At 66.6% G+C, this 57,051-nt stretch carries 49 protein-coding genes and 2 tRNA genes; 6 read left to right on the top strand and 45 right to left on the bottom strand.

Annotation, left to right across the window (positions count from 1 at the left end):
- Positions 1 to 34: 34 nt before the first annotated feature.
- The 5 genes from F3I62_RS17075 to F3I62_RS17055 all read right to left on the bottom strand — a co-directional run bounded on the left by F3I62_RS17075 (position 35) and on the right by F3I62_RS17055 (position 6,248).
- Positions 35 to 1,144 carry a cyclic nucleotide-binding domain-containing protein gene (locus tag F3I62_RS17075; RefSeq protein WP_160490845.1) on the bottom strand — a complete coding sequence of 370 codons (1,110 nt, stop codon included), beginning with the start codon at positions 1,142 to 1,144 and terminating at the stop codon, positions 35 to 37.
- 6 nt (positions 1,145 to 1,150) lie between these two features.
- A complete protein-coding gene (locus tag F3I62_RS17070; protein ID WP_160490844.1) occupies positions 1,151 to 2,128 on the bottom strand; it encodes a 1-aminocyclopropane-1-carboxylate deaminase in 978 nt (325 codons plus the stop codon).
- Entirely contained in the window at positions 2,128 to 3,510 is a 1,383-nt protein-coding gene (locus F3I62_RS17065; protein WP_160490843.1) for a chromosome partitioning protein ParA, read from the bottom strand. Before F3I62_RS17065 ends, F3I62_RS17070 begins: the two co-directional genes overlap by 1 nt.
- A gap of 208 nt (positions 3,511 to 3,718) precedes the next feature.
- Entirely contained in the window at positions 3,719 to 4,150 is a 432-nt protein-coding gene (locus F3I62_RS17060) for a nuclear transport factor 2 family protein (protein WP_160490842.1), read from the bottom strand.
- A gap of 64 nt (positions 4,151 to 4,214) precedes the next feature.
- Positions 4,215 to 6,248 (bottom strand): NADPH-dependent 2,4-dienoyl-CoA reductase, encoded by a 2,034-nt coding sequence (locus F3I62_RS17055; protein ID WP_160490841.1) that lies wholly within the window; start codon positions 6,246 to 6,248, stop codon positions 4,215 to 4,217.
- Positions 6,249 to 6,396: 148 nt separating this feature from the next.
- On the opposite strand from F3I62_RS17055, the gene F3I62_RS17050 reads away from it, so the two are divergent.
- Together F3I62_RS17050 and F3I62_RS17045 are read left to right on the top strand one after the other, a co-directional pair.
- On the top strand, positions 6,397 to 7,374 hold the full coding sequence (locus tag F3I62_RS17050) for a hydrolase (protein ID WP_160490840.1): 978 nt from the start codon (positions 6,397 to 6,399) through the stop codon (positions 7,372 to 7,374).
- Positions 7,371 to 8,408: an AraC family transcriptional regulator gene (locus F3I62_RS17045; protein WP_160490839.1), complete on the top strand. Its 1,038-nt coding sequence runs from the start codon at positions 7,371 to 7,373 to the stop codon at positions 8,406 to 8,408. Before F3I62_RS17050 ends, F3I62_RS17045 begins: the two co-directional genes overlap by 4 nt.
- Positions 8,409 to 8,648: 240 nt before the next feature.
- On the opposite strand, the gene F3I62_RS17040 is transcribed toward F3I62_RS17045, so the two are convergent.
- From F3I62_RS17040 to F3I62_RS16960, 17 genes are all read right to left on the bottom strand, one after another.
- Positions 8,649 to 8,725, bottom strand: a tRNA-Asp gene (locus F3I62_RS17040).
- A 37-nt stretch (positions 8,726 to 8,762) separates the two neighbouring features.
- Positions 8,763 to 8,838: transfer RNA gene (locus F3I62_RS17035), tRNA-Val, on the bottom strand.
- A gap of 187 nt (positions 8,839 to 9,025) precedes the next feature.
- Positions 9,026 to 9,550, bottom strand: a complete 525-nt coding sequence (locus F3I62_RS17030; RefSeq protein ID WP_256667804.1) for a type II secretion system protein M — start codon at positions 9,548 to 9,550, stop codon at positions 9,026 to 9,028.
- Positions 9,547 to 10,692 (bottom strand): type II secretion system protein GspL, encoded by a 1,146-nt coding sequence (gene gspL / locus F3I62_RS17025; protein ID WP_160490838.1) that lies wholly within the window; start codon positions 10,690 to 10,692, stop codon positions 9,547 to 9,549. Before gspL ends, F3I62_RS17030 begins: the two co-directional genes overlap by 4 nt.
- A complete protein-coding gene (gene gspK, locus F3I62_RS17020; protein WP_160490837.1) occupies positions 10,689 to 11,654 on the bottom strand; it encodes a type II secretion system minor pseudopilin GspK in 966 nt (321 codons plus the stop codon). Before gspK ends, gspL begins: the two co-directional genes overlap by 4 nt.
- Positions 11,651 to 12,352, bottom strand: coding sequence for a type II secretion system minor pseudopilin GspJ (gene gspJ, locus F3I62_RS17015; RefSeq protein WP_160490836.1), 702 nt, complete (start codon positions 12,350 to 12,352; stop codon positions 11,651 to 11,653). Before gspJ ends, gspK begins: the two co-directional genes overlap by 4 nt.
- On the bottom strand, positions 12,349 to 12,738 hold the full coding sequence (gene gspI, locus F3I62_RS17010; protein ID WP_160490835.1) for a type II secretion system minor pseudopilin GspI: 390 nt from the start codon (positions 12,736 to 12,738) through the stop codon (positions 12,349 to 12,351). Before gspI ends, gspJ begins: the two co-directional genes overlap by 4 nt.
- Positions 12,735 to 13,271: a type II secretion system minor pseudopilin GspH gene (gspH, locus tag F3I62_RS17005; protein ID WP_160490834.1), complete on the bottom strand. Its 537-nt coding sequence runs from the start codon at positions 13,269 to 13,271 to the stop codon at positions 12,735 to 12,737. Before gspH ends, gspI begins: the two co-directional genes overlap by 4 nt.
- A gap of 6 nt (positions 13,272 to 13,277) precedes the next feature.
- Positions 13,278 to 13,700 (bottom strand): type II secretion system major pseudopilin GspG, encoded by a 423-nt coding sequence (gene gspG, locus F3I62_RS17000; protein WP_160490833.1) that lies wholly within the window; start codon positions 13,698 to 13,700, stop codon positions 13,278 to 13,280.
- A 5-nt stretch (positions 13,701 to 13,705) separates the two neighbouring features.
- A complete protein-coding gene (gene xcpS, locus F3I62_RS16995; protein ID WP_160490832.1) occupies positions 13,706 to 14,920 on the bottom strand; it encodes a GspF family T2SS innner membrane protein variant XcpS in 1,215 nt (404 codons plus the stop codon).
- Positions 14,920 to 16,431 carry a type II secretion system ATPase GspE gene (gene gspE / locus F3I62_RS16990; RefSeq protein ID WP_160490831.1) on the bottom strand — a complete coding sequence of 504 codons (1,512 nt, stop codon included), beginning with the start codon at positions 16,429 to 16,431 and terminating at the stop codon, positions 14,920 to 14,922. The genes xcpS and gspE overlap by 1 nt, the downstream gene beginning before the upstream one ends.
- A 529-nt stretch (positions 16,432 to 16,960) precedes the next feature.
- Entirely contained in the window at positions 16,961 to 17,380 is a 420-nt protein-coding gene (locus F3I62_RS16985; protein WP_160490830.1) for a hypothetical protein, read from the bottom strand.
- Positions 17,381 to 17,419: 39 nt separating this feature from the next.
- Positions 17,420 to 18,205: a hypothetical protein gene (locus F3I62_RS16980; RefSeq protein ID WP_160490829.1), complete on the bottom strand. Its 786-nt coding sequence runs from the start codon at positions 18,203 to 18,205 to the stop codon at positions 17,420 to 17,422.
- Positions 18,198 to 18,491, bottom strand: a complete 294-nt coding sequence (locus F3I62_RS16975; protein WP_160490828.1) for a hypothetical protein — start codon at positions 18,489 to 18,491, stop codon at positions 18,198 to 18,200. Before F3I62_RS16975 ends, F3I62_RS16980 begins: the two co-directional genes overlap by 8 nt.
- On the bottom strand, positions 18,478 to 19,161 hold the full coding sequence (locus F3I62_RS16970) for a transposase (RefSeq protein ID WP_160490827.1): 684 nt from the start codon (positions 19,159 to 19,161) through the stop codon (positions 18,478 to 18,480). Before F3I62_RS16970 ends, F3I62_RS16975 begins: the two co-directional genes overlap by 14 nt.
- A 285-nt stretch (positions 19,162 to 19,446) precedes the next feature.
- Positions 19,447 to 22,188 (bottom strand): peroxidase family protein, encoded by a 2,742-nt coding sequence (locus F3I62_RS16965; protein ID WP_160490826.1) that lies wholly within the window; start codon positions 22,186 to 22,188, stop codon positions 19,447 to 19,449.
- Positions 22,189 to 22,331: 143 nt separating this feature from the next.
- The gene (locus F3I62_RS16960) at positions 22,332 to 24,959 is read right to left on the bottom strand and encodes a LuxR C-terminal-related transcriptional regulator (protein ID WP_160490825.1); all 2,628 of its coding nucleotides are present in this window, start codon (positions 24,957 to 24,959) and stop codon (positions 22,332 to 22,334) included.
- 406 nt (positions 24,960 to 25,365) lie between these two features.
- Here F3I62_RS16960 and F3I62_RS16955 point away from each other — a divergent pair, with 406 nt between their 5' ends.
- Together F3I62_RS16955 and gspD are read left to right on the top strand one after the other, a co-directional pair.
- Positions 25,366 to 25,974 (top strand): type II secretion system protein N, encoded by a 609-nt coding sequence (locus F3I62_RS16955; RefSeq protein WP_372240151.1) that lies wholly within the window; start codon positions 25,366 to 25,368, stop codon positions 25,972 to 25,974.
- Positions 25,971 to 27,920, top strand: coding sequence for a type II secretion system secretin GspD (gspD, locus tag F3I62_RS16950; protein WP_160490823.1), 1,950 nt, complete (start codon positions 25,971 to 25,973; stop codon positions 27,918 to 27,920). The genes F3I62_RS16955 and gspD overlap by 4 nt, the downstream gene beginning before the upstream one ends.
- A gap of 63 nt (positions 27,921 to 27,983) precedes the next feature.
- Here gspD and F3I62_RS16945 read toward each other — a convergent pair whose 3' ends face one another.
- From F3I62_RS16945 to leuC, 15 genes are all read right to left on the bottom strand, one after another.
- Positions 27,984 to 28,229, bottom strand: coding sequence for a GlsB/YeaQ/YmgE family stress response membrane protein (locus F3I62_RS16945; RefSeq protein ID WP_160490822.1), 246 nt, complete (start codon positions 28,227 to 28,229; stop codon positions 27,984 to 27,986).
- Positions 28,230 to 28,322: 93 nt separating this feature from the next.
- Positions 28,323 to 29,534, bottom strand: coding sequence for an O-succinylhomoserine sulfhydrylase (locus F3I62_RS16940; protein WP_160490821.1), 1,212 nt, complete (start codon positions 29,532 to 29,534; stop codon positions 28,323 to 28,325).
- A 10-nt stretch (positions 29,535 to 29,544) separates the two neighbouring features.
- A complete protein-coding gene (gene purF, locus F3I62_RS16935; protein ID WP_160490820.1) occupies positions 29,545 to 31,050 on the bottom strand; it encodes an amidophosphoribosyltransferase in 1,506 nt (501 codons plus the stop codon).
- Between the two features lie 35 nt (positions 31,051 to 31,085).
- Positions 31,086 to 31,649, bottom strand: a complete 564-nt coding sequence (locus F3I62_RS16930; RefSeq protein WP_160490819.1) for a CvpA family protein — start codon at positions 31,647 to 31,649, stop codon at positions 31,086 to 31,088.
- Between the two features lie 107 nt (positions 31,650 to 31,756).
- Positions 31,757 to 32,338 (bottom strand): SPOR domain-containing protein, encoded by a 582-nt coding sequence (locus F3I62_RS16925; protein ID WP_160490818.1) that lies wholly within the window; start codon positions 32,336 to 32,338, stop codon positions 31,757 to 31,759.
- A complete protein-coding gene (gene folC, locus F3I62_RS16920; RefSeq protein WP_160490817.1) occupies positions 32,322 to 33,623 on the bottom strand; it encodes a bifunctional tetrahydrofolate synthase/dihydrofolate synthase in 1,302 nt (433 codons plus the stop codon). Before folC ends, F3I62_RS16925 begins: the two co-directional genes overlap by 17 nt.
- The gene (accD, locus tag F3I62_RS16915) at positions 33,620 to 34,510 is read right to left on the bottom strand and encodes an acetyl-CoA carboxylase, carboxyltransferase subunit beta (protein ID WP_160490816.1); all 891 of its coding nucleotides are present in this window, start codon (positions 34,508 to 34,510) and stop codon (positions 33,620 to 33,622) included. Before accD ends, folC begins: the two co-directional genes overlap by 4 nt.
- Positions 34,511 to 34,651: 141 nt before the next feature.
- On the bottom strand, positions 34,652 to 35,272 hold the full coding sequence (locus F3I62_RS16910) for a phosphoribosylanthranilate isomerase (RefSeq protein WP_160490815.1): 621 nt from the start codon (positions 35,270 to 35,272) through the stop codon (positions 34,652 to 34,654).
- An 82-nt stretch (positions 35,273 to 35,354) separates the two neighbouring features.
- The gene (gene truA, locus F3I62_RS16905) at positions 35,355 to 36,221 is read right to left on the bottom strand and encodes a tRNA pseudouridine(38-40) synthase TruA (protein WP_160490814.1); all 867 of its coding nucleotides are present in this window, start codon (positions 36,219 to 36,221) and stop codon (positions 35,355 to 35,357) included.
- Positions 36,222 to 36,224: 3 nt separating this feature from the next.
- Positions 36,225 to 39,020 (bottom strand): FimV family protein, encoded by a 2,796-nt coding sequence (locus tag F3I62_RS16900; protein WP_160490813.1) that lies wholly within the window; start codon positions 39,018 to 39,020, stop codon positions 36,225 to 36,227.
- Between the two features lie 153 nt (positions 39,021 to 39,173).
- A complete protein-coding gene (locus F3I62_RS16895; protein ID WP_160490812.1) occupies positions 39,174 to 40,184 on the bottom strand; it encodes an aspartate-semialdehyde dehydrogenase in 1,011 nt (336 codons plus the stop codon).
- A gap of 111 nt (positions 40,185 to 40,295) precedes the next feature.
- A complete protein-coding gene (gene asd, locus F3I62_RS16890; protein ID WP_160490811.1) occupies positions 40,296 to 41,408 on the bottom strand; it encodes an aspartate-semialdehyde dehydrogenase in 1,113 nt (370 codons plus the stop codon).
- Between the two features lie 54 nt (positions 41,409 to 41,462).
- Entirely contained in the window at positions 41,463 to 42,545 is a 1,083-nt protein-coding gene (leuB, locus tag F3I62_RS16885; RefSeq protein ID WP_160490810.1) for a 3-isopropylmalate dehydrogenase, read from the bottom strand.
- Positions 42,546 to 42,585: 40 nt separating this feature from the next.
- Positions 42,586 to 43,233, bottom strand: a complete 648-nt coding sequence (leuD, locus tag F3I62_RS16880) for a 3-isopropylmalate dehydratase small subunit (protein WP_160490809.1) — start codon at positions 43,231 to 43,233, stop codon at positions 42,586 to 42,588.
- Between the two features lie 11 nt (positions 43,234 to 43,244).
- Positions 43,245 to 44,672, bottom strand: coding sequence for a 3-isopropylmalate dehydratase large subunit (gene leuC / locus F3I62_RS16875; protein ID WP_160490808.1), 1,428 nt, complete (start codon positions 44,670 to 44,672; stop codon positions 43,245 to 43,247).
- 211 nt (positions 44,673 to 44,883) lie between these two features.
- Between leuC and F3I62_RS16870 the strand changes: the two genes are divergently transcribed.
- Both F3I62_RS16870 and F3I62_RS16865 read left to right on the top strand, forming a co-directional pair.
- Positions 44,884 to 45,783 carry a LysR family transcriptional regulator gene (locus F3I62_RS16870; protein ID WP_160490807.1) on the top strand — a complete coding sequence of 300 codons (900 nt, stop codon included), beginning with the start codon at positions 44,884 to 44,886 and terminating at the stop codon, positions 45,781 to 45,783.
- Positions 45,784 to 45,955: 172 nt separating this feature from the next.
- On the top strand, positions 45,956 to 49,636 hold the full coding sequence (locus tag F3I62_RS16865) for a PAS domain S-box protein (RefSeq protein WP_160490806.1): 3,681 nt from the start codon (positions 45,956 to 45,958) through the stop codon (positions 49,634 to 49,636).
- Between the two features lie 120 nt (positions 49,637 to 49,756).
- On the opposite strand, the gene F3I62_RS16860 is transcribed toward F3I62_RS16865, so the two are convergent.
- From F3I62_RS16860 to F3I62_RS16825, 8 genes are all read right to left on the bottom strand, one after another.
- Complete coding sequence (locus F3I62_RS16860; protein ID WP_160490805.1) at positions 49,757 to 50,206, bottom strand: Hsp20 family protein; 450 nt, start codon at positions 50,204 to 50,206, stop codon at positions 49,757 to 49,759.
- Positions 50,207 to 50,370: 164 nt separating this feature from the next.
- Positions 50,371 to 51,360, bottom strand: a complete 990-nt coding sequence (locus tag F3I62_RS16855; RefSeq protein ID WP_160490804.1) for a tRNA-dihydrouridine synthase — start codon at positions 51,358 to 51,360, stop codon at positions 50,371 to 50,373.
- A gap of 103 nt (positions 51,361 to 51,463) precedes the next feature.
- Complete coding sequence (locus F3I62_RS16850) at positions 51,464 to 51,907, bottom strand: thioesterase family protein (RefSeq protein WP_160490803.1); 444 nt, start codon at positions 51,905 to 51,907, stop codon at positions 51,464 to 51,466.
- Positions 51,904 to 52,554, bottom strand: coding sequence for a bifunctional 4-hydroxy-2-oxoglutarate aldolase/2-dehydro-3-deoxy-phosphogluconate aldolase (locus F3I62_RS16845; protein WP_160490802.1), 651 nt, complete (start codon positions 52,552 to 52,554; stop codon positions 51,904 to 51,906). The genes F3I62_RS16850 and F3I62_RS16845 overlap by 4 nt, the downstream gene beginning before the upstream one ends.
- 1 nt (position 52,555) lies before the next feature.
- Complete coding sequence (gene edd / locus F3I62_RS16840; protein WP_160490801.1) at positions 52,556 to 54,370, bottom strand: phosphogluconate dehydratase; 1,815 nt, start codon at positions 54,368 to 54,370, stop codon at positions 52,556 to 52,558.
- Between the two features lie 199 nt (positions 54,371 to 54,569).
- Positions 54,570 to 55,253: a 6-phosphogluconolactonase gene (locus tag F3I62_RS16835; protein WP_160490800.1), complete on the bottom strand. Its 684-nt coding sequence runs from the start codon at positions 55,251 to 55,253 to the stop codon at positions 54,570 to 54,572.
- Positions 55,254 to 55,359: 106 nt separating this feature from the next.
- Positions 55,360 to 56,235, bottom strand: a complete 876-nt coding sequence (locus F3I62_RS16830; RefSeq protein WP_160490799.1) for an alpha/beta fold hydrolase — start codon at positions 56,233 to 56,235, stop codon at positions 55,360 to 55,362.
- Positions 56,236 to 56,279: 44 nt separating this feature from the next.
- Entirely contained in the window at positions 56,280 to 56,819 is a 540-nt protein-coding gene (locus tag F3I62_RS16825) for a TetR/AcrR family transcriptional regulator (protein ID WP_160490798.1), read from the bottom strand.
- Positions 56,820 to 57,051: the final 232 nt, after the last annotated feature.

Genomic DNA, 57,051 nt, shown 5'->3' with positions numbered 1-57,051 from the left:
AAAACTGCGCAGCAGCCCCCATCAGCTCCGTCGCTCAGTGACTGCGTTCGGTGCGCCCGCCGGAGCGTGCCAGGTAACCGGGGCCGCTCTCGCACAACAGGGCATCGCGCTGGATCGGCGGCAAGGCATCCAGGCCATCACGCAGGGCGTAGGCGCTGAAGCCCAGCTGCGAGAGCAGAAATACCGCGCTGGCGCTGCGCTTGCCGCTGTCGCAGTAGCACAGGTAGGTCCTGGCCTTGTCCAGCAGGCGCGCCTTCAGGCGCAGCAGGTGCAGGGGCATGTTCAGGCTGTGCTGGGCATGGGAGCGTTCGTACTCGTCCTGCAGACGCACGTCCAGCCACTGCGCGCCGCTGCCGAGCAAACGCGCGGCCTCGCCGAAGGACACCTCGTCGACCACCGGCGCCTTGAGCAAGGCGAAGAAGTCCTGGCGATCCAGGCGCAGCACCACGCCGGGCTCCAGCAGGGTCACGCTGGCATTGCGCGGCAGGTCAGAAAGCAGCGCCTCCTCGCCGAAGCAGGAGCCGATCTCCAGTTCAGCCAGCACCTGGCGGGCACTGCCGGCACCGCGAATCACCTCGGCGCGCCCGCTCTTGAGGAAGTAGCAGCAGTCGCCCGTCTCGCCCTCGACCAGCACCCGGCTGCCGGCTGGCAGGTCGATCGGGTGCAGGCGCTCGAGCATCTCGCGCACGTTGGCCGGCGGCACCTTGGCGAATAGCGGGTTTTCCAGCAGGCGCTCCAGCCATTCGCTGTCTTCGCCATTGCCAGACAGTTCCAGCAGCAGGTCCTGGTAGGCCAGGCGCCAGGTCAGCAGCCGCCCCAGGGTGGCGCTGTCCAGCGCCAGCACGCTGGCATCGCTCAGCGCCCGAGCCTCGTGCAGGCGCGGCAGGCTCGGCGACAGCGGGTGGCAACTGGCGGCCGTGCCGGCCTGCAGACGCTCTTGCTGGCCATCCGCCGCGCGCAGCAGCAGTTCGCCGGAGAGCAGGTAATAGGTGGTGCGCGCCTGGTCGCCCTGGCGGAACAGCAGCTGCCCGGCCAGCACGTGCTGCGGCACCAGCTGGCTGCGCAACTCCCGCCACTGCTGCTCGGACAACACGTTGAGCGGGGTGAAGCTGCGCAACTGCTCGGGGTTCAGGGGCTCGCTCATCAGAACCTATCCTTTGATTGTGCTTGCTGGCGCCACGCCTCGGCGGCCGGCCAGATCCTGCAGGCGCTGCGCCACGGGCCGGCGCCCTTGCAGCCCACCCGTGTGCAGGAACAACAGGCGGGTACCTGGGGCAAAGTAACCGGCCTCAACCTCGCTGCGCAATGCCAGCAGCGCTTTCGCCGTGTAGACCGGCTCCAGCGGCACGCCAGCCTCGGCCTCCGTGGCCAGCAGGAAAGCCAGCAGCTCATCGTCGATCCGGGCGAAACCACCGCGACTGGCATCCAGCAGACGATAACCGGCATCGCCCTGGCCGGCCGCCCCCAGCAACCCGGCCACGGTGCTTTCCACACCATGCCCGGCGGGTACGGCCATGGCGCCATGCACCGGGCGGCCACCGCCCTCGGCCAGTACCAGCCCGGCCAGGGTGGTACCCGTGCCGGCCGCCAGCCACCAGCCCTGGTAGTCGGCCCAGCCCAGCTGCGCCAACTGCTGGCGGGCCAGCTCGACGATGGCGGCACAGGCCTGCGCCGCCGGCAGCCCGGCACCGCCTTCGGGTACCGGCTGCAGCTGCGGGTAACGCGCAAGCCAGGGTGCCCAGAAGTCCGGGCGATGACGCGCGCGATAGCCGCCGTAGCCCAGCCAGTGCAACTGCATGCCCAGGGCCTGCAGATCGCGGCTGGTCGGGGTGTCCTGCGGCTCACCGCGCAGCAGCCCCACCGTGGTGAAGCCGAAGCGCCGACCGGCGGCTGCCAGGGCATGCAGATGATTGGAGTGGGCCCCGCCCAGGCTGATCAGGCCTTCAGCCCCGGCAGCTGCGGCGGCGTGCAGGTGCGGCTGCAGCTTGAACCACTTGTTGCCGGAAACCAGCGGATCGAGCAGATCGAGACGCAGCACCGCGACCTCGACGGCGGCGGCACTCAGCCAGTGCAGGGATAACGGCTGCAGGGGCGCGCCGGGCGCCCAGTGCGGGACACGCAGCGGCACTAGCCGACGGTGCGCAGTCGGCTGCCAGCCTTGTGCCGGGCACAGCAGTTGGAGTCGCCGATGATGAAGCGGCTGGGGGTTTCCACCCGGTCGATCGGCATGGCGCAACGGGAGCCGGAAGGCAGGCTGGCCTCGCAGGTCGGCTGCTGGTAGTGGCTCAGCCACTGGCGGTACTGCGCCTCGGAAACGAAGCACTTGGCCGCGGCGTAGCTCATCGGATTGTCCTGGTAACGGGCAATGTCCTGCAGCGGAATGGTCAGGTGGCCGGCGCCCGGGTGATAGACCACGAACACCACGCCGAGCTTGGCCAGACGCTCGAGAATCTGCTCGCCGCCCTGGCTGGCGAACTCGTCGCGCTCACGCTTGAGGCGCTCCAGCTCCTGCTGCAATTGCGCATCCTGCTCGCTGCGGTAGGCCAGTTCGACATCGCGCACGGCCACCTGTTCCTTGTATTCGGCCACCGCCGCGGCAACCTTGGCCTGCAGCTCGCTCTCGAACTGCGAGCGCAGGATGTCCACCTCGGTACGCCCGTGGCGCTCCAGGGCGCGCAGCTGCTGGGTCATTTCCTCGCGATTCTTCTGCAGGATATCGCCCTGGCCGTTCAGCTGTTCCTTCAGGCTGGCATTCAGCTCCTCCTGCTGGCGCAGCGCCTGGTGCAGGTTGTGGACTTCGGTCTGCAAGGCGCGCTGCTGTTCCTCGCCGGCCAGCTTGAGGCGCGCCAGCTCCTCTTCATACTGCTTGCCCAGGGTGCTGATGCGCAGGCGCTGCTGCTTGATCAGCTGGGCGGTCTTCAGGCGATGCTCCTGGTCCTTGCGCTCGGCCTGCTGCTGGGCCTGCTGCTGGGCCGCATCGCGCTCGGGATCGGGCGCCTGCCACTTGTCCTCGGCGACCATGTGCAGGCGCTCGGGCAGCACCACGGCGGTCGAATCGTCATCTACCAGAATGCCCAGGGCATTGCGCTTGACCGCATCGCGCAACAGCACCAGGTCGTTCTTGCCGGGGGCCAGGCTCGGGTCCCACAGGTGCATCTGGTGCCAGGACACCGGGCACTGGCTGCGGCAGGCCAGACGGATCGGCCCGGCACCCAGGTCCGGGCCGCGCCCGGCATTGTCGGCGAGATGGCGCAACGGCAGGTTCCAGCCCTTATCGGCGGCGCCCTTGTTGTCGAAATCCAGATAGAAGAACACCACGGCGCGAATCATCAGGCGCGGGTTGATCAGCAGGTAGGCCATGCGCACCTGCTCGTCGGCGAACTCGGGCATGTTCACCACGCCATCGAGCAGAGCCTCGAATTCAGGGAAAAACATCTCCTTGCAGACACCGCGCTGTTCAGTGAAGAACATCACGGCTTCGACCATCTGCGGCTTGTTCTGCATGCTCATGACGTTCCTCGCGGCACCCGGCTGATACTTACTGTCTTGCGGGCCTTCTTCCTGGGCACGCGAAAGCGGTAAAACAGGCACTGCTCCTTGCCTCGGGCAAGTCTAGGGGAAAATGCAAAGCGGGCAATGTGATTGGGTTGGCAGTCACCCTGCCAGCTGGCCGCGAACAGCCATCGGCAAGGTGAAACTGTGATGCGGTCGGGGGCTATCAGGCCGGTTTGCGTGCCAGGAAAGGCGCCAGGCGCCGCCCCATCTCCTCGCCGAGGGCCTGCAGGCCGCTCATCGGGCGGATCATCACCTCGAACTCGACGATCTTGCCGCTCTCGTCGAAGCGGATCATGTCGATGCCCTTGAGCTCGCGCTCACCCACCTTGGCGCTGAACTCCAGCACCACGCTCAAGCCATCGGCGCTGGCCAGCTCGCGGTGGTAGGCGAATTCCTGGAACACCTGCAGCACGGTGTTGAGGATCAGGTTGACCATCGGCGCGCCGGGATAGGGGGTGTGCGCCATCGGCGAGCGGAACACCGCCTGCGAGTGCAGCAGCTCGGGCAGCTGGCGCAGATCCTGGGCGGCAACGAACTGGTGCCAGCGCTGCAGGCTGGCAGCCGCGGCCGGTTGCAAGTGAAGATCGGTGGACATGGGTTTCTCCTTGTTATTGTCAGCCACATGCAAAACGCCCCGCACTAGGCGGGGCGTTTGTCGGTCAGAGTTCGGCGGCGAGGCGCGAACCCTGGTTGATCGCCCGTTTGGCGTCCAGCTCGGCGGCCACGTCGGCGCCGCCGATCAGGTGCACGCTCTGCCCGGCAGCCACCAGGCCGTCCTGCAGCTCGCGCAGCGGGTCCTGGCCGGCACAGACGATCACGGTATCCACCGGCAGCACCTGCGGTTCGCCCTCGGCGATGCGGATATGCAGGCCGGCGTCGTCGATCTTCAGGTACTCGACCGAGTTGAGCATCTGCACGTTCTTGTTCTTCAGACCGGTGCGGTGGATCCAGCCGGTGGTCTTGCCCAGGCCGTCGCCGACCTTGGACTTCTTGCGCTGCAGGAGGAACACCTGGCGCGCCGCCGGATGCACCTCGGCCTTGATCCCGGCCACGCCACCACGGGCCTCCAGCGCGCCGTCGATGCCCCACTCCTTCCAGAAGGCCTCGCGGTTCTGGCTGGTCGCCTCGCCCTGGTGAGTAATGAACTCGGACACGTCGAAGCCGATGCCGCCGGCACCGATCACCGCGACCTTCTGCCCGACCGGCTTGCGCTGCAGGATGGCATCCAGGTAGCTGATCACCTTCGGGCTGTCGATGCCTTCGATGGCCGGGGTACGCGGGGCGATACCGGTGGCCAGGATGATCTCGTCGAAGCCGCCCTTGGCCAGCTCGTCGGCCGACACGCGGGTGTTCAGGCGCAGGTCGACGCCGGTGGTTTCCAGCTTCTTCTTGAAGTAGCGCAGGGTCTCGTAAAACTCTTCCTTGCCCGGCACGCGCTTGGCCACGTTGAACTGGCCGCCGATCTCGCCGGCCGAGTCGAACAGGGTCACGCTGTGGCCGCGCTCCGCAGCGACGGTTGCGGCGGACAGCCCGGCCGGGCCGGCACCGACCACGGCGATCTTCTTCACGGTGGTGACCGGAATGTAGTTCAGCTCGGTCTCGTGGCAGGCGCGCGGGTTGACCAGGCAGCTGGTCAGCTTGCCGCCGAAGGTGTGGTCCAGGCAGGCCTGGTTGCAGCCGATGCAGGTGTTGATCTCGTCGCTGCGACCGGCGGCGGCCTTGTTGACGAAGTCCGGGTCGGCGAGGAACGGACGGGCCATGGACACCATGTCGGCATCGCCTTCGGCCAGCACCTGCTCGGCGACTTCCGGGGTATTGATGCGGTTGGTGGTGATCAGCGGAATGCCGACTTCGCCACGCAGCTTGGCGGTGACCTTGGTGAAGGCCGCGCGCGGCACCTTGGTGGCGATGGTCGGGATACGCGCCTCGTGCCAGCCGATACCGGTGTTGATCAGGGTCGCACCGGCCTTCTCGATGGCCTTGGCCAGCAGGACGATCTCGTCCCAGGTGCTGCCGCCTTCGACCAGATCGAGCATCGACAGGCGGTAGATGATGATGAAGTTCGGGCCCACGGCCTCACGCACGCGGCGCACGATATCCACCGGCAGGCGCATGCGGTTCTCGTAGCTGCCGCCCCAGCGGTCGGTACGCTGGTTGGTGTGGGCGGCGAGGAACTGATTGATGAAGTAGCCTTCCGAACCCATGATCTCGACGCCGTCGTACTCGGCCTGCTGGGCCAGCACGGAGCAGTTGATGAAGTCCTGGATCTGCTTCTCGATGCCTTCCTCGTCCAGCTCGCGCGGCTTGAACGGGTTGATCGGCGCCTGGATGGCGCTCGGCGCCACGGATTTCGGGCTGTAGGCATAGCGACCGGCATGCAGGATCTGCATGCAGATCTTGCCGTCCGCCTCGTGCACCGCGCGGGTGACGATCTTGTGCTTCTCGGCTTCCTCGACCGTGGTCAGCTTGGCCGCGCCGGAGTACACGCCGCCCTCCTCGTTCGGGCCGATGCCGCCGGTGACCATCAGGCCGACGCCGCCGCGGGCGCGCTCGGCGAAGTAGGCCGCCATGCGCTCGAAGCCGTTCGGCTTCTCTTCCAGGCCGGTGTGCATCGAGCCCATCAGGGTACGGTTCTTCAGGGTGGTGAAGCCGAGATCGAGCGGCGCCAGCAGGTGCGGGTAGTGAGCGGTCATGGAGTTCTCCAGAGCAGGCTTGAACAGTTCACGGGGTGCCGCGGTCTCAACAGGACTGCGGTCGGTTATGCAGCAGAAGATAAAGAGCGGCAGGCAGGCACTCAATGATCAAAACTGACAAGTTATTGATCAAAACGAGCAGCCCGACTTGGCTTTGCCGGCCCACTCCCCTACCCTGAGCGACGAACCCATCATCATCACCGCCATGCGTACTCTGCTCCTCCTGCTGCTCGCCGCCCTCCTGCTCGGCCTCGGCGGCGCCTACGCCTTCTGGCTGCGCGACACCCCGCCCAGCCACTACCTCACCGACTTGCGCAGCGATATCGAGCAACTGGGCGGGCCGGCCGACTGGCACGGCAACCTGCTGAGCCTCAACCCCGCCCTGTTCCCCAGCGACTACAGCAGCCCCGCACGGCTTGCCCACAAGCTCGACAGCGCCCTGCTGCATGCCCGCGACAACGGCCTGCTGACCGCGCAAACCGTGGTGGTGCTGCCTGCCCAGATCGGCACCTGGCTGCTGCTGAGCGACGAGAAGCCGCAGGTCTATGCCGCGCGCAGCCTGCGCGAAGCCCGCCCGCTGCTGGCGCTGAACAACCCGCTGAAGCTGCTGCGCAGCTGGTGGTTCAGCGAAGCGGCCTCGCTCGACGAACTGCTGCTGCGCATGAAAGCCCAGCAGGCGGCGGACGACTACCTCGAACTGTTCGCTCAGCTGGCGCGCAAGCACGCACTGACCCTGCACGCCGGCAGCATCACCCTGCCGGAGCCGCGACTGGTCGACGGACGCATCGTCACCGGCCACGGCGAGCTGCACGACTTCGGCCTGAGCTTTGCCGCCGACGGCCGCATCCTCGGCCCGGCGCGCAGCCAGACCCTGCTCGCCAGCAGCGCGGCCCCGCGGACCTTCGAACAGGTCCTGGGCGACGACCGGCTCAGCACCCGCGGCAATGGCGGCAGCGGCCCGCTGATCGAGACGGTCAGCCTGCGCCGCCAGCAGAGCACCGCGACCGGGGTGACCGTCCTGCGCGGCCGCCTGTGGCCAGTGCAAACCGACCGCCTGCAGCTGCAGCTCACCGCCGCCTCGCCGGACAGCCACAGCAAGCTGCTGAATTTCTGGATCGCCCCATGAAAGGCCGGCGCGTGCGCCTGGGCGACCTGTCCGTGGGGTTCATCCACGGCCTGAGCGCCGCCGTGCGCGAAGCGGGCCAGGATCCGGCGCCCCTGCTGGCTCAGTTCGGCCTGGACGCCGCCCGCCTGGCCGAACCCCAGGGGCGCCTGTCGATCCCGCGCTACATGCGCCTGGGTCACGCCGCCATGCAGCTGTGCAGCGACCCGGCGCTGGGCCTGGCCATGGGCCGCCTGAGCCATATGGGCCAACTCGGTCTGGCCGGGGTCACGGCGGCCCAGGCCCCGACCCTGCGTGAAGCGGCACGCGCGCTTACTCGTTTCGAGCCGCTGTACGCGCACAACTACCGCGGCCAGTCGAGCCTCCACGAGGACAGCCGCGGCGCCTGGCTGCGCTTCTACTCGATCAGCCCGTACAACGCCTATAACCGCTTCGTGGTCGACTCGGTGCTGGCCGGCTGGTACAGCCACCTGAGCCAGCTCGGCGGTAGCGCCCTGAAGGTGGAAAAGGTCGAGATCGAATTCCCCGCGCCCAGCTATGCCGAGCGCTACAGCGAGCTGTTCGGCTGTCCGGTGGAGTTCGCTGCCGGCGCCAACCAGCTGCGCCTGGAGCAACCGACCCTGGCCGGGCGCGGCCTGGCGCACTGCCCGAGCACCTGGCAGCAACTGCTGGCGCTGTGCGAACGGGAACTGGAACAGCTGACCCGCACGCGCAGCCTGGGCGAACGCATCGCCCGCCTGCTCGGGCCGCTGCTGCATGGTCGGGAACCGGATCTACAGGAAGTGGCCACGCGCCTGCAATTGCCCGTGTGGACCTTGCGGCGCAAGCTGGCCGAAGAAGGCACCCAGTACCGGGCGATTCTCAACGATACCCGCCGCGATCTGGCCATGGCCTATATCAGGGACACCGAACTGGCGTTCGGCGAAATTGCCTATCTGCTCGGCTTCGCCTCGGCAGAGGCCTTTCAGCGCGCCTTCAAGCGCTGGAGCGGGCAGACTCCGGGGGAGTTCCGCCGCAGCCAGCGCCTGCAAGCCTGACGGCCTTCACAGCTCGGTGGCGTCTTCGGCCGGCTCCGCCGGATCACGCTCATCGGCGTGGTACTCGAGCAGCTCTTCTACGTAATCATCCATTGGACTTCCTCCTGGTGTGACGATATGGCCTAAACAAGGACCATGCCAACAGCCTGAAGATTCCCGATGACAATGCGATGACGGCGAAATTTTTTTCGCCGGATGCGAAAAGCCCCCAGCTCTTGCGAGCTGAGGGCTTCTCTGATATGGCGCAGCGGACGGGACTCGAACCCGCGACCCCCGGCGTGACAGGCCGGTATTCTAACCGACTGAACTACCGCTGCGCGTCGGCCGGACTTTCGTCCGATTCTCACAAGGATATGGTGGGTGATGACGGGATCGAACCGCCGACCCTCTGCTTGTAAGGCAGATGCTCTCCCGGCTGAGCTAATCACCCGAGTAGCCTTGCGAGGTGGCGAAATTTACGCACCTGGCCGAGCTAAGTCAACACCCTGCTTGAAGTTTTTTTTCTGCGGGGTGGTTTTATCGCCGGTTCGCCAGGCCATTCGTCGACTGCCGCAAGCGTTGGCGCAGGGCACCATTCTGGTGCCGGCACGCGCCGGCATGCCCGCCAAGGGTGAGGTTCAGCTACCGCTGCGCAGCAGCAGGCGACTGCTGACCAGGTCCTTGTCGGCCCGCTCCAGCCCCGCCTCTTCGACGCGGATGCCCTGCTCGTCCAGGCTCACCAGCCACTGCAGCAAACGGCCGAACTCGGCCGGCTGCAGGCTGACCTGCACCGCACCATCGCCCTGGCTGTCCAGCCGCTCGATATTCAGCCCCTGGCTGCTGGCGCTGGCGGTGACCAGCCCTTGCAGCTGCGCCGGCTCGACGCTGACCTGCGGCTTGCCGCTGTGCGCACGCAACTGCGGTGCATGCGCCTGCAGGTACTGGTGCAGCGTGCGCTGCTGCTGCAGGTAGTTGCGCGCCTGCACCACCTGCTGCGCCGCCGGGTGCCAGAGCAGCAGGTAGAGCAGCGCCAGCAGCAGGAACAGGCCGAGCAGGCCCAGGGCCAGCCGATCCCGGGCCGCCAGGCCGCGCCAGTAGGGCAGCCAGCCCAGCATTTCCAGGCGCGCCTGCAGCGGCGCGGTCAGAGCATTGAAACGGCTCATCCATTACCCCCGATCACCAGGCGCGCACTGACGCCACTGTCCTCGCGGCTGGCCGAGCCCATCTCGACCGCCAGCCCGGCTTCCTGCAGGCGCGTGCGCAGGCGCTCCAGCGCGGCGAAGTCGCGCGCCTGCAGATTCAGCGCCAGATCGCCGCGCTGGGCATTGAAATCCAGCTGTTCGACGCGCACCTGGCCCCCCTCGGCATTGATCACCCGGGCCGCCTGATCGAGCAGACCGAGCAGCAGGTTCTGCCCGCCGCCCTCGGCCTCGGCCAGGTGCTGGTCGAACTGCGCGCGCAGGTTGATCAGCTTGCTGTCATCCGGGAACAGCTCGCGGTACAGCGCCTCGCTGGCACTGGCGTAGCCCTCGGCCTCGCGCTGCAGTTGCCAGCCCTGCACCAGGTTGAAGCCCCACTGCAGCACCAGCCACAGGCCGAGCAGCCCCAGCAGCGGCCGCCAGCGGCCCAGGCCGGTGGACGGCTCGCGCCGGGCGAAGGCGCCCTGGGCCAGATTGCCGGCGGCCTTCTGCCGGGCCAGCCAGACATAGGGCTGGGCCAGCTCGTGGCATTCGTCGACCTGCGCCGGCGCGGCCTGGCCGGTGGCCACATGGGCCACCCGCGGCGACGGGCAGAGCGCCTGCAGCTGCGGCCATTCTGCCGCCTGCAGGGCCAGGCGCGCCTCGGCGCTGCCGCCGAGCAGCCAGCGCTGGCCCAGGCAGAGCAACTGGCTGCCTTCGCCGCCGATCAGGTCGGCATCCACCTCGATAGACTGCGGCGAACACTCGCCGCACAGCGCCAGCCAGCCGGCCAGCCAGTCGCGGCGCACGGCATACACGCGCCGCCGGCCATCGGCCAGGGCTTCGCCGACGCACAGGTGGAACAGCTCCACGTCCTCGGCCAGCAGCTCCTCGACGGCGAACGGCAACGCCTTGTGCAGCCAGCGCGCCTTGGTGGTCGGCAGCTGCACGGCGCAGATGGTCACCGCCTCCACCGGCAGGATCAGGCGCCAGACCTGGTTCACCGGCGGCACGGCAGCGGCGAACGGCAGCTGCTCGACGGCATCGCCCTGCGCGCGCCGCACCGGCAACTCGGGATCGACCGCGGCACAGGCCGCCGGCGGCAGAAACAGACAAAGCGCACTCATTGCTTGGACTCCTTGACGGGCTCGGGCGGCGCAATGCCGGCTTGCCCCAGATCGCGCGCCAGGACGCGGACGCGCCCATCATTGCCGCGCTGCAGATAACTGACCAGCACCTGACGGCGCTCGCCCAGGCTGGCCTCGCTGCTCACCTGGAAATACTGGCTGCCGACCGCCAGCCCCTGGGCCGACGCCTCCACCCCGAGCTGTTGCAGGGCGTCGCCGGGGTCGCTATAGCCACCCTGGCGCTGCATGGCCAGCACCGCCTCCACCGCCTGCGGCGAAATGCCATCGTCCAGGCTGGCCAGCAGCGGAGCGCTGGCGGTATTCACGTTCAGCCCGGCCGCGGGCGGCAAGGCGCTGACGAAAGGCAGCAAGCGCCGGTATTCGGCCTCCTGCATGCCCAGCAGCAGGCGCAGCTCGGAGACTTCGCGGATCAGCCCCGGCCCGGTGCGGTAGGGCGGCTGCAGCAGCAGGTATTGGCCATCCTCGGCGCCGCTGGCGCCCTGGCTGTCCTGATCCTGGTCGAGCCAGTCCTGCAGGCGCTCGGCATAGTCGAGCGGCAACTGCAACTGCCCCAGCAGACGACGCAGGCGCTGCCGGGCGATCTCCGTGGCCTCGCCACCGGCCGCCAGGCTGTTGAGATTGAACCGCCCGGACAGGTCGACGATGCGCAGGCGCAGCTCGCCGCCTTCGTCCAGGGGAAAATTCAGCTTCGGGTTGGCCCAGGGCTCGCCCAGGTGATCCAGCGGCTGGCGCGGATCGCCCTCGCGCAGGTCGCGCTGCAGGATGGCCTTGGCCAGCAGCTCGCCACCCTCGGCGTAGTACTGCGCCTGGCGCACCAGCAACTGGTTGCCGGTGCTGCGAATGGCCAGTTGCTGGCGCAGCACCAGGCCGGTGCAGACCACGCTGACCAGGGCCACCACCAGCAGCACGGTGATCAGCGCCACCCCGCGCTGGCGGCTCATGCCGGTGGCTCCACGGCCGGCTCCTCGGGCAACAGCTCGCCGCCATCCGCCCCGCCGCTTGCATCGGGCAGCGTCTGCTGGCCGGCGGCAGCGCTTTCCGGCAGGCGCCAGAGACGTCGCAACTCGCCATAGTGGCGGTGTTCGATGACCAGCTCGAGCGCCTTGGGCAACTGGCTCAACGCCTCCTCGGCGCTGCTGTTGGCCGGCGGCCAGTTCTGCAGCCAGCGCCCGTTCTCATCGAGAAAGCGCAGTTCGAAACGCTGCACCCCGTCAAGCGCCTGCTGTACCCGTGGCTGGCTGTCCTGGGCCTGATCCAGCACCGCCCAGTAGCTGCGCTGCCACTGCTCGCCCTGCAACTGCCAGCGTACCCGCTGCAGGGTGGCCCGCGGCAGGCCCAGCGGGTTGCGCCAGCCATTGCGGGTAAATTCCAGGCTGCTGCTCTTGCCGCTGTCGCCCAGCAGCGCCGGCTGCGCATCGCCCAGCGGGTCTCGCACCGGGCGCGGCCAGACCTGCAGCAGATCGCGTTCGAAAGCGGCCATGGCCCGGGTCAGCTCGCGCAGGCGCTGTTCCTGGGCGCGCTGGCCGCGGTCGGCCTGCATCACGCTGTCGAACATGCGGTAGGTGGCCAGGCCGAGCAAGGCGAAGATGGCGATGGCGATCAGCAGCTCGAGCAGGGTGAAACCGCGGCTGCACCTCATGGCTCGCCCCCGAGGAACCCGGTCAGCGTCACCAGCGCCTGCTCCTCGACCTTGCCGCGCAGGCCGCTCTCGGGGCGCAGAGCGACCCAGACGGTGGCCCGGCGCATGCCCGGCTCGCTGGTTTCCTCCACCTCGCTCTGCCACAGCCAGCGCCGGCCGGCGTAGCTTTCCTCGCCTTGCTCGCCGCCGTCGGCCGGCAGCGTCTCGGCCAGTTGCAGCTCCTGCAGGCGATTGTCCGCCAGCCACAGGGCGAAGGTCTTGTCTTCCAGGCGCGCGGCGGTCTGCAGCGAGCGCGCGGTGGCGCTCAGCACGCTGGCGGCGACCAGGGCGAAGATGCCCAGGGCCACCAGCACTTCCAGCAGGGTGAAACCGCGCGCGCGCCTCATGGCTGCTGCCCCGAGGCTTTTTCCGCCGCGATCAGCGGCTCGCCGAAGCCGTCGCTGGAGATCAGCAGCGCCGGGGCACCGCGCTCGCGCCCGGACAGGCGCAGGCGAAACGGGCTGAGTTCGCCGCTGGAGAGGATCAGCAATTGCGGCACCGGCGTCTTCGCCGCGCCCTTGCCGGTGCGGCTGGGCAGGGTCAGGGCCTGCTCGTCCAGCTCGATGCTCAGCTCCACCCAGTCGGGCAGGCCGTGCACCCTGGCGTCGTCTTCCAGCGCCTGCCACTGACCACGCTGTGGCTCGTAGCGCAACACCTGGTAGGACTGGCGCTCGAAGCGCACACCGTATTCGCGGTTATCCAGCACGGCTTCGTCGAGCAGCACGCGCAGCAGGCCGGTCAGGCGTTCGGCTTCGTCGTGCAACTGGCGCACCGGGCTGGCGGCCATGCCACTGCCGAGCACGGCCATGCCGGTCAGGGCGCCGAGTATCACCAGCACCGCCAGCAACTCGACCAAGGTAAAGCCGCGCGCGGCCCTCATCGAGAATCAGAGATCCCAGTTGCCGATATCGGCGTCGCCGCCCTCGCCGCCTTCCTGGCCGTCGGCGCCCAGGGAGTAGAGGTCGATCTTGCCGTGGGTGCCCGGCGCCAGGTACAGGTAGGTGTTGCCCCAGGGATCGACCGGCAGCTTCTTCAGATAGCCCTCGGCGTTCCAGTTCTTCGCCGGCGGGTTGCCGCTGGGCTTCTTCACCAGCGCCTCGAGGCCCTGCTGGGTGCTCGGGTAGTTCTGGTTGTCCAGCTTGTACATGTCCAGGGCGGCGCCGATGGCGCGGATATCGTTCTGTGCCACGGTGACCTTGGCCTGGTCCGGCCGGCCCATCACCTGCGGCACCACCAGCGCGGCGAGGATTCCGAGGATCACCACCACCACCATGATTTCAATCAGCGTGAAGCCTTGTTGCTTGTGCATCGTTTTCAACCCACCAGTTGGTTCAAAGACAAAATCGGCAGAAGGATGGCCAGCACGATCACCAGCACCACCGCCCCCATGAAGACCAGCATGAACGGCTCGAACAGCCCCACCAGCAGGCCGATGGTGGCCGCCAGGTCGTTTTCCTGATTGCGCGCGGTACGCGCCAGCATCTGGTCCAGTTCGCCGGAGCGTTCGCCGCTGGCGATCATGTGCAGCATCATCGGTGGGAACTGCCGGCTGGCCTCCAGCGCCCGCGACAGGCTGCCGCCCTCGCGCACGCGCTGGGTGGCCTGGATCACGTCACCACGGATGACCCGGTTGACCACCACCTCGCTGCCAATCGCCAGCGCCTCGACCAACGGCACGCCGCTGCGCACCAGGATTGCCAGAGTCGAGGCGAAGCGCGCGGTCTCGGTGGCGCGGACCAGCCCGCCAACCAGCGGCACGCGCAGGACGAAGCCGTGCCAGCGCTGGCGCATGCCCTCCTCGCGCAGCGCCCGGCGAAAGCCCAGCACGCCAAGCACGATGAGGATCAGCGCCAGAGCGCCCCAGCCCTTGACCAGCTCGCTGACCAGAATCAGGCCACGGGTCAACGCCGGCAGGGTCTGCCCGGAGTCGATGAACACCCGCACCACGTCCGGCACCACGTAGCCGAGCAGGAAGCCGACGATGATTAGCGAGGTGATCATCAGGATCAGCGGATAGAGCAGCGCCAGCTGCACCTTCTGCCGCGACTGCTGGCGTTGCTCGGTGTAGTCGGCCAGCTGCTCCAGCACCGGGCCCAGGTGCCCGGCATGCTCGCCGGCCGCCACGGTGGCGCGGTACAGCTCGGGAAACGCCGCCGGAAACGCCGCCAGGCTGGCGGCCAGACCGTGGCCTTCGAGCACGCGGGCGCGCACGGCCAGCAGCATCGACTGGATCCGCGGCTGGCGTGACTGCGCGGCGGCGGCGCGCAAGGCTTCCTCGATCGGCAGCGCGGCGCCGATCAGGGTCGCCAGCTGGCGGGTGACCAGGGCCAGGTCGCGCGCGGCCAGCCCGCGGCGCAGGCTGAAGCCACTGCCCTGCGGCGCCTCGCGGCTGCGCATGGCTTCCACCTGCAGCGGTGCCAGTTGCTTCTCGCGCAGCAGCTGGCGTACCTGGCGGGCGCTGTCGGCTTCCAGTACGCCCTTCTGCTGGCGACCCTTGGCGTCGAGGGCGATGTATTCGAAGGCGGCCATCAGTCTTCCCGGGTGACGCGCAGCACTTCTTCCAGGGTGGTCACCCCTTCCAGCACCTTGCGCCGGCCGTCCTCGCGGATGCCGGGGCCGAGGCTGCGCGCATGGCGGGTCAGCTCCTGTTCGCCGGCGCCGTTGTGCACCAGGGTGCGCATCTGCTCGTCGAAGATCACCAGTTCGTAGATCCCGGTACGCCCGCGGTAGCCCTGCTGGTGGCACTCGCTGCAGCCCTGGGCGTGGTAGATGGTCGGCGCGGCATGCGGGTCGAGGCCGAGCAACGTGCATTCGGCCTCATCGGCCGGGCGCGCCGCGCGGCAATGCGGACAGAGCACGCGCACCAGGCGCTGGGCCAGCACGCCGAGCAAGGAGGAAGAAAGCAGGAACGGCTCGACGCCCATGTCGACCAGGCGGGTCACCGCGCCGACCGCACTGTTGGTGTGCAGGGTGGACAGCACCAGGTGGCCGGTCAGCGAGGCCTGCACGGCGATGTCGGCGGTTTCCTGGTCGCGGATCTCGCCGACCATCACCACGTCCGGGTCCTGACGGAGGATGGCGCGCAGGCCGCGGGCGAAGGTCATGTCGACACGCGGGTTGACCTGGGTCTGGCCGATGCCTTCGAGGTAGTACTCGATCGGGTCTTCGACGGTGAGGATGTTGCGCGTGCGGTCATTCAGGGTGACCAGGCCGGCGTACAGCGTGGTGGTCTTGCCCGAACCGGTGGGGCCGGTGACCAGCAGGATGCCATGGGGCTTGCGCAGGTTCTCGTCGAGCAGGCGGCGGTCGCGCTCACTCATGCCCAGGTGGGTGAGCGACAGGCGCCCGGCCTGCTTGTCGAGCAGGCGCAGGACCACCCGCTCGCCGTTGGCCGAGGGCAAGGTGGAGACGCGGATATCCACTTCGCGGCCGCCGACCTTGAGCGAGATACGCCCGTCCTGCGGCACGCGCTTCTCGGCGATGTCCAGCCGCGCCATGACCTTGACCCGCGAGACCAGCAGTGCCGCCAGTTCGCGGCGCGGCTCGATCACTTCACGGAGGATGCCGTCGACCCGAAAGCGCACCACCAGGCGTTTCTCGAAGGTTTCCAGGTGAATGTCGGAGGCGCCGGCCTTGATCGCCTCGCCGAGGATGGCGTTGATCAGGCGGATGATCGGTGCGTCGTCTTCCTGCTCCAGCAGGTCGCCGGATTCCGGGGTCATTTCCGCCAGGCTGGCCAGGTCCAGCTCGGCGCCGAGGCCTTCGGCCATCAGCCGCACTTCCGAGGAGTCGCGCTGGTAGGCGGTGGTCAGCGCCTGTTCGAATTCGGCCGGGCTCAGCCAGTGCAGCGCCAGCACCTGGCGGGCGAAGCGCTGGGCTTCCTGCAGGGCCGTCAGGCTCGCGCCTTCGCGCAGGCACAGGCTGACCTGGCCGGCGTCTTCGCGCAGCAGTACGCCATGGCGTTTGGCAAAGGCGAAGGGCAGCGGGCGCAACGGCACCACTACCGGAGCCGCTAGCGCGGCGTGAATATCGCTGGACATGCGCGGCCCCGTTCCTGAATGGCGGATTGCATCGGTTCTTATTGTTATGTGGCGCAGCAGAGCGGCCAAGTTAACGGATTCGCCGGAAAAATAAAGGCCCGCGGCTGCGCTTTGTCGCGACAGTGCGGGCAGTCACAGAACGGCACCGGATAAAAAAGGCCCCGGCATGAGCCGGGGCCTGATGGTACTGGGCGGGTTAGTACCGGTGGTCAGGGTGAGCCGATCACTATGGAAGTCGTGAGAGGCACGGGGGAACGGCTGCGCAACGGGAGTGGCTCCCACCTGGCCGTTCTGCGCGGCCTTGGCGAAGTCGGCGACCCGCAGCAGGGTCGGCTTCAGGCTTACTGCCGAGGACAGAGAGGGGAAATTGGAAAATAAATCTGGAAAATAAATCTGTCCCCTTTTCCTGGTCCCCTTTTCCTGATTGTGCAGATATAACGCGCGCCGAACTTAAAGTACGACTACGACCAGAAATTCAGCAATATGAAATGTGTATGGCCAGCACCAGATTGGAGTAAGACAAACGGCCTCAGAGCTTCTGTGCCTCACGACATAGCCAAGCGATCAACTCCTTGTCGTCGGAGAAGTCATGATTGATCGGCTCATAAATCACACAAACCTCGGGCGAGGTTTGTACCCGAAAGACCTCACCCTCTTCGAGCCTAACCGCACCCACTGGCACCTGGGCGCCTGCCGCCAATAATGGCTTGACTAAAGAGGCCAGCTCGAAGGGGTCGAAGTCAACGCTCCAGCCAATCAATAGAACCCGCTCATCCAGAAACTCCAGCACTCTCGGCCATGGCATGAACTCCAGAGCCTTATAAAGCACCTGCCATTCTGGCTCAACATCCTCGACGAACACCGGCTTATCTGGAGTAAGATTCAAAGCCAGTTTTTCTAACAATTCGAGTCGAGAACTACGAGCCAACACATAAAAGGCTATTTCCATAACTCACGCCCCTCTTGAGTCTGAGAGAAAAACGCATTACTACTGAAGGCCGGGAACAAAAAGAGACTCATCCCGCCAACTAATCCGCTGCCCCGCAGGTATCATCTGATAAAGTTCATCACAAAACTGCAAAAAAGCCGGACTCAGGTCACGTCTTGAAAAATAGCGCTGACAGAAGCCAATAAACCAAGAGTCTAAATAAGCCTCTGTTTTCTTAGGCACTGCACCAAACAGAGCTAACAGGTTCTCTTTCAAACACTCTAAATCCCCACGAGAAGCCAACCGCAACCCATTACTAAACTCAGCGTCCGCCCGATCAAACAAACACACCCCTAAGCAATATTGAACCCCCCCCTTATATGCCAAAGCGGCAAATGTAGAATTTAAGAAAGCTATTAAACAGTCCGACCCAAGCGCTCTATCCTTCTCGGGGTGTACCTGATCGTATTGATCAATAGCCAACAACATAAAAACCCAATGCTCACGCTGCAATGGGTATCTAGGAACACAAACATCCAACCAAGCGCGCAGCATATAGACTGCACGACAATTGCCATAACCCTCAAAGCGCTCAAGCACCTTGACATACTGCTCGACACCGGCCTCCGGCAGGCTCAAGCAGATATAGAAGACCTCTATACCATCGAAGCTGCCGTAGCCTTCCAGCTCCCCTTGAAAGAACAGGCGCTTGAATGCCTGAGCAAAGCTACTTGGCATATTGGCGAAGCAGTGTTCGGTCACTTTCAAAATATCGACATATAGCGCCTTGCGCTCCGCAGTCTTCAGATCTGTTCCGACTGGAAAAAACTCACTTAAATCAATCATCGTCGCACCTTAAGTCCAAGTCGATGGCGAAATCCTTAGCGGCATCGTCGACCATTTTCCGAAGATCGCCGGGAATATACTCCTCCAAATCAATATTCAGCTCCATTTCGGCCTCCGGCAGAAAGTCCAGATATTCGCTGACTTTATCCTGCGCATCATTGAATTTGTCCGTCCAACGCCAGGCAGTCTTCAGGTTGTCGACAAACTCCTGCGAGAATCCGGCTTTTTTTTCAGGATCATATCCATCAAATAATAAATTAAAGGGGACAGATTTATTTACCCCCACACGGCCGCCCCTGAGCACGCACCTCAATGCGTTTGCCGATCAATTTCTCAACTTCCTCGATAAACCTAGTGTTGCCCGTAAGTTGTCCACGCTGTAATGCATTACGAATGGTCTGCAACTCCAGCGTATCGACAGCTTGAGCGACAAACGCTTGGTAGCGCTGCCGTCTTGCCAGCTCATCAGCACCCAATGCCAGATAGCAAGGATCGCTGTCCAACCAACCTCCTCCGTCCATCCGCTGCCGATAGCTTGACCAAGAATAGTCACCAGCACCAGTTGCCATTTTGGCCCGCACAGGGTTGAGTTCGATATAGCGACAACAGGCCAGAAGATAAGTATCGGACTGCACCAAGCTGGACTTGTAGCGGCTCTCCCACAAGGTTCCGGAGCGCCCCTCCAATCGATTGCGATAGCGCGTCATCCGTGCTGCCAGCGCCTTCATCAACTGCCCCAAGCCTGTCGCAGTATCTGGTTGCAACAGCAGATGCACATGATTGGTCATCAGGCAGTAGGCGTATACCTTCACGCCGAAAGCCTGTTTCAGCTCGCGCAAATCAGCCAGGTAACGCTCATGATCCTCGCGCTGCACAAACACCACCTGCCGGTTGTGGCCGCGCTGCACGATATGGTGTGGATAATTCGGTAAAACCACGCGTCCCATCCTGGGCATGACAATATTCCTTCCTTGGCAAAGAGACTGAGCCTGGCAGGGAGCTTGCCAGACATTAGTAAGGCTATGTAGCCGTTATCTGTTGTTTGATCGACCGAGTGACGGCCAGTCGCCTGCACCATGGACTCCTGCCTACGCGGGGGAGATAAATAAATCTGTCCCCATTTCACAGTCCCCATTTCACACTTTGTCGCGACAGTGCGGGCAGTCACAGAACGGCACCGGATAAAAAAGGCCCCGGCATGAGCCGGGGCCTGGTGCTACTGGGTGGGTTGCGCCGCCGGTTTACTTGTCTTCGTGGCGCTGGTGCTTGAAGAACACCCCGCTGTCACCGAATGCCGAGGCGATCAGCGGCGAGGTCAGCTCCAGCTCGCCGACCTTCACCGCACTGCTGCGACGCTGCTGGGCGTAGCTGCGGCTGATGGACGGAATGATCGAGGTCTTGATCTCCATCGAGGTGGCGTAGACGTCGTACAGCTTGGTACCGCTGGTCAGCGTGGCCAGATCCGTGCGGAAGTCGTGAGCGGCCGTGGAGAACAGGCTGCGCAGCTCGCTTTTCGGCACGAAGTAGAGCTGTGTCGGTGCCTTGGGCGTGGCCACGGCCTGGCCGTTCTGGGTGACCTCGGCGAAGTCGTCGACCCGCAGCAGGGTCGGCTTCAGGCTCACCGCCGAGAACAGGATGGTGGTGCCCAGGGTGTCGTTGACTTCCGGCACCACGTACTGCGACAGCTCGTTGGCGAAGAAGTTGTAGTTGCTGCCCTGGCCGCTGAGGCTGTACAGCGCGGAGACGTTCTGCGACGGCTTGCCGTTGACGAAGGCCTTCCACGCCAGCCCCGGCTGGAAGCCGTTCTGTGCCGGGTCACCGGCCACCGACAGACGCAGCAGGCCGTTGTCGGCGCCCTGGAACAGGCCGGTGTAGGGGTTGCCAGCAACCGGAATGAACTTGACCTTGGCCATCACGCCATTGGGGTGCATGGCCTTCTGATGGCCGACCGGGGCGACGTCGGTGCGCTCCTGCACCTTCTTCCACAGTACCGAGCCGATCAGCCCGCCGACGTCCACCGGCGGGATCGCCGGCAACTGGCCTTCGGCGTACTGGGTGCGCAGCGCGCCGTTGACCCACAGGTTGTCCTGCTTGGCCTGGGCCGGCCAGTTCTCGTAGTCGGCGGGGATGTTCAGGCCCCAGGGCTTGAAGGCGTTTTCCACGCCCAGCAGGCTGCTGTCGAGCTGCGGGTTGTGGCGCTTGAGCACGTCGACCATGGTGGTGTTTTCCACCCAGGCCAGGCCTTCGGCGGTGTAGATCTCCGGGCGGTAGTCCTTGGTGTAGAAACGGTCGGTCATCAGCCGGCGCGAGGCGTTCATGATGAAGATCTGGAAGGCCGTCTCGCCGAAGGCGAAGCCGTCCGGGCGCACGGTTTCGGCGAGCATGCCGACCAGGGTGTCGATCTTCTCGATGTCGTTGCCGTAGACGCGCTTGAGGTTGGCCAGGGTGGCCGCGTCGGTGGTCAGGTCCTCGAACTTGGTGATCGGATTGAGGCCGATCTCGCGGCGGAACTCGTTGTAGCGCGGCACGCCACGCTCGCGGTCGCGCAGCACGTCGATGGTCGCCAGGTCGATGTTGCCCACCAGCGGCACAGACAGGTTGCGCAGGAAGTTCGGGTAGTTGTTGAGAGTCAGCGAACCCGGGTTGGTGATGCCGAAGGAGTACCACAGACGCTCCGGGCTTTCGCTGGACAGCAGGTTCTCGGCGTCGCGGTCACGGGTGTCCGGCAGCGGGATCGAGTGGGCAATCTGGTTCGAGCCGATGTCGTAGACATCCACCTTGTCGCGCATCAGCGGGTGCATGCGGTAGACGGCGACGAATTCCTCGGTGAGGGTATACGGCACGCCGTAGTTGTTCGGGTTGGTCGAACCGACGATACCGGCCAGGGCATGGTCGATGGCCGAGCTGCCGGCCTGGTCGCCGTCGATGCCGAGGATGCGCAGGACGAAGGAGTCCGAGCTAGCCAGGTCCTCCTGCAGCATGCGCGCCTCCTCCTGGTACTTGTCGCGGTTCGGCCCGGAGCCCAGCAGGCCCCACCAGTTGGCGTACATGGCCCGTTCGGTGACCGGGTTGGCGATCACCGCCGGGGTCCATTCCACGGTGTGGATCTTGGCCATCAGCGCCGAGTTGACCAGGCGCGCATGGTCGTACAGCCACTGGTCGCTCTGGCTCGGGTACTTCTGCTTGAGCATGCTGGCGATGGCGTTGTGTTCCTTAGTGAACAGCTGGTGCAGCATGCTCAGGCCGACCCACCAGTTCTCGTTGAACCCGGTGATCGGCTTGCCGCTGAACAGGTCGCGCGGCAGGGTGCCATCGGCATTGATCTTCAGCTTGCCGTCGACAAAGGAACGCACTTCGTCGTTGGCTTCCTTGCTGCTGCCATACAGCTGCGAGCCGTCCCACCAGTGGGTGTTGTGGTTGCGGTAGGTCTGCGGCTTGCCGGCTTCGGCGGCGGTACGGGTCGGGTCGGGCTGGGTGCGGCGCACCGACAGGCTGCCCGCGCCGAAGGAGTCGCCGGCCGGTAGCGGGATCTGGATCGGGTTGTCTTCGGCATTGGCGCCGTGGTCGACCCAGTCGTGGACCATGAACTGGATCCACGAGGCGGCGATGAAGTTGAGGCTCGGCGCCGGCTTGAACTCGCCGCGGGCCATCAGCAGGTTACTGACTTCGCGCGGGTTGGGACTGAGCAGGGTGTCCGCCTCGGTCTCGCCGTGGGTGACGGTGGGGTCGACGTTACGCCCGAACCGGCGGTAGACCGAGCCTTCGGCCGGGTTGGCGAGGATGTTACAGGTACCGTCCTCGGTGCGTGCGGTCTGGCTGCGCGCGTCACAGGTGATGCTGGCATTGGCCGCCGGCAGGTTGTCGACGTCGAACAGGTTGTTCTTGAACAGCACATCGCGCTCCAGCGCGAGCGTGATCAGGCCGGCATAAATGCCCAGGGTGCCGAGCTTGACCAGACTCGGCCATGTGACCCAAACAGACATGGCAATATCTCCCGATTGTTCTTGTAGTGATTACGGATGGGGGCCGGATTTTCCGGCAGCCGGGAGAGTAGGGATTTGCGCCGCCCCCTCCCCCCCTCCCAGGGAGGGGAAAGCGCCGATTCGCCTGCCGCTGGTCGCGGCGATCAGCTGCGCGGATGCTGGCTGAGGATGGCCTCGGTGCGGTTGGCGAGGTTCAGCTTCGAGTAGATGTTCTTCAGGTGCCACTTGGTGGTGGACAGGGCGATGCCCATGCGCGCGCTGATCTGCGTGTTGGACAGGCCGCTGCGCAGGCAGTCGAAGATTTCCACCTCCTTGCCGGTCAGCAGGCTGGCCAGGTCCGACGGCGGAGCCGGCGCGGTGCTTTCCGCCTGGAGGAACTCGGCATAGGTCTCGCGGTACTTCTCCGGCACCGCCAGCAGGCCCGACTGCAGCAGGCCGAGCACCGCCTCGGCGAAACCGGGCGCCTCGTCGAACACCGAACGGTTGATGTTGACGATGCCGTAGCGTTCCACCAGTTGCAGCAGCGCACGCTGCTGCTCGTCCCTGCCCAGCTGCGGGGCGCCGAGCACCAGCAGGTTGGCTTCGACCACCAGGGTGCGTGCCTTCATCTCGCTGTGGCGCAGCGACTCGGCGAGCACCTTGAGGATGCGGCAGGCGCGCGGCTGGGCGCCGCGCTGCACCAGCCAGTACACGGCCGCCAGGCCATAGCGCTCCCAGCATTCGTCGTAGGGCCGCGCCCGCTCCCACTCCCCCGCCGCCAGCCGCGCCTCGATGCCCAGGCGCTGGGCCAGGGCGTCCAGCGCCGCCGTGCGGCCGGCGAGGAAGGCCTGGCGCATGCTCTCCTGTGCCACCTGGCTGGCAAAACGGGCGTAGTTGCCCAGCTGCAGGATGCGCGACAGCTGTTCCAGCAGGCGCCCGGCGCGGCCGTCGGACTGGCGCCGATAGAGCAGGCGCGACAGGGTGATATGCACGGTGGCGATGGTCTCGGTGGCCGACGACGAGGTCACCACCGCCATCAGGTCCTCGCACAGCTGCTGGGCCGCGCCCAGCTGGTTCTGTTCGTAGAGCGCCACCACCATGGCCGTGGCCCGGTTGACCCAGGCCGGCGACGAGCGCGCGGTGCGCTGGTAGTCGTGGTAGACATCCTTGCGCGCGCTGATGGCGCGGCAGGCGTTGCGGTTGCACAGGGCGATGATCAGGTCGGCGTAGCTCTCCAGAAAGCTCTGCCCGGTCTGCCCCAGCAGCACCTTGGCCTCCAGCGCCAGGCTGATGGCCTGCTGCAGCCGGGCGTTGAGCAGGTGATGGTAGGCGAGGATGGTCAGTGCCAGCGCGCGCACCTCCGGCGGCACGCCCGGCGCCAGCAGGTCGGACCAGCGCTCGCCGGGGGTGAAGCCGAGATCGAACTGGAACAGTTCCAGATTCAGCGCCAGCAGCTGCCGGGTCAGCGCATCCACCGCCGGCTCGCGGCTGGCGCGGGCGACCAGTTCGTCCAGGCAGTAACGCGCCTGGTGGAAGCGCCGCGACAGGGTCAGCGCATAGACCATCGGCACCAGCAGGCGCGGGCTGGCGAACAGCTCGGCCTCGCGCAGCGGCTCCAGCCACTTGAGCACCTCGGTGAAGTGCCCGGAACGCACCCACTGCTCGCAGGCGTCTTCCAGCATGCCGCGAAACAGCACCGGATCGCCCGCGCGCTGGGCGTGCTGCAGGGCCTGGTCGAGGTCGCCGCGCTGCTGCAGGCACTGCGCCGCGCGCCGGTTGAGCGGGCCGATGCGCTGCGGCTGCTCGACCGCCAGGCGCTTGCCGAGGAAGTCGTGCAGCAGCGCGTGGTAGCGATACCAGCCGGGCTGATGATCGACCGGCAGCATGAACAGCTCGCGCACGGCGATATCCTCCAGCAGCAGCGCCGAGCCGCTGCGCTCCAGCACGCGGTCGCAGAGCTCGCCATCGAAGCGCTCGAAGATCGCGCTGCACAGGAAGAAGTCGCGCAGGTGCGGCGACAGGCGCTTGAGCACCACATGGCCGAAGTAGTCGACGATCTCCGGCTGGCTGCCGCTGAAGCGCTCCAGGGCGATGGTGCCGAAGCGCGCGTAGGCCAGCAGTGCCACCTTGACCCCGGCGACCCAGCCCTCGGTCATGGCCATCAGGCTGTCGACATAGCTCTGGCTGAGGCTCGGCCCGCCCAGGTGGGCGTTGAGCTGCTGGATCTGCACGGCGGACAGGCGCAGGTCGTGCTGATCGATGCACAGCAGCTTGTTCTCCAGCTTCAACCGGCTGAGGGAAAATCCGGGATGGTTGCGGCTGGAGAGGATCACCCGCGTGCTGTCCGGCAGCCGCTCGAGCATGGCCGAAAGCGCGTCGAGAATGGTCGGCTGGATGATGTGCTGGAAATCGTCGAGAACGATGTACAGGCCGCCGGCAATCCGCTCCAGGGCATCGGCCAGGTACTCGCCCACCACCTCGGGAGCCTGGTGCATCTCGGCGGCGAAGGGGTTGAACCAGGAGATGTCGAAGTCTTCGACCTGGCCGCGGATGATCTCGGCCAGGCGGCGAAAGAAGCGCACCGGCTCGTTGTCACGCGCCTGCAACGGGTAATAGACCACAGTGCGCCGGGTATCCCCGGCCTGCCAGTGGGCCAGCAGGGTGGACTTGCCCGAGCCGGCGGGGGCCAGCAGCAGGGTCAGGGGAAACTGTTCGCAGTGGCACAGCAGCTCCAGCAATTGCTCGCGGGCAAAACCGGGAGAAATGGCGGAGGACGGCTTGCGGTCTTCCATGGCAGTGATCCGTCAGGCTTGTTTTTATTGTTGAACGGAAAGCGCTTGGCGGCCGATGATAGCGACCAGATGCCGGTGAAGTCTGAAACAGATCACGCTTTTCGCAGCAAAGTCGCAGGATTTGGCGCGGCGCGGGCAAGCCTGCCGCACCCGCCAGACGCCAGCAGCCCAGCAGCCAGCGGGCTTGCGGGCCGCTCGGCACGATGGCGGCGGCGATTGCCGCCCCGATTGGCGATAGCGCACAGTGCCGAGACTTGCGGTATGGTTGGCGCGGCCCGCGCATGACGGGCCGCGTCGGCGCACGCTAGAGGCAGCGCCAGGCGACAAACAATAAGAAAGTCATTGGGGGAGTGAAGCATTGAGCGCAACGGGCACCCGTGTTCCTGGCTGGCTGCGTCGCCATGGCGTGACGGGCCTGTGCATACTCGTGGTCATCGCCATGAGCCAGAGCCTCTCGTGGCAGGCCCTGGACCTCGTGCGCGTGCTGCGCGCCACGCCGCCCGCGCCCACCGCCGCCCCCGTGGCACCCCAGGCACAGCTCGCCCTCGACGCCCTGCAGGACCTGTTCGGCACGCCCGCCCAGGCCCGCAGCGACCAGCCTGCACCGCCGACCAGCCTGCAGCTGACCCTGCTGGGCAGCTTCGTCAACCCGGACAGCCAGCGCTCCACGGCGCTCATCCAGGTCGCCGGCGGCAAACCCCAGCGCCTGACCGTCGGCGACCCGCTCAATGCCGGCGTGCGCCTGCAGGCCGTGCATCAGGACCACGTGGTACTCAGCCGCAACGGCCGCGAGGAAAGCCTGCACTTCCCCCGTCAGCGCACGCCAGCCGCCACACCGCGCAGCACCCAGCCCATGGCGCAGCCGCCGATCACCGAACAACAGCATGAGCAACTGCAAGGCGAGGATGTCCAGCTTCTGCAGCAGCGCATAGCGGTTCTCCGCCAACAAATGGAAGACGATGGCGCCCCCGCGGCACCTACCGAAGCGACCGAAGTGACCGAAGCCAACCCATGACCCACTCGAAACGCGTGCCGCCGAAACACCTGCCCCTCGCCCTGCTGCTGGCCGTGAGCTGCCTGGGCGCCCCTCTGCCGCCGGCCCAGGCGGCCATCGCCACGGGGGCGAGCAGCCAGCAAGGGGAAACCTGGACCATCAACATGAAGGATGCGGACATTCGCGACTTCATCGAGCAGGTGTCCAGCATCAGCGGGCAGACCTTCGTCATCGACCCGCGCGTGAAGGGCCAGGTCACGGTGATATCGCAAGCGCCACTGGGCCTGAGCGAGGTCTATCAGCTGTTTCTCTCGGTGATGAGCACCCACGGTTTCTCGGTCATCGCCGAGGACGACCAGGCGCGCATCGTGCCCAACGCCGAAGCCAGGGCTGACGGTTCCGCCGCAGGCACGGCCAACACCCTGGAAACCCGCGTGCTGCAGGTGCAGCAGAACGCCGTGGCCGAGCTGATCCCGCTGATTCGCCCGCTGGTGCCGCAATACGGCCACCTGGCCGCCGTGGCCTCGGCCAACGCGCTGATCATCAGCGACCGCCCGGCCAATATCGCCCGCATCGAGCAGCTGGTGCGCCAGCTGGACCAGGCCAACCAGCAGGACTACACGGTGTACGACATGCGCCACGCCTGGGTGATGGATGCCGCCGAGGTGCTCAACAATACCCTCAACCGCGGCCAGGCCAAGGGTACCGCCAGCGCCACCCAGGTGGTCGCCGACAGCCGTACCAACCGCCTGATCCTGCTCGGCCCGGCCGAAGCCCGGGCGAAGATGCTGGCCCTGGCGAAATCCATCGACACGCCGTCCTCGCGCTCGTCCAATACCCGGGTGATCCGCCTGCGCCACAACGATGCCAAGACCCTGGCGGAAACCCTCGGCGAGATCAGCGAAACCCTGAAATCCGCCGAAGGCGGCGCGGAGGGCGGCAGCGGCAAGCCCAAGCAGATGCTGATCCGCGCCGATGAAAGCCTCAACGCCCTGGTGATCCTGGCCGACCCGGAGACGGTGAGCATGCTCGAGGACATCGTCCGCCAGCTCGACGTGCCGCGCGCCCAGGTACTGGTCGAGGCCGCCATCGTCGAGATTTCCGGCGACATCCGCGACGCCCTGGGCGTGCAGTGGGCGGCCAAGGGCAGCGACGGCATCGGCGCGATCAACTTCAACAACACCGGGCTGTCGATCGGCACCGTGCTCACCGCGCTGCAGGACGAGAAGATTCCGACGCCGCTGCCCAATGGCGCCATCATCGGCCTCAGCAACGGCAGCTTTGGCGCCCTGATCACCGCGCTGTCGTCCAACAGCAAGAGCAACCTGCTGTCGACACCGACCCTGCTGACCCTGGACAACCAGAAGGCGGAAATCCTGGTGGGGCAGAACGTGCCGTTCCAGACCGGCTCCTACACCACCTCCACCGACGGCGCGAGCAACCCCTTCACCACCATCGAACGCCAGGACATCGGCGTGACGCTCAAGGTGACCCCGCACATCAACGAAGGCGCCACCCTGCGCCTGGAGATCGAGCAGGAGATCTCCTCGCTGGTGCCCTCCCCGGCCAACGTCGCGGTGTCCGATGTGATCACCAACAAGCGCTCGATCAAGAGCACCATCCTGGCCAATGACGGCCAGGTCATCGTGCTTGGCGGCCTGATCCAGGACGACGTCACCCGCACCGACTCGAAAGTGCCGATTCTTGGCGACATCCCCCTGCTCGGGCGGCTGTTCCGCTCCACCGAGGACACCCACGTCAAGCGCAACCTGATGGTGTTCCTGCGCCCGGCGGTGGTCCGTGACGCCAATGGCCTGACTAACCTGAGCAGCAAGAAGTACAGCGATATCCGCGTACTCAGCCAACCCATCGGCGACGAGCCGGGTCTGTTGCCCAGCGATCCGCAGCGCCTGTTCGACCCCAGGGACGGTGCCGCGCCGGACATCGACCTGCGCCCGCAGCCGTAATCCGGCGCCAGGCTCGCGCGCGCCCTGCCCGCTTCCGTAACCGGGAACGGGCCCGGGGCGGACTCAGGCCTTCTTGATCAGGCCGACGATCACCAGCAGCACCAGCGCGCCGATCACCGCGGTGACCAGCGAACCGATCAGCCCGCCACCGGCCGAGACACCGAGATAGCTGAACAGGTGGCCGCCGATCACCGCACCGACAATGCCGACCACCAGATTGCCGAGCAGGCCGAAACCGCCGCCACGCAGCAGCTTGCCGGCAATCCAGCCGGCAACGGCACCGATAATCAGGAAAAGAATGAGGCTCATGGGCACACCTGGTTGAGGGGGTTGTTCAACCAAGCCTAGACCACTTCGCACCCGCAACCTGCCCGGCGGATTGCCCGCCGGGCAGCCACACCCTCAGAGCGCGGCCAGGCCGCGGGCCAGATCGGCCTTGAGGTCGACGATATCCTCCAGGCCCACGGCAACCCGGATCAGGTTGTCGCGGATCCCGGCATTCGCCCGTTCCTGCGGCGACAGGCGGCCATGGGAGGTGGTCGCCGGGTGGGCGATGGTGGTCTTGGTGTCACCCAGGTTGGTGGTGATCGAAATGACCTTCGTCGCGTCGATAAAGCGCCAGGCCGCCTCCTTGCCCCCCTTGACCTCGAAACTGACCACCGCGCCGAAGCCGCTCTGCTGGCGCTTGGCCAACTCATGCTGCGGGTGGCTGGGCAGGCCGGCATAGTAGACATGCTCGATGCCCGGCTGCTGTTCCAGCCACTGCGCCAGTTCCAGGGCACTGGCGCAGTGGGCCTGCATGCGCACGCGCAGGGTTTCCAGGCCCTTGAGGAACATCCAGGCATTGAACGGGCTGAGGGTCGGCCCGGCGGTGCGCAGGAAGCCGACGATCGCCTCCATCTGCGCGCGGCGCCCGGCGACCACGCCGCCCAGGCCACGGCCCTGGCCGTCGATGTACTTGGTCGCCGAGTGCATGATGATGTCCGCCCCCAGCTTCAGCGGCTGCTGCAGCGCCGGGGTGCAGAAGCAGTTGTCCACCACCAGCAGCGCGTCGCGGGCATGGGCGATCTCGGCCAGGGCGGCGATATCCACCAGTTCGGCCAGCGGATTGGACGGCGACTCGACGAACAGCAGCTTGGTATTGGGCTTGAACGCCGCTTCCCAGCCAGCCAGGTCGGCCAGCGGCGGGTAGTCGACCTGCACGCCGAAGCGTTTCAGGTAGCGCTCGAACAGGCTGATGGTCGAGCCGAACACGCTGCGCGACACCAGCACATGGTCGCCAGCGCTGCACAGGCTCATGACGATGGCCAGGATCGCCGCCATGCCGGAGGCGGTGGCGACGGCCTGTTCGGCACCTTCGAGGGCGGCGATGCGTTCCTCGAAGGCCCGCACGGTGGGGTTGGTGTAGCGCGAGTAGACGTTGCCCGGCACTTCGCCGGCAAACCGTGCGGCGGCATCGGCGGCGCTGCGGAACACGTAGCTGGAGGTGAGGAACATGGCCTCACCATGCTCACCCTCCGGGCTGCGATGCTGCCCGGCGCGCACGGCCAGGGTATCGAAGCCCACGCCATCGAGATCGCTGTCCAGCCGCCCTGCTTCCCAATCCTGGCTCATCGGCTCGCCCTCAGTCGTTGTGCAGATCGATGATCGCGCTGACCGCCTCGGCGGTGGCCTTGCTAGCGTCGTTACGCGCCTGCTCGATCTTGTTCAGGTAAGCCTCGTTGACGTCACCGGTGACGTACTGGCCATCGAACACCGCGCAGTCGAAATGCTCGATCTTGACCTTGCCGCCGCCAACCGCGTCCTTCAGGTCCTCGAGATCCTGATACACCAGCCAGTCGGCACCGATCAGCTCGGCCACCTGCTCGGTACTGCGGCCATGGGCGATCAGCTCGTGCGGGCTGGGCATGTCGATGCCGTAGACGTTCGGGTAACGCACGGCCGGCGCCGCCGAGCAGAAGTACACGTTCTTCGCCCCGGCTTCGCGAGCCATCTGGATGATCTGCTTGCAGGTGGTGCCGCGCACGATCGAGTCGTCCACCAGCATCACGTTCTTGCCGCGGAACTCCAGTTCGATGGCATTGAGCTTCTGCCGCACCGACTTCTTCCGTGCCGCCTGGCCGGGCATGATGAAGGTGCGCCCGATGTAGCGGTTCTTGACGAAGCCTTCGCGGAACTTCACGCCCAGGTGGTTGGCCAGTTCCAGCGCCGAGGTGCGGCTGGTGTCCGGAATCGGGATGACCACGTCGATGTCGTGATCCGGGCGCTCGCGCTGGATCTTCTCGGCCAGCTTCTCGCCCATGCGCAGGCGCGCTTTGTACACCGACACGCCATCCATCAGCGAGTCCGGGCGGGCCAGGTAGACGTGCTCGAAGATGCACGGCGACAGTTGCGGGTGTTCCGCGCACTGGCGGGTGTGCAGGTGACCGTCTTCGGTGATGTACACCGCTTCGCCCGGGGCCAGGTCGCGGATCAGGGTGAAGCCGAGTACGTCGAGGGCGACGCTCTCGGAGGCGATCATGTATTCCACGCCGTTGTCGGTATGGCGATGGCCGAAGACGATCGGGCGAATCGCATGGGGGTCGCGGAAGCCGACGATGCCGTAGCCGGTGATCATCGCCACCACGGCGTAGCCACCCTTGCAACGAGCATGCACGCCGGCAACGGCGGCGAACACGTCTTCCTCGGTCGGCTGCAGCTTGCCGCGCACCGCCAGCTCGTGGGCGAACACGTTGAGCAGCACTTCCGAGTCGGAGTTGGTGTTGACGTGGCGCAGGTCCGATTCGTAGATCTCGCGCGACAGCTGCTCGACGTTGGTCAGGTTGCCGTTGTGCGCCAGGGTGATGCCGTAGGGCGAGTTGACGTAGAACGGCTGGGCCTCCGCCGAGCTGGAGCTGCCCGCGGTCGGGTAGCGCACGTGGCCGATGCCGATCTGGCCGACCAGGCGCTGCATGTGGCGCTGCTGGAACACGTCCCGTACCAGGCCGTTGTCCTTGCGCAGAAACAACCGGCCGCCATGGCTGGTCACGATACCGGCAGCGTCCTGGCCGCGATGCTGGAGGACGGTCAGCGCGTCATACAGCGACTGGTTGACGTTGGACTTACCGACAATACCGACAATGCCACACATGTGACGCAACCCCTACGTTGTGGATCAGGCTAAATCTACAGGCTCTCGGGCAGCTTGGGCTGCACCAGCACCTCTTTGAACGGCAGATCGGCCGGCGCGCTGATGCCGCTCGCCAACCACTGACTGGACAGACTGAGAATCAGGTTCTTCGACCAGTCCGCCACCATCAGAAAATGCGGCATCAGACTAGACTGCTGCCACCATTTGTCCTGTTGCACCGGCGCCAGGCTGACCAGCCCGACCAGCACCACCACCAGCAGGGCCCCGCGCGCTGCGCCGAAGACCATGCCGAGAAAACGGTCGGTGCCCGACAGCCCGGTGACCCGGATCAGCTCACCGATAAGGAAATTGACCAGCGCACCGACCAGCAGGGTGGCGATGAATAGCATGGCGCAGGCGGCGATGACCCGCATCGACGGGGTTTCAATGAATTCCGTGAGGTGCTGCGACAGGGCGCCGCCGAACATCCAGGCGACCACACCGGCGATGATCCAGGTCAGCAGCGACAGGGCTTCCTTGAAGAAACCGCGCTTGAGGCTGATCAAACTGGAAATGGCGATGACGGCGATGATCGCCCAATCGACCCAAGTGAATGCCACGATGCTGCCTACAGACGGGAAAGGCGGCGGATTTTAACAGAGCCAAGCCCCATCGGGTAAGTCGGCTTTGCGCAAGCGCGGCCCGGCCTCGCGCCGGGCCCGCACAATCAGTGGCTTTCCGGCTGGAAACGCACGACGAAGCCGTTGAGCTTCTGCTGGCGATTGAGCTGGTCGCGCAGGCGATCGGCCTCGGCACGCTCGACCAGCGGCCCGACGAACACCCGGTTCATCCCTTCGAACGTGCGCACGTAGGCGTTGTAGCCCTGGCTGCGCAGCTTCTTCTGCAGTTCTTCGGCACCACTGCGGCTGGACAGGCTGGCCAGCTGCACCGACCAGCTGACCGGCAGGCTGCTGGCATCCAGGCGCGCCGGTTCTGCCGGCGCAACGGGCTGGCTCGGCTCGACCGGCGCCACGGCAGCCGGTGCTGTTGCCGGCGCCTCGGCGACCTCGGGGACATCCAGCGGCTCGACCGGCGGCACCTGTTCCTCGGCAATCGGCTGCGGCACCTCGACCGGGTCCAGCGCCACCTCGGGGATCGCCGGGGCCTGCGGCATGGCGGGCGCATCCACCACCACCTGGCGCAGTTCGTCCTCACGGGAAAACAGCATCGGCAGGAAGATCACAGCCAGCGCCACCAGCACCAGTGCCCCGACGATTCGCTGCTTCAGCCCTTTATCCAGCACAGCCATTACCCGCCTCCGCCTGCTGCCCCAGCCATTCCAGGGCCTCGGCCACACAATAGAAAGATCCGAACACGAGAATCTCATCTTCGGCCGTCGCCTCTCGGCACTGCGCCAACAATGCCTCGGCAACACTGTCGCAGGCAAGCGCGCTGGCACCCAGATTGGCCAAAGCCGCCTGCAGCTCACCGGCCGGCCGGCTGCGCGGGCTCGACAGCGGCGCCACCGCCCAGCCCTGCACTTGCCCCAGCAGGGGTTTCAGCACCCCGGCCAGATCCTTGTCCTGCAACAGGCCGAACACCGCCAGGCGCCGCCCCAGCGGCGGCCGTGCCGCCAGGCGGGTGGCCAGGTAATCGGCCGCATGCGGGTTATGCCCGACATCCAGCAGCAACTGCAGGGTCTTGCCCTGCCAGTGCAGCTGGCGACGATCCAGGCGGCCGGTGACCCGGGTATTGAGCAAGGCGGCACGGATATCGCCGGCCTGCCAGGGCAGGTCCAGCTGGGCATAGGCCTGCAGGGCCAGGGCCGCATTTTCCATGGGCAGATCGAGCAGCGGCAGGTCGTGCAGCTCCAGCACGGCGCCGGCCGCAGTCAGCCCCCACCAGTGCCAGCCCTGCTCGCCAATGGCGAGGTCATAGTCGCGCCCGCGCAGGAAGAACGGACAATCGAGCGCGGCCACCCGCTCCAGCAGCGGTCGCGGCGGATCGAGATCGCCGCACAGCGCCGGACGGCCCTGGCGCAGGATCCCGGCCTTCTCGAAAGCCACCGACTCACGACTGTCGCCCAGCCAGTCGGCGTGATCGATGCCGATGCTGGTGATCAATGCCAGATCGGCGTCGATCAGATTGACCGCATCCAGCCGTCCGCCCAGGCCGACTTCCAGCACCAGCGCATCCAGGGCGGCACGTTCGAACAGCCAGAACGCCGCCAGGGTGCCCATCTCGAAGTAGGTCAGGGAAGTCTCGCCACGCGCGGCCTCGACCGCGGCGAAAGCCGCGCACAGGGAAGCATCGTCGGCCTGCTGGCCAGCGATCTGTACCCGCTCGTTGTAGCGCAACAGGTGCGGAGAACTGTAAACCCCGACGCGCAGGCCCTGCTGCTGCAGCAGCGAGGCCAGGAAAGCACAGGTGGAACCCTTGCCGTTGGTGCCGGTGACCGTGATCACCCGCGGCGCGAGCCGCCCCAGGCCGAGCCGCTCGACCACCTGCCGGCAGCGCTCCAGGCCCATGTCGATGGCGCTGGGGTGCAGCTGCTCGAGGTAGGCGAGCCAGTCGGCGAGGGTGCGCTCACTCATGCCGTGGCCGGAACCTGGGCCAGGGCGGGAGCCGGCAGGTGCTGCAGTTGCGCCAGCAGGCGGGCCAGACGCGGGCGCAGCTCCTGACGATGGATGATCATGTCGATGGCGCCGTGCTCAAGCAGGAACTCGCTGCGCTGGAAGCCTTCCGGCAGCTTCTCGCGCACGGTCTGCTCGATAACCCGCGGGCCGGCGAAGCCGATCAGCGCGCGTGGCTCGGCGACGATCACGTCACCGAGCATGGCCAGGCTGGCGGAAACCCCGCCGTAGACCGGATCGGTCAGTACCGAGATGAAGGGAATGCCCTCCTCGCGCAGACGCGCCAGCACGGCCGAGGTCTTGGCCATCTGCATCAGCGAGATCAGCGCCTCCTGCATGCGCGCGCCGCCGGAAGCGGCGAAGCACACCAGCGGGCAGCGCTTTTCCAGGGCAACGTTGGCGGCACGCACGAAGCGCTCGCCGACGATGGCGCCCATGGAGCCGCCCATGAAGCTGAACTCGAAGGCGCAGGTGACGATCGGCATGCCGAGCAGCGTACCGCTCATGGACACCAGAGCATCCTTCTCGCCGGTATCCTTCTGCGCGGCGCTCAGGCGATCCTTGTACTTCTTGCTGTCACGGAATTTCAGGCGATCCACCGGTTCCAGCTCGGCACCGATTTCCTCGCGACCCTCGGGGTCGAGGAAGATGTCCAGGCGGCTGCGCGCATCGATACGCATGTGATGGTTGCACTTGGGGCAGACATCTTCGGTCTTTTCCAGCTCGGGGCGATACAGCACGGCGTCGCAGGACGGACACTTGTGCCACAGGCCTTCCGGCACCGAGCTCTTCTTGACCTCGGAACGCATGATCGAAGGGATCAGTTTTTCTCTCAACCAGTTGCTCATGCTCACTCTCCGTAGCTGACCCGGGACGACTCTACAATCCCGGCAAACTCATACTCGCGGCCCGCCAAACCCAGCCGAAGCGGACCCTGCGGGACAATTCAAAGACTGTTTATGGACGGCAGGCGCTGCCGGCCCGTCACATCAGCCACCCTGCGCCGCACGAATAAAAGCCCTGACCTTGTCCGCGTCCTTGATGCCCTTGGCCGACTCCACCCCACCGCTGACATCCACCGCATAAGGGCGCACACGAGCAATCGCTGCCGCGACATTCTCCGGCGTCAGGCCACCGGCCAGAATCACCGGTTTGGCCAAGCCCGCCGGCACCAGCGACCAGTCGAACGCCAGGCCCGTACCGCCGGGAACGCCTTCGACGAAGGTATCCAGCAGTACACCGGCAGCCCCCGGATAGCGCGCCACCTGCGCCGCCACATCGTCACCGGCCTTGACCCGCAACGCCTTGATATAGGGCCTGCCGTGCCCCTCGCACTGCTCGGCGCTCTCATCGCCGTGGAACTGCAGGAGATCCAGGGGTACCTGCGCCAGGATCTGCCGCAGCTCGTCGCGCCCGGCATCGACGAACAGGCCAACAGTGGTCACGAAAGGCGGCAGGGCGGCGATGATCTGCCGTGCCTGCTCGACGCTGACCGCACGCGGACTCTTGGCGTAGAACACCAGGCCGATGGCATCGGCCCCCGCCGCGGCTGCGGCAAGCGCATCCTCGACCCGGGTGATGCCACAAATTTTGCTGCGAACGGCTGACAAGTAGGGACACCTTGTAGGGAAAAAACGATGGTAGCAAAAGGCCCAAGGGGCTGTTGAGCGTTTTTCGCGCAATCTCGAGCGCTTATGCGCCCGCCATCACATCCGGCAAGCCTGAGAGGAAGTGCGGCCCCAGGTAGCGCTGCGGCAGGTCGAACTGCGTCGGGTACTCCACCTGCACCAGGTACAGACCGTAAGGATGCGCGGTCACACCGCCCGTGCGGCGCACGCGACTTTCCAGCACCTCGGCCACCCACTCCACCGGCCGCTCGCCGGCACCGATGGTCATCAGCACCCCGGCGAAGTTGCGCACCATGTGATGGAGAAAGGCATTGGCGCGGATGTCCAGCACGATGAAGCGCCCATGCTCGAGCAGCTCCAGGTGATGCACGGTCTTGATCGGCGACTTGGCCTGGCACTGGCGCGCACGAAAGGCACTGAAGTCATGGGTACCGATCAGGTAGCGCGCCGCGGCGCGCATGCGTTCGACATCCAGCGGCCGGTGGTTCCAGGTCACTTCCTCGGCCATGTGCGCCGGGCGGATCTGGTCGTTGTAGATCACGTAGCGGTAACGCCGCGCCATGGCGCTGAAGCGCGCATCGAACTCAGGCGGCATGGCCTTGGCCCAGGTGACGCTGATATCCGCCGGCAAGTTGAGGTTGGCGCCCATCACCCAGGAGTGCATGGTGCGCTCGACACGGGTGTCGAAATGCACCACCTGGCCGCTGGCATGCACCAGCGCATCGGTGCGACCGGCGCAGCTCAAGACCACCGGCGCGCCGCCGGCGACCTTGGACAGGGCTTTTTCCAGGCTTTCCTGAATCGACGGCACCCCGGCGCGCTGGCGCTGGAAGCCGCGATAACGCGAGCCCCGGTATTCGACGCCCAGGGCAATCCTGGAAACGCCAACGGCAGCCGAATCGGCTGCCGCTGTTGGTACTGCTTCAGACATGTATCAGACCAGTTTACCGATCAGCTCGCGCGCTTCCTGCTGCTGACCTTCATTACCTTCGGCGACCACTTCGTCGAGGATATCGCGAGCACCTTCGGTGTCGCCCATGTCGATGTAGGCCCGCGCCAGATCCAGCTTGGTCGCGGTTTCATCGGTTCCCGAGAGGAAGTCGAAATCGTCGTCCATATCCAGTCCTGCGGCGGCGGCCGGCGCTTGCGCTGGGGCAAAGGCCAGATCGTCGGCGAGCAGGTCGTCATCCAGACCGCCGCTCAGTTGCTCCAGTTCGGCGCTGACTTCATCCAGCTGCGCGGCAAAACTGTCGGCAGCGGGCGCGGCCGCAACCGGCTCGTCGGCCAGCGACAGATCGAAATCGGCCGACATGTCTGCTTCGGCGGCGGCTGCGGCCGGAGCCGAACTCAGCGATACCGCCGGCTCGTCCTCCAGGCTGAGCATGAAGTCGTCATCGGCCAGCTCGCTCGGCTTGCTGTCGGCGTCCAGGTCCAAGCTGAAGTCGGCCAGATCGTCACCCAGATCCAGCGCATCGGCCGTGCTGTCGGCGCCGAGGTCCAGATCGAAGTCCAGGTCAGCGGCAGCGCTGGACTCGGCAACCGGGGTATCGAAGCTCAGGGCATCCAGGTCGGCATCGGCCAGCTTGGGGGCATCCTGCAGCTCGCTTTCCAGCTCATCCAGGCTCAGGTCGAAGGCGTCATCCAGATCGGCGCCCTTGGCCGGAGCGGAAGGCTCGTCCAGGGTCAGATCGTCGAGGCTGAAGGAATCCATGTCATCCAGTGCCGCCATGCTGCCAGCGGCAGCCGCGACCATGGCCGGATACTTGGCCTTGAGCTGGTCGACATTGGCGGCAGCGCCACCGATCTCACGCAGCTCCTGGTCCTGGCGGGCAAAACCGTCGCGGTCGCCCAGCTCGGCATAGACTTCCATCAGTTTCAGGCGCAGATCGGCGCGCTGCGGTTCGTCGTTGATGGCATTCAGCAACAGCTCGGCGGCCTGACTGAACTTGCCGTAGGCGATGTAGATATCCGCCTCGCCCAGGGCATCGGCGGTCTGCGGAGCGACACGCTCCTGCTCGCGCACCACGGTTTCCGAGGAAGCATCGTCCAGCTCGGCGAAGCTGTCTTGCGGCATATCCAGATCGGCCTCGAAGGTGCTGCCCAGATCGTCGCCGGCCAGGCTGTTCTGCAGCTCGGCTTCCTTCAGTGCATTGCGCCGCGACAGCACCATCAGGCCGACCAGCAGCGCCAGCAGCGCGCCACCGCCGACCGCACCGAGCAGCATCGGGTTGGCCAGCAGGTCATCGACAAAGCTGCTCGGCTGCGGCTCGGCAGCCACGACCGGAGCCGGCTTGGCCGGTGCCGCAGGCTTGGCCGGAGCAGGCGCCGGGGCGGCGACTGCAGGCTTGGGCGCCTCGACCTTGGCGGCCGGCTCTTCGCTGTAGTTGTAGTCGGGGGTAGCTGGCTTGGCGGCCTCGGCCACCGGAGCCGGTGCGACCGGAGCCTCAGCCGGTTTGACTTCAGCGGGCTTGACTGCAGCAGGCTCGACCGCTTGCGGCTTGGCCTCCACCGGCGCGACAGGCTGCGCCGGCGCCGCGCTGGCAGCCGGAACGGCTGGAGCGGCCGCCGGCTGCTTGGCCAGATCGGTTTGCAGCTTGGCCAGTTGATTGTCTTTCAGGGCGATCAGCTTCTGCAGCTTGTCCAGCTGGCTCTGCAGGTCGGTCATGCGCCCCTTCAGCTCTTCGTTCTCACGACGAGTGGAGTCCAGGCTTTCCTTGGTCACGGCCAGCTGGTCGTTGAGGGCCTTGCTGTCGCCGGCACCCTTCTCGCTGCCACCGGCCGATTTGCCGCTCTCGGCGGCCACCAGCTTGAGACTGTCCTTGCTTTCGGCCTTGGCTGGCGCGGCACCGGCCTCGGAGCGCTTGGTCGCATCCAGCTGACGCGAACCGGCGCTGGCCAGGCTGCGACCTTCGCGCCAGGCGGTATTTTGCGCGGTCACCTGGGCGATGGCCTCGGCCTGGCTGCGGCTCTTGATCTGCTGATCATCGGGCAGGCGCAGCACCTGGCCGCTCTTCAGTCGATTGATGTTGCCGTCGACGAAGGCGCCCGGATTGAGTTCCTGGATCGCCAGCATGGCCTGGTGCACGGAGCCGCCCTGGCGGGTGCGCTGGGCGATTTCCCACAGCGTATCGCTGGAGGTGGTCTTGTATTCGTTACCCTGGATCTGGCTGGGAGCACTGGTCGGCGCGGCTGGACGGCTGGCGAGCGGAGCCGCGGACGGCGCGACCGGACGCGGGGTCGGCGCAGCAGCCTGCGGACGTGGCGCCGGTGCCGATACCGGTGCGGCGACCGGCAGGCGCGGAGCCGCGACCACTACGGGTTGCGGCGAGTAGAGCGGCGGATCGAGCAGCAAGGTGTATTCACGCAGCAGGCGACCGTTGGGCCACAGCACTTCCACCAGGAAATTCAGGTAGGGCTCGTTCACCGGCTTGCTGGAGGTGATGCGGATCACGCTCTTGCCGTTGGGCTTGATCACCGGCGTGAACTTGAGGTCGGTCAGGAAGTACTGGCGATCGACGCCAGCCTTGTTGAACTCCTCCGGGGACGCCAATGCCGGAATCACCTCGGCAGTGCCGAGATCGCGCACCTCGAGCAAATCGATTTCCGCCACCAACGGCTGGCTCAGCGAGGACTTGAGGGTAACTTCCCCCAGCCCAAGCGCATGCGCCGTACCGGAGGTCAGCGCCGAAGCAGCGGCGATTGCCAGCACCAGTTTGCGAACCCGAACCATAGCGTAATCCCTTGTTTTATCTTTTTTTCTCGATAATCGAGAGGATTTTGAAGGTCACTGCCTGCACCCGCCTACAGCGGTTCCCCGTCAGCGAACAGCCAAACCAGTATTGCCAAGCTAGAAAGATTCTTCAAATTTGGGGCTAAGTATCTTTTACAGATAGTGTTTTATCAATAACTCGCCTATTTGCACAGCATTTAGCGCGGAGCCTTTTCGCACATTATCAGACGCAATCCACAAATTGAGTTCGGCCGGATCATCCAGCCCCGTGCGCAGACGCCCCACATACACCTCGTCCTGCCCCACGGCGTCGCCGACCACGCTCGGATAATCGCCGGCCTCGACCAGTTCGATGCCCTCCTGCGCCTCCAGCAGCCGGGCCGCCAGGGCAAGATCCACGGTTTCGGCGGCCTGCAGCGAAACGGCCAGGCTATCGCCGAAGAACACCGGCGCCTGCACACAGGTGGCCGCGACGCGCAGCTCCGGCAGCGCCAGCACCTGTTTCAGCTCCTCGGCCAGCTGGCGCTCCAGCAGTGCGTGCCCGCCCTCCTCCAGCCCGCCGACCTGGGCCAGCAGGTTGAAGGCGATCTGCCGGTCGAACACCTTGGGCTCCAGCGGGCGCATGTTGAGCAGCTCAGTGGTCTGCCGGGCCAGCTCGGCAATGCCCTCGCGGCCTTGGCTGGACACCGCCAGGGCCGCCATCACGTTGACCCTTTGCAGCGCCAGCGCGGCCCGCAACGGTGCCAGCACCAGCGCCAGGGCCACCACCAGCGGCTGCGGACTGCTCAGCAGAAAAGGCGCCGGGAGCCCGGCCAGCAGTTCGCCATTGGCCTCCGGCACCAGGCGCGGCGCCTGCTCCAGGGGCAGCCCGCCGCTCAGATCGATCACCGCGCAACCGGCGCCCAGGGCCTTCGCCGCATAGGCCTGGGTGACGGACGCGCCCGCACAGAAGAACACCAGCTGCACCTGGGCGAAGTCGAAGTCGGCCAGCTCGCGCACCCGCAGGTTCTTGCCCTTGAATGGCACCGACTGCCCTGCCGAGGCGCTGCCGGCCAGCAGATGCAGACTGGCCAGGGGGAAGGCGCGCTCTTCGAGCAGCTGCACCAGGGTTTCACCGACCGTGCCGGTGGCACCGATCACGGCGATATCGAAAAGCTTGGACATCAGCAGGCCTTACCCAGAGAAGCGAATGGACGGCACTCTAACCGGCGCCGCCCGTACAGGCAATTTGCCGCCCGCAATGAACAAGGGCCGGTGTTGGCCGGCCCTTGTTGCTTAACGCTCCAGCAGGATGCGCAGCATGCGTCGCAGCGGTTCGGCCGCGCCCCACAATAGCTGGTCGCCGACGGTGAAGGCACCGAGGTACTGCGAGCCCATGTTGAGCTTGCGCAGGCGTCCGACCGGCACGCTGAGGGTGCCGGTGACGGCAGTCGGCGTCAGCTCGCGCATGCTGGCCTCACGCTGGTTCGGCACCAGCTTGACCCAGGGGTTGTGCTGACTGATCAGGCCTTCGATATCGGCCAGCGGCACGTCCTTGTTCAGCTTGATGGTCAGCGCCTGGCTGTGGCAGCGCATGGCGCCGATGCGCACGCACAGGCCGTCGACCGGGATCGGGCTCTTGTTGCGCCCGAGGATCTTGTTGGTCTCGGCCTGGCCCTTCCACTCTTCGCGGCTCTGCCCGTTCGGCAGTTCCTTGTCGATGTAGGGGATCAGGCTGCCGGCCAGCGGCACGCCGAACTGGTCGCTGGGGAAGCCTTCGCCACGCATGGCCTCGGCAACCTTGCGGTCGATGTCGAGGATGGCGCTGGCCGGATTGGCCAGGTCATCGGCCACCGAGGCGTTGATCGCACCCATCTGCTTGATCAGCTCGCGCATGTTCTGCGCCCCGGCGCCGGACGCCGCCTGGTAGGTCATGGCGCTCATCCACTCGACCAGGCCGGCTTCGTACAGGCCGCCCAGGGCCATCAGCATCAGGCTGACGGTGCAGTTGCCGCCGATGTAGTTCTTGGTGCCGGCATCCAGCGACTGGTCGATGACCTTGCGGTTCACCGGGTCCAGCACGATCACCGCGTCATCGGCCATGCGCAGGCTGGAGGCCGCGTCGATCCAGTAACCCTGCCAGCCGGCTTCGCGCAGCTTGGGGAAGACTTCGCTGGTGTAGTCGCCACCCTGGCAGGTGAGGATCACGTCGAGGCTTTTCAGCTCGTCGATGCTGTAGGCATCCTTCAGCGGGGCAATGTCCTTGCCCACGGCCGGGCCCTGGCCGCCGACATTGGAGGTGGTGAAGAACACCGGCTCGATCAGGTCGAAGTCACGCTCTTCCAGCATGCGCTGCATGAGCACGGAACCGACCATACCGCGCCAACCGATCAGACCTACACGTTTCATAACGACTACACCTTTATATACAACCCGCCGGGCAGTCCCGGAGGGGCTGAAAGATTACAGACTACGCAGCGCTTCGACTACCGCATCGCCCATGGCTGCGGTACCGACCTTGGTCGTGCCCGGCGAGCTGATGTCGCCGGTGCGCAGGCCCTGGTCCAGCACCTTGCTCACGGCCAGCTCAATGGCATCGGCCGCGGCAACCTGGCTGAAGCTGTAACGCAGCATCATCGAAACCGAGAGGATGGTCGCCAGCGGGTTGGCGATGCCAAGGCCGGCGATATCCGGCGCCGAGCCGTGGCACGGCTCGTACATGCCCTTGTTGTTGGCGTCCAGCGAGGCGGACGGCAGCATGCCGATGGAACCGGTGAGCATGGAAGCCTCATCCGACAGGATGTCGCCGAACATGTTGTCGGTGACCATCACGTCGAACTGCTTGGGTGCACGGACCAGCTGCATGGCGGCGTTGTCGACGTACATGTGGCTCAGTTCGACGTCCGGGTAGTCCTTGGCCACTTCCTCGACCACGGCGCGCCACAGCTGGCTGGAGGCCAGCACGTTGGCCTTGTCCACCGAGCACAGCTTCTTGCCGCGCACGCGGGCCATGGCGAAACCGACCTGGGCGATGCGGCGGATCTCGCTCTCGCTGTACGGCAGGGTGTCGTAGGCCATGCGCTCGCCGCTCTCCAGCACCTTGCTCTCGCGCGGCTGGCCGAAGTAGATGCCACCGGTCAGCTCGCGGACGATGAGGATATCCAGGCCCGCCACCACTTCCGGCTTCAGCGACGAGGCATCGGCCAGCTGCGGATAGAGGATGGCCGGGCGCAGGTTGGCGAACAGGCCCAGCTGCGAACGGATCTTCAGCAGGCCGCGCTCCGGGCGCAGGGCCGGATCGATCTTGTCCCACTTGGGCCCACCCACCGCGCCGAGCAGGATCGCATCGGCGGCGCGCGCACGCGCCAGGGTCTCGTCGGCCAGCGGCACACCGTACTTGTCCACGGCGGCGCCGCCCAGCTCGTCGAAGCTCAGCTCGAAGCCCAGGCTGTACTTGTCATTGGCCAGCTGCAGCACCTTGACCGCCTCGGCCATGATTTCCGGGCCGATGCCGTCACCGGGAAGAATCAGAATCTGCTTGCTCATCGTGTCCTCAATTCGTCGTGGGGTGCGCCGGGCGCCCGGCTTACTTGATCGCGCCGAACAGCCAGGGGCTGCTCTGCTGGTGTTTGGCTTCGAAGGCCTTGATCGCATCACTGTCCTGCAGGGTCAGACCGATGTCGTCCAGGCCGTTGAGCAGGCAATGCTTGCGGAAGGCATCGACCTCGAACCCGTACTGCACGCCATCCGGGCGGGTCACGGTCTGCGCCGCCAGGTCGACGGTCAGCTGGTAGCCCTCGGTGGCCTCGGCCTGCTGGAACAGCGCATCGACCTCATCCTCCTTGAGGATGATCGGCAGCAGGCCGTTCTTGAAGCTGTTGTTGAAGAAGATGTCGGCAAAGCTCGGCGCGATGATGGTGCGGAAGCCGTACTCTTCCAGCGCCCAGGGCGCGTGCTCGCGGCTCGAGCCGCAGCCGAAGTTCTCGCGCGCCAACAGCACGCTGGCACCCTGGTAGCGCGGGAAATTCAGCACAAAGTCCTTATTGAGCGGACGGCCCGAGCTGTCCTGGTTCGGCTGGCCGACATCCAGGTAGCGCCACTCGTCGAACAGGTTGGGGCCGAAGCCGCTGCGCTTGATCGACTTCAAGAACTGCTTGGGGATGATCTGGTCGGTGTCGACGTTGGCGCGATCGAGCGGCACGACGAGACCGGTGTGTTGGGTAAAGGCTTTCATGGTCGGTCTCCTCAGGCCTGCATCAGTTCGCGTACATCGATGAAATGGCCGGTCACCGCGGCGGCGGCGGCCATGGCCGGGCTGACCAGGTGGGTGCGCCCGCCGGCGCCCTGGCGGCCTTCGAAGTTGCGGTTGGAGGTGGAGGCGCAATGCTCGCCACTGCCCAGCTTGTCCGGGTTCATCGCCAGGCACATGGAGCAGCCCGGTTCACGCCATTCGAAACCGGCCTCGATGAAGATCTTGTCCAGCCCTTCGGCCTCGGCCTGCGCCTTGACCAGGCCGGAGCCCGGCACCACCAGCGCCTGCTTGACGCTGCCGGCGACCTTGCGGCCCTTGGCCACCTCGGCGGCGGCGCGCAGGTCTTCGATCCGCGAGTTGGTGCAGGAACCGATGAACACGCGATCCAGCCGGATATCGGTGATCGCCTGGTTGGCGCTCAGGCCCATGTATTTCAGGGCACGCACGATCGAGTCGCGCTTGACCGGGTCGGCCTCGGCGGCCGGGTCCGGCACGCGCTGGTCGACGGCCAGGACCATTTCCGGCGAAGTGCCCCAGCTGACCTGCGGCTTGATCTCGGCGGCGTCCAGCTCGACCACGGTGTCGAAGTGCGCATCGGCATCGGAGACCAGGTCGGCCCAGGCAGCCACGGCCTTGTCCCAGTCGCTGCCTTTCGGCGCGAACGGACGGCCCTTGACGTACTCGACGGTCTTCTCGTCCACCGCCACCAGGCCGACGCGGGCGCCGGCCTCGATGGACATGTTGCAGATGGTCATGCGCCCTTCCAGGGACAGCTCGCGAATCGCGCTGCCGGCGAATTCCAGGGCATGGCCGTTGCCGCCGGCGGTGCCGATCTTGCCGATCACCGCGAGGACGATGTCCTTGGCGGTGACGCCGGCGGGCAGCTGGCCCTCGACGCGCACCTGCATGTTCTTCATCTTCTTGGCGACCAGGCACTGGGTGGCCAGCACATGCTCGACCTCGGAAGTCCCGATGCCGTGGGCCAGGGCGCCGAAGGCGCCGTGGGTGGAGGTGTGCGAGTCGCCGCAGACCACGGTCATGCCCGGCAGGGTGGCGCCCTGCTCCGGGCCGACCACGTGAACGATGCCCTGGCGGCTGTCGTTCATCTTGAATTCGAGGATGCCGAAGTCGTCGCAGTTCTCGTCGAGGGTCTGCACCTGGATGCGTGACACTTCGTCGGCGATGGCTTCCAGGCCGCCCTGACGCTCGGCCTTGGTGGTCGGCACGTTGTGGTCCGGGGTGGCGATGTTGGCGTCCACTCGCCAGGGCTTACGCCCGGCCAGACGCAGCCCTTCGAAGGCCTGCGGCGAGGTCACTTCGTGAAGGATCTGCCGGTCGATGTAGATCAGCGACGAACCATCGTCGCGGCGCTTCACCTCATGCATGTCCCAGAGCTTGTCGTACAGCGTTTTGCCGGCCATCGGAGCAATCCTCATCAGCGGTTTAGGGGGCGCAGGGTCTATGGCCCTTCTACCCATGTGGCGATCCTAGGGGCTGGCAACGAATAACTCCAATTCATAATTTTTATCCAAAGCATTCCTTGTCGGAATGCGCTGCGCTATAAGTGGGCTGCCATATGCCGCGCGCCACCGCGCCGCCCCTCACTCGCCATCCGCGGCACGGAGCTACAGCATGGACCTCGCCAACCTCAACGCCTTTCTCGCCATTGCCGAAGCCGGCAGTTTTTCCGAGGCCGCCGAACGCCTGCACCTGACCCAGCCGGCGGTGAGCAAGCGCATCGCCGGCCTGGAGCAGCAGCTCAAGGTGCGCCTGTTCGACCGCCTGGGCCGCGAAGTTAGCCTCACCGAAGCCGGCCGCGCCCTGCTGCCGCGCGCCTACCAGATCCTCAACGTGCTGGACGACACCCGCCGCGCGCTGACCAACCTGAATGGCGAAGTCACCGGCCGCCTGACCTTGGCCACCAGCCACCACATCGGCCTGCACCGCCTGCCGCCGCTGCTGCGCGCCTTCACCCGCGCCCACCCGCAGGTGGCGCTGGACATCCAGTTCCTCGACTCGGAAGTGGCCTACGAGGAGATCCTCCACGGCCGCGCCGAGCTGGCGGTGATCACCCTGGCCCCGGAAACCCGCGAGCCGGTGCGCGCGGTGCCGGTCTGGGACGACCCGCTGGACTTCGTCGCCGCCCCCGAGCACCCGCTGGTGCGCAACGGTGGCGCGGTCCGCCTGGCCGATGTGGCCCGGCATCCGGCGGTGTTCCCCGGCGACAACACCTTCACCCACCATATCGTGCGCCGCCTGTTCGAGGCCGAAGGGCTGACGCCGAACATCGGCATGAGCACCAACTACCTGGAAACCATCAAGATGATGGTCTCCATCGGCCTGGCCTGGAGCGTGCTGCCGCGCACCATGCTCGACGAGCAGGTCACCCGTCTGCCGCTGCCCGGCATCCAGCTGAGCCGCCAGCTCGGCTACATCCTGCATACCGAGCGCACCCTGTCGAATGCGGCCAAGGCCTTCATGAGCCTGCTCGACGAACAGCGCACCCAGCCCGGCGCGGCCCTGCCCCACTAGCGGCGCGGCAACCCCGTCACAGACGCGCTCCGGCAGCGCCGCACAGGCCTTGCCTAGAGGCCTGGAGTGGGGCTAACGTGGGCCCATAACGATAAGAAAGGCCCCTCGCATGCATCAGCCACGCCAGTTGCCTGACGGTGACGGCGGCACGCATGCGCCAAACGAGCCCGCCATGCCCAAACTGCCCAAGCCAACGCCCCCCCTGCCGTTCATCCCGGCGCTGGACCCCGTCGAAGTCGAGAAGACCTGGCAAGACGCACCGCGCCTGCTCGCCGCCCTCAATGGCGCGCATCTCGGCGCCTGGTACTGGGACACCGCCAGCGGGCAGGTCAGCTGGTCGCGCGGGGCCCAGGCGCTGTTCGGCATCAACCCCAGCCACCCCCTGCGCCAGCGCGTCGACTACATCGAACTGATCCCGGAAGAAGACCGCCCCGGCGTGCTGCAGCTGTTCCATCAGGTGCTCGCCGGCACGCCTGCCGCCGAGCCGCTGCGCCATCGCATCCGCTGGCCCGACGGCAGCCTGCACTGGCTGGAGATCAGCGGCCGCCAGCAGCTCGACAGCGACGGCAGCAAGCGGGTATTCGGGGTGATCCGCGACATCACCGAACAGCAGGAACGCTCGGTCGCCCTGAGCCAGTCGGAACAGCGCTTTGCCATCCTGTTCCACATGATTCCCGACGTGCTCCTGCTGACCCGCGCCGAGGACAGCCGGATCGTCGAGGCCAACCCGCACTTCGAGAGGCTGTTCGGCTGGAACGCCAGCGAGATCGTCGGCCGCACCACCCTCGAACTCAACCTGTGGAGCGACCTGCGCCAGCGCGACGAGCTGCACGCCAAGGCCTTGCACAGCCAGGGGCCGGTGATCCAGCACGTGCGCCTGAACAGCCGCGATGGCCGGCAACTGCATGGCGTACTGAACAGCCAGTACATCGAGATCGACAACCAGGCCTACCTGCTCAGCACCTTCCTCGACACCACCGAGGACAAGCAGGCCGCCGCCGCCCTGCGCGCCAGCGAGGAAAAGTTCGCCAAGGCCTTCCGCCAGACCCCGGACGCCATCGTCATCACCGACAAGGCCAGCGGCACCTTCGTCGAAGTCAACCCGGCCTTCGAGCAGCGCTTCGGCTGGAGCAAGGCCGAAGCCATCGGCCGCAGCTCGCTGCAACTGGGCATCTGGAAAAGCCCCGGTGATCGCCAGCGCCTGATCGACGCCCTGCAGCACGACGGCAGCTGCCAGAACCTGGAAGTCGAACTGCTCGACCGCCACGGCCAGCCCAGCCTCAACCTGATCTTCGGCGGCGAGATCGAACTGGACGGCAAGCCGTGCCTGGTCCTCACCGTGCGCGACATCAGCCACGAGCGCGCCCAAGAGCAGGCACTGCGCGACAGCCAGGAGCGCCTGACCCTGGCCCTCGAGTCCGCCAGCTTGGGCACCTGGGAATGGCACATCCCCAGCGACACCCTGTACGGTTCGGCGCGGGCCGCGGCCCTGCACGGGCTGACCGACACGCCCTACCACGGCGACTTCACCGCGTTCTTCAGCCACGTGCCCCTGCAGGACCGCCACCGCATGCGCCAGGCCTACCTGGAACTGCTCGACGGCACCCGCACCGACTACCAGGTGACCTACCGCACGCGCTTCGCCAACGGCGAGCTGCACTACCTGGAAAGCACCGCCAAGCTCTACCGCGACGCCCAGGACCAGCCCCTGCGCATGGCCGGCATCCTCATCGACATCAGCGAGCGGGTGCAGCGCGAACAGCGCCTGGCCGCCTCCGAGGAGAAGTTCGCCACCCTGTTCCAGAGCAGCCCGGAGCCGATCTGCGTCTCGCGCATCCGCGACGGCGTGTTCATCGAGATCAACCCCAGCTTCAGCCAGACCTTCGGCTGGCAGCCGGCACAAATCGTCGGGCAGAACGCCGCGGAACTGAAGTTCTGGGTCGACCCGGGGCGGCGCCAGGAGCTGTTCCGCCAGCTGACCCGCGACCAGGGCCTGAACAACGAGGTGGCGCGCTTCCACACCAGGGACGGCCGCGAGCTGACCTGCGTGCTGTCCAGCCGCTTCATCCGCGTCGAGCGCCAGCTGTGCATCACCACCACCTTTCGCGACATCAGCGAATGGCAGAAGAGCGAGGCCGCGCTCAAGGCCAGCCAGGAGAAGTTCGCCAAGGCCTTCCACTCCAGCCCGGACGCCATCACCATCACCGAGCGCGACAGCGGGCGCTATATCGAGGTCAACGAGGGCTTCTGCCGCCTGACCGGCTACCGGGCCGACGAGGTCATCGGCCGCAGCGCCACGGAACTGAGCGTCTGGGCCGACCCGCAGGAGCGGGTCATGATGGTCGAGACGATCAAGCGCGAAGGCCGCGCCTATCACTTGGAAATGCACGGCCAGCACCGCGACGGCCACGTCCGCCTGGTCGAGGTCTCGGTGGAGCCCATCGAGCTCGACGACATCCCCTGCCTGCTGCTCACCGCCCGCGACATCAGCGAGCTGAAGGATGCCCAGGCGCAGATCCATCACCTGGCCTACCACGACCCGCTGACCAACCTGCCCAACCGCGCCATGCTGATGGACCGCCTGACCCAGCAGATCGCTCTGCTCAAGCGTCACAACCTGCATGGTGCACTGCTGTTCCTCGACCTCGACCACTTCAAGCACATCAACGACTCGCTCGGCCACCCGGTCGGCGATGCCGTGCTCAAGCTGGTGACCGCGCGCCTGAGCGCCAGCGTGCGCCAGGAAGACACCGTCGCGCGCCTGGGCGGCGACGAGTTCGTGGTGCTGCTGTCCGGTCTGGAAGGCAGCCGCAGCCAGGTCCGCCACCAGGTGCGCCAGGTCGCGGACAAACTACGCCAGCTGCTCGGCGAACCCATGCACCTGGACGGCCATCGCCTGCAGGTCACGCCGAGCATCGGCATCGCCCTGCTGCCCGAGCACGGCGACAACCCGACCGACCTGCTCAAGCGCGCCGACATCGCCCTGTACCGGGCCAAGGATTCCGGGCGCAATACCGTGCAGGTGTTCCGCAAGGCCATGCAGGACGCCGCCAGCGAGCGCCTGCGCCTGGAAAGCGACCTGCGCCTGGCCCTGGCCCGCGGCGAGTTCGAGCTGCACTTCCAGCCCCAAGTGGATGCTCGCAACAACCGCATCATCGGCGCCGAGGCCCTGCTGCGCTGGACCCACCCGACCCTCGGCCCGCAGTCGCCGACCCAGTTCATCCAGGTCCTGGAGGAAAGCGGGCTGATCCTCGAGGCCGGCACCTGGGTGCTCAGCGAGGCCTGCCACGCCTGCGCCCGCCAGCTGCGCGACGGCCTGCTCGACCCCGCCCGCTTCCAGCTGTGCGTGAACATCAGCCCGCGGCAATTCCGCCAGCACAACTTCGTCGAGCTGGTCGAGCTCAGCCTGAAGAGCAGCGCCCTGCCGGCACCGATGCTCAAGCTGGAGATCACCGAAGGCATCGTGATCCAGAACCTGGATGACACCATCGCCAAGATGCACCAGCTGAAGAAGCTCGGCGTCAGCTTCGCCATGGACGACTTCGGCACCGGCTACAGTTCGCTGACCTACCTCAAGCGCCTGCCGGTGGACGTGCTGAAGATCGACCAGTCGTTCGTGCGCGACGCCACCAGCGACCCCAACGATGCCGAGATCATCCGCGCCATCGTCGCCATGGCGCGCAGCCTTAACCTGCAGATGATCGCCGAGGGCGTCGAGCAGCAGGAACAGCTGGACTTCCTCCTGCTGCAGGGTTGCCACCTGTACCAGGGCTACCTGTTCAGCAAGCCGCTGGCGCTGCCTGGCTTTCGCCAGTTGCTCGGCCTCAACCGCGAGCAGGCGTTCAAGGCATAGGCCGGTACGGTTCTGCTGCCGAGAGCCCGACCAAGAGGCAAATGCACAAGGGCGCCATACGGCGCCCTTGTGCATGCTTCAACTGTCGATGCAGGCCGCCGCTTCGCAGCGGCGCCGAGGTTAGCCGTTCAAGGCCGGCTGCGACGCATTGATCGGAATGCGCTTGGCCTTGGCCTCTTCCGGCACCACGCGCAGCAGGTCGATGTGCAGCAGACCGTTGCGCAGGCTGGCGGCCTGTACCTCGATATGGTCGGCCAGGCGGAACGACAGCTTGAAGCCGCGCTGGGCGATGCCCTGGTGCAGATAGACCACATCTTCCGCGCCGCGCTCGCGCTTGCCGCCGCTCACGGTCAGCACCCCGCGTTCGACCTGCAGCTCCAAGTCCTCTTCGTGAAACCCGGCCGCCGCGACCACGATGCGGTAGTGGTCGTCGCCATGCTTCTCGACGTTGTAGGGCGGGTAGGAACTGCCGGTCTCGTTACTGCGCAGGGCCGATTCGAACAGGTCGTTGAAACGGTCGAAACCGACCGATTGACGCAGCAGCGGGGCCATGGAAAAAGCAGTGCTCATGACATGTCTCCTGAATCTCAGCGAGTGGATTGACCGGGGCCCGACTTCGGCGCCCCTCAAGCACCCAGATGTGGACGCAGGAAAAAAATTCAAGGGGTGGTTGCTGCATCCCTCCGGCGGGCAGACCGCCCTCAGCGCCACGCACGCCAGCAGCCCCCCACCACTCAGGACAGCCGCGCAACCACCTCGCCAACACCCCGCTCGCCGCCAGCCGAAGCGGCCAGCAGCAGGTCCAGCCGCTCGCAGTCATTCTCGCGGCGCATGGCGGCGAACAGGGTGACCGCCTCCGGGTAGCTGCGAGTAAGCATGGCCAGCCACTGCTTGAGGCGCCCCGGGGCGTAGCGCGGGGCGATCTTGCACCGCGCCTGCCGCCAGAAATCGCGCAGCAGCGGCAGCAGCTCGTCCCAGCTCATCGGTACCACGCTGTGCCCGGCGCGCGCCGCGGCAATCTGCCGGGCCAGGTCCGGGCGGGCCACCAGGCCGCGGCCAAGCATGATGTCCTCGACGCCGCTGACCTCGCGGCAACGCCGCCAGTCATCCAGGCTCCACACCTCGCCATTGGCATACACCGGCACGCGCACTGCGTCCTGCACCCGCGCCACCCACTCCCAGTGGGCCGGCGGCTTGTAGCCGTCGACCTTGGTCCGCGCATGCACCACCAGCTGCCCCGCCCCGCCATCGGCCAGCGCCCGTGCGCAGTCGAGGGCGCCATCGGGGCTGTCGAAGCCCAGGCGCATCTTGGCCGTCACCGGGATCTCGCGCGGCACCGCCCGGCGCACTTCACAGAGGATGGCGTGGAGCAGCTCCGGCTCCTTGAGCAGCACAGCGCCGCCGCGCGACTTGTTCACCGTCTTGGCCGGGCAGCCGAAGTTGAGGTCGATCACCGGCGCGCCCAGCTCGCAGGCATAGGCGGCGTTTTCCGCCAGGCAGACCGGGTCGGAGCCGAGCAGCTGCACGCGCAGCGGCGTGCCGGCGGCGGTGCGCGCGCCGGTGCGCAGCTCCGGCGCCAGCTTGCGGAAGTGCGAGGCCGGCAGCAGGCGGTCGCTGACCCGGATGAACTCGGTCACGCACCAGTCGATGCCGCCGACCCGGGTCAGCACATCGCGAAGGATCTCGTCGACCAGGCCCTCCATGGGCGCCAGGGCAATTTGCACGGCAGGACTCTCGGAAAAAACGGGGCGGCGATTGTAACGGCAGGCGCCGGGCCTTTATAGCGCCGCGGCTGACCGCACGGCGCTTTCTGCAAGTGGCGGCCAGCTAGGGCGCCGCGGGCTCCAGCAGCGCCTGGCCATAGCCCTCGACGAACTCGGCCGGCATGCGCTTGGGCTTGCCGCTGGACAGCTCGATGCAGACGAAGGTGGTCTGCGCGCGCAGCAGGGTGCTGGCATCGGCCGGGCGCCACAGCTGGAAGTGGCGGGTCATCTTCAGGCGCTGGTCGGACTCGACGATCCAGGTGGCCATCTGCAGTTCCTCGCCTTCGTAGGCGCTGGCCAGGTAGTCGATCTCGTGGCGCAGCACGGCCATGGCCCGATCCAGGCGGCGGTACTCGCTCAGGTCCAGGCCCAGGCTCTGCGAGTGGCGCCAGGCGCAGCGCTCCAGCCAGCTGACGTAGACCGCGTTGTTGGCGTGGCCGAGGCCGTCGATGTCCTCGGCGGCCACCTGCAGGTCGATGACGAAGGGAGTCGGCAGATCCCAGCTCATGCCTTGACCTCCACGCTGGCGGCCAGGGCGCAGGCCTCGCTGGCCAGCTGGGTGATCTGGTCCCAGGCGCGGGCGCGGATCAGGTTGTCCGGGGCGATCCAGGTACCGCCGACGCAGGCCACGTTGGGCAGGCGCAGGAAGCTCAGCAGGTTGTCGGCGGTGATGCCGCCGGTGGGGCAGAAACGGATGCCGGTGAACGGCCCCTTGAAGCTTTTCAACATCTTCACGCTGGCCGCGCCGTTGGCCGGGAACAGCTTGAGCGAGCGATAGCCGTACTCCAGGGCCAGCAACACCTCGGACGGGGTCATCACCGCCGGCAGGTAGGGCAGCCCCGAATCGTCCGCCGCCGCCGCCAGGCGCTCGGTGCAGCCGGGGCTGACGGTGAACTGCGCGCCGGCATCGCGGGCCTCCTGGAACTGCTCGGCATGGATCACCGTGCCAGCGCCCACCAGCAGCTCCGGCAGGGCCTGGCGGATCGCCGCCAGGGCATCCAGGGCGCGCGGGGTGCGCAGGGTCACCTCGAGCACGCTGATGCCGCCGGCGTGCAGGGCCCGGGCCAGGTCCACCGCCAGTTCGACATCCTCGATCACCAGCACCGGCAACACCGGGCGCGCCTGCTGCAACACCTTGTCCATCGTCAGGCTCATGTCAGTCCCCTTCATCGAAAATACTTGCGCCACGGTCGGCCGCACCGACCAGGCGGCGCTGCGCGGCGAACAGCTCAAGACCGTAGCCGGCAGCCAGCCCATTCGGCGTCTCGGCCAGCGGACGCGCTGCCAGTTGTGACGGCGCCAACTCGACGCGCAGCACACCGGCCAGCGCATCCACTTCAAGCATGTCGCCGTCCTGCAGGCGGGCCAGGGCACCACCTGCCGCCGCTTCCGGGGTGACATGCAGCGCCGCCGGCACCTGCCCGGAAGCACCGGACAGGCGCCCGTCGGTGACCAGCGCCACCCGCTGCCCGGCCGCCTGCAGGTTGGCCAGCAGCGGCATCAGCTTGTGCAGCTCGGGCATGCCGTTGGCGCGCGGCCCCTGGAAACGCAGCACCAGCACCAGGTCGCCGCTCAGCTCGCCGGCCTGGTAGGCGGCCTGCACCGCGGCTTCGCTATCGAACACCCGCGCCGGGGCACGCACCTGCCAGTGCGCCGGATCGACGGCGGAGGTCTTGAGCATGGCGCGGCCCAGATTGCCCTCGAGCAAGGTGAAGCCGCCCTCGCGACTGAACGGCTCGGCCACCGGGCGAACGATATCCAGTGCCGGGCTCTGCGCCGGCAATTTGCGCCAGGCCAGGCGCCCCTCCTCCAGCCAGGGCTCGCGGGCATAGTCGGCCAGATCGGTGCCGGCCGCGGTGGCCACATCGCCGTGCATCAAACCGGCCGCCAGCAGCTCGCGAATGATCCAGGCCGGCCCGCCGGCGGCCTGGAACTGGTTCACGTCGGCCGCGCCATTGGGATAGACCCGCGCCAGCAACGGCACCACCCGCGACAATGCGGCGAAATCCTCCCAGAGCAATTCATAACCGGCAGCCCGGGCGATGGCCGGCAGGTGCAGGCCGTGGTTGGTCGAACCGCCGCTGGCCAGCAGGGCCACTACGGCGTTGATCAGCACGCGGGCGTCGATCTGCTCGCCGACCGGCAAGTAGCGCTCGCCCTTCTGACTGTTGCGCGCCACCAGGCGCGCGGCCTCGTCGGTCAGCGCATCGCGCAATGGCGTGTAGGGATGGACGAAGGCGCTGCCCGGCACGTGCAGGCCCATGGCCTCCATCAGCAACTGGTTGGTGTTGGCGGTGCCATAGAAGGTGCAGGTGCCGGCCTCATGGTAGGCGGCCAGCTCGGCGGCGAGCAGCTCGTCGCGATCGACCTCGCCGCGCACATAGCGCTGGCGCACGGCGGCTTTGTCCTTGTTGGCCAGACCGGAATGCATGGGCCCGGCCGGCACGAACACCGCCGGCAAATGACCAAACTGCAGGGCCCCGATCAGCAGGCCCGGGACGATCTTGTCGCACACCCCGAGATAGAGGGCGCCATCGAAGATGCCGTGGGTCAGGCCGATGGCCGTGGCCTGGGCGATCAGGTCACGGGAGAACAGCGACAGCTGCATGCCCGCCTCGCCCTGGGTGATGCCGTCGCACATGGCCGGCACACCGGCGGCGAACTGCGCGGTGGCGCCGACGCGGGCCAGGGCCTGCTTGAGCCGCTCGGGGTAGTCGCGCAGCGGCGCGTGGGCCGAGAGCAGGTCGTTGTAGCTGGAGACGATGGCGATATGCGCCGAGCCGCCCTGGCACATGATCAGCCGGTCATCCACCGTCTGCGCCGCCAGGGCATGAGCCAGGTTGGAACAGCCCAGATGCTGGCGCGGCGGTCGTTGCGCGGCCTCCTGCAGGCGCGCCAGATAGCGCGCGCGACGCGCCGCCGAACGCTGTTCCAGGGCGGCGGTAACCTGTTCGACAACGGCATTGAGCATCACGGCATCCGCTTTTCACTCTGATAAGCCAGAGTGTAACGACTTAGCCCCGGTTCGGGGCGTCCTGTGCCAGGGCCATTTGCCATACCGCCAGCCATGCACCGGCGGTTATTGCCGGCCCCCCAGGGCGCGCCTTGCGCAACAGAAAGCCGCAGGCTGTCCCGGGGTGCACGGCGCACCCCGCGCCACCATCGCCGATTCAAGGCGCCCAGTAGATGCGCAGGGGGCTCAGGCCGTTGTGGTACAGCGCATGCAGCGGCAGCTCGCGGCCCTGCGCATCAGCGCGGGCGACCCGCTCGATCAGCTCACGTTTGGCCGCGCCGAAGGCCAGCAGGCCGAGCCAGCCACTGCGACAGAGCATCGACAGATTCAGCGACAGGCGCTGGCGCGGCTCGCTCGGCGCCCAGGCCGGCAGCGCGGCGGGCTCGGCCGTTGCGTCGAGGGCCGCGGCCAACCCCGGCATGCCGGCGAACAGCGAGGCGAAGTGACCGTCTTCGCCCATGCCCAGCAGCACCGCGGCAAATGGCAGCCGGGGCCGCAGCCACTCCTGCCAGCCGAAAGCGGCCAGCTCGGGCGTGGCACCCTGGCGCGGATCGAGCACCCGAGCCAGAGGCAGACCGCACCGCAGCAGGCGCACGTTGCTCTGCGCCGCATCCGCGGCGACCCAGCGCTCGTCGGTCGGCGTCAGGTCGATGCACGACCAGTCCAGCGCGGCCTGCGCCAACAGCGGTAACAGCGGCTGCGGGCTGCTGCCACCCGGCAGCAGCAGGGTCGCCCGCACCTGTCGCGCCAACGCCTGGCCCAGGACCGCGACCAGGTCATCCGCCAGCTGGCGGACACACTGCTGGTGATCGGGAAATTCGTGGAACTCGACGGTTTTCATGGACGGGGGCCATCACGGGACAGGCCGCCATGATGCGCCATCTCGGCCGCCGCCCCAAGCGGCTCGCGCCCGGGCCGCCACGCCGGGCGGCCCGGGCACGAACTCGTCAGGAGGCCAGCGCCGCGCCCCCATCCGCAGCGCCCAGGCCACGGCGCGCCAGGCCGGTCGACGGGTCGGCGCTGCCCAACAGCTCCAGCACCGCCTCGGCCAGCTGCGGGTCGGCCAGCAGCTTGCTGTGGCCGCCACTGGGCAGGCGCAGCAGGCGACTGGCCGACCAGGCCGCGTGGATGCTCTGCGCCTCGCCGACAGGCACCAGCGGATCATCCTCGGCATGCACCACCAGCCCGGGGAAAGCCAGCTCGTAGCGTTCCACATCGATCTGCGCCGCCGGCATGCCGGCGCTCTGCTCGACCATGCGCACGAAGCGCGCCCGCGCCTGGCGCGGCAGGCCGACGAAGTGGGCGAAACGGCGCAGCGCGCCGAGGATCTTCGCCGGCGCGGCGATGGTCACCAGCATTTCACTGCGCAGGCCCAGCTGGGTCGCCAGCAGCGCACTGGCGCCGCCCATCGAATGGCCGATCACCGCCTTCAGCGGCGGCAGCTCGCTGGCAGCCTCCAGCAGCGCCCGGGCAAACAGCACCACATGCGCATCGTGCCCCGGCGAACGGCCGTGGGCCGGGGCATCCAGCGCCACCACGCCGTAGCCGGCACGCACCAGCACGCGGATCAGGCTGGCGAACTGCGTCGGTCGCCCTTCCCAGCCATGCAACAGCAGCACGGCCGGCCCCTGCCCCCAGCGCAGGGCAGAGAGGCCGAAGCGCAGGGTGATGCGCTCAGCCTCGGCCAGCAGCGGCAACTCCCAGTCGCGCGGCGGCAGATCGCGCGGGGTGAGAAACGCGCGGTGCATCTTGCTGGCGACCAGCTCGGGTGCCAGACGACCCACAGTGGCATTGAAGCCACGAACCCAGCCCAGGCTGCTCATATCGCTTCTCCTCACTATCACGTCCGGCGCTGCCGGACCTTGCCTCAGACAACCGCCGACTTGGCGGCCCGCAGAACTCGGTCGGATAACGCGCCATCGCCCAGGGCCCGGGCAATCGCCAGGCCGCCGACCATCAGCGCCAGATCGGCCAGCACCTTGTCGGCCTCCTCCGGGCTGCCGGCCAGCTCGGCCGTCATCAGCTCGATGTGCTCGGCCAGGCTGGCGCGAAAGCTGTCCGGCAAGCGCGACAGCTCCCCCAGCGAACTGGGCAGCGGACAGCCATCGTCCTGGCTGTCGCGGTGCTTGCGCGACAGGTAGAAGGCCGCCACCAGGGCGCGTCGTTCCTGTGGCGAGAGATCGCCATCCAGCTGCTGGAGCAGGCTGCGACGGCGGCCGAGCAGCTGGCGGAAAGCCTCCAGCATCAGCGCATCCTTGCTCTCGAAGTGGGCATAGAAGCCACCCACCGTCAGCCCCGCCGCCCCCATCACCTCGCCCACACTGGGCTCCGCCGGGCCGCGCTGGATCAGCGCGGCGCTGGCGGCGGCAAGGATGCGTTCGCGGGTCTGGGCCTTCTTGTCGCTCATGGCTGCCTCCAAAAATATTATGATTGAAATATTATGCTCATAATAAATTTCCGCAAGCAGCAGATGCGACCATTGGTCGGCAGGCTGTTCACGAGGGGGAGGATTTTTCGGAGGCGGAAAAACAAAAGGGCCACTCCGTAAGAGTGACCCTTGAAGCCCGCAAAACGCGGAAAGAAAATGGCGTCCCCTAGGGGACTCGAACCCCTGTTACCGCCGTGAAAGGGCGGTGTCC

It is taken from the genome of Pseudomonas sp. R-28-1W-6 (assembly GCF_009799925.1).
Lineage (GTDB): Bacteria > Pseudomonadota > Gammaproteobacteria > Pseudomonadales > Pseudomonadaceae > Aquipseudomonas.
Note: the sequence above shows the minus strand (reverse complement) of the source record. Positions and strands in the feature narration are given on the sequence as shown.

What these genes read in the sequence shown, in the direction of transcription:
- leuC (WP_160490808.1), bottom strand. Translation starts at nt 44,672, where the DNA reads ATGGCCGGCAAAACGCTGTACGACAAGCTCTGGGACATGCATGAGGTG.
- accD (WP_160490816.1), bottom strand. Translation starts at nt 34,510, where the DNA reads ATGAGCAACTGGTTGAGAGAAAAACTGATCCCTTCGATCATGCGTTCC.
- asd (WP_160490811.1), bottom strand. Translation starts at nt 41,408, where the DNA reads ATGAAACGTGTAGGTCTGATCGGTTGGCGCGGTATGGTCGGTTCCGTG.
- F3I62_RS16825 (WP_160490798.1), bottom strand. Translation starts at nt 56,819, where the DNA reads ATGAGCGACAAGAAGGCCCAGACCCGCGAACGCATCCTTGCCGCCGCC.
- edd (WP_160490801.1), bottom strand. Translation starts at nt 54,370, where the DNA reads ATGCTCAATGCCGTTGTCGAACAGGTTACCGCCGCCCTGGAACAGCGT.
- F3I62_RS16865 (WP_160490806.1), top strand. Translation starts at nt 45,956, where the DNA reads ATGCCCAAACTGCCCAAGCCAACGCCCCCCCTGCCGTTCATCCCGGCG.
- F3I62_RS16945 (WP_160490822.1), bottom strand. Translation starts at nt 28,229, where the DNA reads ATGAGCCTCATTCTTTTCCTGATTATCGGTGCCGTTGCCGGCTGGATT.
- F3I62_RS16960 (WP_160490825.1), bottom strand. Translation starts at nt 24,959, where the DNA reads ATGGAAGACCGCAAGCCGTCCTCCGCCATTTCTCCCGGTTTTGCCCGC.
- purF (WP_160490820.1), bottom strand. Translation starts at nt 31,050, where the DNA reads ATGTGTGGCATTGTCGGTATTGTCGGTAAGTCCAACGTCAACCAGTCG.
- F3I62_RS17060 (WP_160490842.1), bottom strand. Translation starts at nt 4,150, where the DNA reads ATGTCCACCGATCTTCACTTGCAACCGGCCGCGGCTGCCAGCCTGCAG.
- F3I62_RS16870 (WP_160490807.1), top strand. Translation starts at nt 44,884, where the DNA reads ATGGACCTCGCCAACCTCAACGCCTTTCTCGCCATTGCCGAAGCCGGC.
- F3I62_RS16850 (WP_160490803.1), bottom strand. Translation starts at nt 51,907, where the DNA reads ATGAGCTGGGATCTGCCGACTCCCTTCGTCATCGACCTGCAGGTGGCC.
- gspD (WP_160490823.1), top strand. Translation starts at nt 25,971, where the DNA reads ATGACCCACTCGAAACGCGTGCCGCCGAAACACCTGCCCCTCGCCCTG.
- gspL (WP_160490838.1), bottom strand. Translation starts at nt 10,692, where the DNA reads ATGAGTGCGCTTTGTCTGTTTCTGCCGCCGGCGGCCTGTGCCGCGGTC.
- F3I62_RS17045 (WP_160490839.1), top strand. Translation starts at nt 7,371, where the DNA reads ATGAAAGGCCGGCGCGTGCGCCTGGGCGACCTGTCCGTGGGGTTCATC.
- gspJ (WP_160490836.1), bottom strand. Translation starts at nt 12,352, where the DNA reads ATGAGGTGCAGCCGCGGTTTCACCCTGCTCGAGCTGCTGATCGCCATC.
- F3I62_RS16845 (WP_160490802.1), bottom strand. Translation starts at nt 52,554, where the DNA reads ATGAGCCTGACGATGGACAAGGTGTTGCAGCAGGCGCGCCCGGTGTTG.
- gspI (WP_160490835.1), bottom strand. Translation starts at nt 12,738, where the DNA reads ATGAGGCGCGCGCGCGGTTTCACCCTGCTGGAAGTGCTGGTGGCCCTG.
- F3I62_RS16900 (WP_160490813.1), bottom strand. Translation starts at nt 39,020, where the DNA reads ATGGTTCGGGTTCGCAAACTGGTGCTGGCAATCGCCGCTGCTTCGGCG.
- truA (WP_160490814.1), bottom strand. Translation starts at nt 36,221, where the DNA reads ATGTCTGAAGCAGTACCAACAGCGGCAGCCGATTCGGCTGCCGTTGGC.
- F3I62_RS16980 (WP_160490829.1), bottom strand. Translation starts at nt 18,205, where the DNA reads ATGATTGATTTAAGTGAGTTTTTTCCAGTCGGAACAGATCTGAAGACT.
- gspK (WP_160490837.1), bottom strand. Translation starts at nt 11,654, where the DNA reads ATGAGCCGCCAGCGCGGGGTGGCGCTGATCACCGTGCTGCTGGTGGTG.
- F3I62_RS17065 (WP_160490843.1), bottom strand. Translation starts at nt 3,510, where the DNA reads ATGAGCATGCAGAACAAGCCGCAGATGGTCGAAGCCGTGATGTTCTTC.
- gspH (WP_160490834.1), bottom strand. Translation starts at nt 13,271, where the DNA reads ATGAGGGCCGCGCGCGGCTTTACCTTGGTCGAGTTGCTGGCGGTGCTG.
- F3I62_RS17030 (WP_256667804.1), bottom strand. Translation starts at nt 9,550, where the DNA reads ATGAGCCGTTTCAATGCTCTGACCGCGCCGCTGCAGGCGCGCCTGGAA.
- F3I62_RS16860 (WP_160490805.1), bottom strand. Translation starts at nt 50,206, where the DNA reads ATGAGCACTGCTTTTTCCATGGCCCCGCTGCTGCGTCAATCGGTCGGT.
- gspG (WP_160490833.1), bottom strand. Translation starts at nt 13,700, where the DNA reads ATGCACAAGCAACAAGGCTTCACGCTGATTGAAATCATGGTGGTGGTG.
- F3I62_RS16830 (WP_160490799.1), bottom strand. Translation starts at nt 56,235, where the DNA reads ATGAGCAGCCTGGGCTGGGTTCGTGGCTTCAATGCCACTGTGGGTCGT.
- xcpS (WP_160490832.1), bottom strand. Translation starts at nt 14,920, where the DNA reads ATGGCCGCCTTCGAATACATCGCCCTCGACGCCAAGGGTCGCCAGCAG.
- leuD (WP_160490809.1), bottom strand. Translation starts at nt 43,233, where the DNA reads ATGAAAGCCTTTACCCAACACACCGGTCTCGTCGTGCCGCTCGATCGC.
- F3I62_RS16835 (WP_160490800.1), bottom strand. Translation starts at nt 55,253, where the DNA reads ATGAAAACCGTCGAGTTCCACGAATTTCCCGATCACCAGCAGTGTGTC.
- F3I62_RS16940 (WP_160490821.1), bottom strand. Translation starts at nt 29,534, where the DNA reads ATGAGCCAGGATTGGGAAGCAGGGCGGCTGGACAGCGATCTCGATGGC.
- F3I62_RS16970 (WP_160490827.1), bottom strand. Translation starts at nt 19,161, where the DNA reads ATGCCCAGGATGGGACGCGTGGTTTTACCGAATTATCCACACCATATC.
- leuB (WP_160490810.1), bottom strand. Translation starts at nt 42,545, where the DNA reads ATGAGCAAGCAGATTCTGATTCTTCCCGGTGACGGCATCGGCCCGGAA.
- F3I62_RS16985 (WP_160490830.1), bottom strand. Translation starts at nt 17,380, where the DNA reads ATGGAAATAGCCTTTTATGTGTTGGCTCGTAGTTCTCGACTCGAATTG.
- F3I62_RS16925 (WP_160490818.1), bottom strand. Translation starts at nt 32,338, where the DNA reads ATGGCTGTGCTGGATAAAGGGCTGAAGCAGCGAATCGTCGGGGCACTG.
- F3I62_RS17055 (WP_160490841.1), bottom strand. Translation starts at nt 6,248, where the DNA reads ATGACCGCTCACTACCCGCACCTGCTGGCGCCGCTCGATCTCGGCTTC.
- F3I62_RS17075 (WP_160490845.1), bottom strand. Translation starts at nt 1,144, where the DNA reads ATGAGCGAGCCCCTGAACCCCGAGCAGTTGCGCAGCTTCACCCCGCTC.
- folC (WP_160490817.1), bottom strand. Translation starts at nt 33,623, where the DNA reads ATGAGTGAGCGCACCCTCGCCGACTGGCTCGCCTACCTCGAGCAGCTG.
- F3I62_RS16965 (WP_160490826.1), bottom strand. Translation starts at nt 22,188, where the DNA reads ATGTCTGTTTGGGTCACATGGCCGAGTCTGGTCAAGCTCGGCACCCTG.
- F3I62_RS16895 (WP_160490812.1), bottom strand. Translation starts at nt 40,184, where the DNA reads ATGTCCAAGCTTTTCGATATCGCCGTGATCGGTGCCACCGGCACGGTC.
- gspE (WP_160490831.1), bottom strand. Translation starts at nt 16,431, where the DNA reads ATGTCCAGCGATATTCACGCCGCGCTAGCGGCTCCGGTAGTGGTGCCG.